53 protein-coding genes and 1 tRNA gene (2 of these 54 cut by a window edge) are annotated in these 56,787 nt (G+C 56.3%); 26 read left to right on the top strand and 28 right to left on the bottom strand.

Annotation, left to right across the window (positions count from 1 at the left end; all coding sequences use genetic code 11):
• The 4 genes from AC2FAP_RS17170 to AC2FAP_RS17155 form a co-directional block, all read left to right on the top strand.
• A protein-coding gene (locus AC2FAP_RS17170; protein WP_032681506.1) for a response regulator crosses the window boundary here: on the top strand, positions 1 to 389 show its 3' portion. 238 nt of this gene lie to the left of the window's left edge; only the last 389 of its 627 coding nucleotides appear in the window; its start codon lies beyond the left edge, outside the window; it ends in the stop codon at positions 387 to 389.
• 28 nt (positions 390 to 417) lie between these two features.
• Complete coding sequence (locus tag AC2FAP_RS17165) at positions 418 to 1,191, top strand: response regulator (protein WP_181216363.1); 774 nt, start codon at positions 418 to 420, stop codon at positions 1,189 to 1,191.
• A gap of 322 nt (positions 1,192 to 1,513) precedes the next feature.
• Complete coding sequence (locus tag AC2FAP_RS17160) at positions 1,514 to 1,987, top strand: GlcG/HbpS family heme-binding protein (RefSeq protein ID WP_020885120.1); 474 nt, start codon at positions 1,514 to 1,516, stop codon at positions 1,985 to 1,987.
• Between the two features lie 46 nt (positions 1,988 to 2,033).
• A complete protein-coding gene (locus AC2FAP_RS17155; protein ID WP_020885121.1) occupies positions 2,034 to 2,726 on the top strand; it encodes an outer membrane protein in 693 nt (230 codons plus the stop codon).
• A gap of 155 nt (positions 2,727 to 2,881) precedes the next feature.
• Here AC2FAP_RS17155 and AC2FAP_RS17150 read toward each other — a convergent pair whose 3' ends face one another.
• Genes AC2FAP_RS17150 through AC2FAP_RS17140 form a run of 3 tightly spaced genes read right to left on the bottom strand, consistent with a single transcriptional unit; the run spans position 2,882 to position 5,947 of the window.
• A complete protein-coding gene (locus AC2FAP_RS17150; protein ID WP_047357044.1) occupies positions 2,882 to 3,748 on the bottom strand; it encodes an efflux RND transporter periplasmic adaptor subunit in 867 nt (288 codons plus the stop codon).
• Positions 3,745 to 3,960, bottom strand: a complete 216-nt coding sequence (locus AC2FAP_RS17145; protein ID WP_020885123.1) for a DUF1656 domain-containing protein — start codon at positions 3,958 to 3,960, stop codon at positions 3,745 to 3,747. Before AC2FAP_RS17145 ends, AC2FAP_RS17150 begins: the two co-directional genes overlap by 4 nt.
• Positions 3,950 to 5,947: an FUSC family protein gene (locus AC2FAP_RS17140; RefSeq protein WP_449541476.1), complete on the bottom strand. Its 1,998-nt coding sequence runs from the start codon at positions 5,945 to 5,947 to the stop codon at positions 3,950 to 3,952. Before AC2FAP_RS17140 ends, AC2FAP_RS17145 begins: the two co-directional genes overlap by 11 nt.
• 76 nt (positions 5,948 to 6,023) lie before the next feature.
• Between AC2FAP_RS17140 and AC2FAP_RS17135 the strand changes: the two genes are divergently transcribed.
• On the top strand, positions 6,024 to 6,818 hold the full coding sequence (locus AC2FAP_RS17135; RefSeq protein WP_025204769.1) for an AraC family transcriptional regulator: 795 nt from the start codon (positions 6,024 to 6,026) through the stop codon (positions 6,816 to 6,818).
• Here the strand turns inward: AC2FAP_RS17135 and AC2FAP_RS17130 are convergent.
• Positions 6,815 to 7,705, bottom strand: a complete 891-nt coding sequence (locus AC2FAP_RS17130) for an oxidoreductase (RefSeq protein ID WP_032677591.1) — start codon at positions 7,703 to 7,705, stop codon at positions 6,815 to 6,817. The two genes, AC2FAP_RS17135 and AC2FAP_RS17130, sit on opposite strands and share 4 nt — an antisense overlap.
• Positions 7,706 to 7,848: 143 nt before the next feature.
• Between AC2FAP_RS17130 and AC2FAP_RS17125 the strand changes: the two genes are divergently transcribed.
• The gene (locus AC2FAP_RS17125) at positions 7,849 to 8,970 is read left to right on the top strand and encodes a YbdK family carboxylate-amine ligase (protein ID WP_025204771.1); all 1,122 of its coding nucleotides are present in this window, start codon (positions 7,849 to 7,851) and stop codon (positions 8,968 to 8,970) included.
• On the opposite strand, the gene AC2FAP_RS17120 is transcribed toward AC2FAP_RS17125, so the two are convergent.
• The 3 genes from AC2FAP_RS17120 to AC2FAP_RS17110 form a co-directional block, all read right to left on the bottom strand.
• Positions 8,921 to 12,055 carry an efflux RND transporter permease subunit gene (locus AC2FAP_RS17120; RefSeq protein ID WP_449541477.1) on the bottom strand — a complete coding sequence of 1,045 codons (3,135 nt, stop codon included), beginning with the start codon at positions 12,053 to 12,055 and terminating at the stop codon, positions 8,921 to 8,923. The genes AC2FAP_RS17125 and AC2FAP_RS17120 overlap by 50 nt on opposite strands.
• Positions 12,056 to 12,064: 9 nt before the next feature.
• Positions 12,065 to 13,126, bottom strand: a complete 1,062-nt coding sequence (locus AC2FAP_RS17115; RefSeq protein ID WP_032681515.1) for an efflux RND transporter periplasmic adaptor subunit — start codon at positions 13,124 to 13,126, stop codon at positions 12,065 to 12,067.
• Between the two features lie 105 nt (positions 13,127 to 13,231).
• The gene (locus tag AC2FAP_RS17110) at positions 13,232 to 15,940 is read right to left on the bottom strand and encodes a cation-transporting P-type ATPase (protein WP_449541478.1); all 2,709 of its coding nucleotides are present in this window, start codon (positions 15,938 to 15,940) and stop codon (positions 13,232 to 13,234) included.
• Positions 15,941 to 16,428: 488 nt separating this feature from the next.
• Here AC2FAP_RS17110 and AC2FAP_RS17105 point away from each other — a divergent pair, with 488 nt between their 5' ends.
• Complete coding sequence (locus AC2FAP_RS17105) at positions 16,429 to 16,677, top strand: DUF1158 domain-containing protein (RefSeq protein WP_025204775.1); 249 nt, start codon at positions 16,429 to 16,431, stop codon at positions 16,675 to 16,677.
• 59 nt (positions 16,678 to 16,736) lie between these two features.
• On the opposite strand, the gene AC2FAP_RS17100 is transcribed toward AC2FAP_RS17105, so the two are convergent.
• Both AC2FAP_RS17100 and AC2FAP_RS17095 read right to left on the bottom strand, forming a co-directional pair.
• Positions 16,737 to 17,078: a RamA family antibiotic efflux transcriptional regulator gene (locus AC2FAP_RS17100; RefSeq protein ID WP_020885132.1), complete on the bottom strand. Its 342-nt coding sequence runs from the start codon at positions 17,076 to 17,078 to the stop codon at positions 16,737 to 16,739.
• Positions 17,079 to 17,110: 32 nt separating this feature from the next.
• Complete coding sequence (locus tag AC2FAP_RS17095) at positions 17,111 to 18,214, bottom strand: MBL fold metallo-hydrolase (protein WP_221716592.1); 1,104 nt, start codon at positions 18,212 to 18,214, stop codon at positions 17,111 to 17,113.
• Positions 18,215 to 18,404: 190 nt separating this feature from the next.
• Between AC2FAP_RS17095 and AC2FAP_RS17090 the strand changes: the two genes are divergently transcribed.
• From AC2FAP_RS17090 to nfsB, 3 genes are all read left to right on the top strand, one after another.
• Positions 18,405 to 18,995: a TetR/AcrR family transcriptional regulator gene (locus tag AC2FAP_RS17090; protein ID WP_020885134.1), complete on the top strand. Its 591-nt coding sequence runs from the start codon at positions 18,405 to 18,407 to the stop codon at positions 18,993 to 18,995.
• Positions 18,985 to 19,353 carry an MmcQ/YjbR family DNA-binding protein gene (locus tag AC2FAP_RS17085; RefSeq protein ID WP_020885135.1) on the top strand — a complete coding sequence of 123 codons (369 nt, stop codon included), beginning with the start codon at positions 18,985 to 18,987 and terminating at the stop codon, positions 19,351 to 19,353. The genes AC2FAP_RS17090 and AC2FAP_RS17085 overlap by 11 nt, the downstream gene beginning before the upstream one ends.
• A gap of 121 nt (positions 19,354 to 19,474) precedes the next feature.
• A complete protein-coding gene (nfsB, locus tag AC2FAP_RS17080; protein WP_032677585.1) occupies positions 19,475 to 20,128 on the top strand; it encodes an oxygen-insensitive NAD(P)H nitroreductase in 654 nt (217 codons plus the stop codon).
• Positions 20,129 to 20,250: 122 nt separating this feature from the next.
• Here nfsB and AC2FAP_RS17075 read toward each other — a convergent pair whose 3' ends face one another.
• Both AC2FAP_RS17075 and AC2FAP_RS17070 read right to left on the bottom strand, forming a co-directional pair.
• A complete protein-coding gene (locus AC2FAP_RS17075; protein ID WP_410392944.1) occupies positions 20,251 to 21,285 on the bottom strand; it encodes a DUF2157 domain-containing protein in 1,035 nt (344 codons plus the stop codon).
• The gene (locus AC2FAP_RS17070) at positions 21,282 to 22,151 is read right to left on the bottom strand and encodes a helix-turn-helix transcriptional regulator (protein ID WP_014168966.1); all 870 of its coding nucleotides are present in this window, start codon (positions 22,149 to 22,151) and stop codon (positions 21,282 to 21,284) included. Before AC2FAP_RS17070 ends, AC2FAP_RS17075 begins: the two co-directional genes overlap by 4 nt.
• Before the next feature lie 107 nt (positions 22,152 to 22,258).
• Here AC2FAP_RS17070 and AC2FAP_RS17065 point away from each other — a divergent pair, with 107 nt between their 5' ends.
• Positions 22,259 to 23,695, top strand: a complete 1,437-nt coding sequence (locus tag AC2FAP_RS17065) for an MFS transporter (RefSeq protein WP_485452997.1) — start codon at positions 22,259 to 22,261, stop codon at positions 23,693 to 23,695.
• 66 nt (positions 23,696 to 23,761) lie between these two features.
• Positions 23,762 to 25,006 carry a mechanosensitive ion channel family protein gene (locus AC2FAP_RS17060; RefSeq protein ID WP_078774935.1) on the top strand — a complete coding sequence of 415 codons (1,245 nt, stop codon included), beginning with the start codon at positions 23,762 to 23,764 and terminating at the stop codon, positions 25,004 to 25,006.
• Here AC2FAP_RS17060 and AC2FAP_RS17055 read toward each other — a convergent pair whose 3' ends face one another.
• The 10 genes from AC2FAP_RS17055 to AC2FAP_RS17010 all read right to left on the bottom strand — a co-directional run bounded on the left by AC2FAP_RS17055 (position 25,007) and on the right by AC2FAP_RS17010 (position 37,608).
• On the bottom strand, positions 25,007 to 25,978 hold the full coding sequence (locus tag AC2FAP_RS17055) for a LacI family DNA-binding transcriptional regulator (RefSeq protein WP_025204778.1): 972 nt from the start codon (positions 25,976 to 25,978) through the stop codon (positions 25,007 to 25,009).
• Between the two features lie 75 nt (positions 25,979 to 26,053).
• Positions 26,054 to 27,196, bottom strand: a complete 1,143-nt coding sequence (locus AC2FAP_RS17050; RefSeq protein ID WP_485452996.1) for a Gfo/Idh/MocA family protein — start codon at positions 27,194 to 27,196, stop codon at positions 26,054 to 26,056.
• On the bottom strand, positions 27,189 to 28,214 hold the full coding sequence (locus AC2FAP_RS17045; protein WP_047744079.1) for a sugar phosphate isomerase/epimerase family protein: 1,026 nt from the start codon (positions 28,212 to 28,214) through the stop codon (positions 27,189 to 27,191). The genes AC2FAP_RS17050 and AC2FAP_RS17045 overlap by 8 nt, the downstream gene beginning before the upstream one ends.
• Before the next feature lie 15 nt (positions 28,215 to 28,229).
• The gene (locus AC2FAP_RS17040; RefSeq protein ID WP_025204781.1) at positions 28,230 to 29,468 is read right to left on the bottom strand and encodes an MFS transporter; all 1,239 of its coding nucleotides are present in this window, start codon (positions 29,466 to 29,468) and stop codon (positions 28,230 to 28,232) included.
• A gap of 184 nt (positions 29,469 to 29,652) precedes the next feature.
• Positions 29,653 to 31,041, bottom strand: coding sequence for a phenylalanine transporter (pheP, locus tag AC2FAP_RS17035; protein WP_014168959.1), 1,389 nt, complete (start codon positions 31,039 to 31,041; stop codon positions 29,653 to 29,655).
• A gap of 102 nt (positions 31,042 to 31,143) precedes the next feature.
• A complete protein-coding gene (locus AC2FAP_RS17030; protein WP_485452995.1) occupies positions 31,144 to 33,327 on the bottom strand; it encodes a TonB-dependent receptor in 2,184 nt (727 codons plus the stop codon).
• Between the two features lie 217 nt (positions 33,328 to 33,544).
• Positions 33,545 to 34,585, bottom strand: a complete 1,041-nt coding sequence (locus tag AC2FAP_RS17025) for an ABC transporter ATP-binding protein (protein ID WP_025204783.1) — start codon at positions 34,583 to 34,585, stop codon at positions 33,545 to 33,547.
• Position 34,586: 1 nt separating this feature from the next.
• Positions 34,587 to 36,161: an ABC transporter permease gene (locus AC2FAP_RS17020; protein ID WP_485452994.1), complete on the bottom strand. Its 1,575-nt coding sequence runs from the start codon at positions 36,159 to 36,161 to the stop codon at positions 34,587 to 34,589.
• Positions 36,162 to 36,185: 24 nt separating this feature from the next.
• Positions 36,186 to 37,202 (bottom strand): iron ABC transporter substrate-binding protein, encoded by a 1,017-nt coding sequence (locus tag AC2FAP_RS17015; RefSeq protein WP_032677574.1) that lies wholly within the window; start codon positions 37,200 to 37,202, stop codon positions 36,186 to 36,188.
• Positions 37,203 to 37,531: 329 nt separating this feature from the next.
• A tRNA-Arg gene (locus AC2FAP_RS17010) sits at positions 37,532 to 37,608 on the bottom strand.
• Between the two features lie 278 nt (positions 37,609 to 37,886).
• Here AC2FAP_RS17010 and AC2FAP_RS17005 point away from each other — a divergent pair.
• From AC2FAP_RS17005 to fimZ, 3 genes are all read left to right on the top strand, one after another.
• Entirely contained in the window at positions 37,887 to 38,585 is a 699-nt protein-coding gene (locus tag AC2FAP_RS17005; protein WP_025204824.1) for an EAL domain-containing protein, read from the top strand.
• Between the two features lie 24 nt (positions 38,586 to 38,609).
• Positions 38,610 to 39,326: a helix-turn-helix transcriptional regulator gene (locus tag AC2FAP_RS17000; RefSeq protein WP_032677572.1), complete on the top strand. Its 717-nt coding sequence runs from the start codon at positions 38,610 to 38,612 to the stop codon at positions 39,324 to 39,326.
• Positions 39,327 to 40,138: 812 nt separating this feature from the next.
• Positions 40,139 to 40,771: a fimbria biosynthesis transcriptional regulator FimZ gene (gene fimZ / locus AC2FAP_RS16995; RefSeq protein ID WP_014168952.1), complete on the top strand. Its 633-nt coding sequence runs from the start codon at positions 40,139 to 40,141 to the stop codon at positions 40,769 to 40,771.
• Positions 40,772 to 40,822: 51 nt separating this feature from the next.
• On the opposite strand, the gene sfmF is transcribed toward fimZ, so the two are convergent.
• The 6 genes from sfmF to fimA all read right to left on the bottom strand — a co-directional run bounded on the left by sfmF (position 40,823) and on the right by fimA (position 46,836).
• Complete coding sequence (gene sfmF, locus AC2FAP_RS16990; protein ID WP_044858286.1) at positions 40,823 to 41,347, bottom strand: fimbria assembly protein; 525 nt, start codon at positions 41,345 to 41,347, stop codon at positions 40,823 to 40,825.
• Between the two features lie 9 nt (positions 41,348 to 41,356).
• Positions 41,357 to 42,364: a type 1 fimbria D-mannose specific adhesin FimH gene (gene fimH, locus AC2FAP_RS16985; RefSeq protein ID WP_020885154.1), complete on the bottom strand. Its 1,008-nt coding sequence runs from the start codon at positions 42,362 to 42,364 to the stop codon at positions 41,357 to 41,359.
• A complete protein-coding gene (locus tag AC2FAP_RS16980) occupies positions 42,357 to 44,918 on the bottom strand; it encodes a fimbrial biogenesis usher protein (protein WP_044866375.1) in 2,562 nt (853 codons plus the stop codon). The genes fimH and AC2FAP_RS16980 overlap by 8 nt, the downstream gene beginning before the upstream one ends.
• Before the next feature lie 14 nt (positions 44,919 to 44,932).
• Positions 44,933 to 45,625, bottom strand: coding sequence for a type 1 fimbria chaperone FimC (gene fimC, locus AC2FAP_RS16975; RefSeq protein WP_020885156.1), 693 nt, complete (start codon positions 45,623 to 45,625; stop codon positions 44,933 to 44,935).
• A 34-nt stretch (positions 45,626 to 45,659) separates the two neighbouring features.
• Positions 45,660 to 46,205: a type 1 fimbrial protein subunit FimI gene (gene fimI, locus AC2FAP_RS16970; RefSeq protein WP_020885157.1), complete on the bottom strand. Its 546-nt coding sequence runs from the start codon at positions 46,203 to 46,205 to the stop codon at positions 45,660 to 45,662.
• 67 nt (positions 46,206 to 46,272) lie between these two features.
• Positions 46,273 to 46,836: a type 1 fimbrial major subunit FimA gene (gene fimA / locus AC2FAP_RS16965; RefSeq protein ID WP_020885158.1), complete on the bottom strand. Its 564-nt coding sequence runs from the start codon at positions 46,834 to 46,836 to the stop codon at positions 46,273 to 46,275.
• A gap of 310 nt (positions 46,837 to 47,146) precedes the next feature.
• Here fimA and folD point away from each other — a divergent pair, with 310 nt between their 5' ends.
• The 5 genes from folD (at position 47,147) to AC2FAP_RS16940 (ending at position 51,642) form a co-directional block, all read left to right on the top strand.
• Positions 47,147 to 48,013 (top strand): bifunctional methylenetetrahydrofolate dehydrogenase/methenyltetrahydrofolate cyclohydrolase FolD, encoded by an 867-nt coding sequence (folD, locus tag AC2FAP_RS16960; RefSeq protein ID WP_410383742.1) that lies wholly within the window; start codon positions 47,147 to 47,149, stop codon positions 48,011 to 48,013.
• 1 nt (position 48,014) lies between these two features.
• The gene (gene ybcJ / locus AC2FAP_RS16955) at positions 48,015 to 48,227 is read left to right on the top strand and encodes a ribosome-associated protein YbcJ (protein WP_014168944.1); all 213 of its coding nucleotides are present in this window, start codon (positions 48,015 to 48,017) and stop codon (positions 48,225 to 48,227) included.
• 220 nt (positions 48,228 to 48,447) lie between these two features.
• Positions 48,448 to 49,947, top strand: coding sequence for a PTS transporter subunit EIIC (locus tag AC2FAP_RS16950; protein ID WP_014168943.1), 1,500 nt, complete (start codon positions 48,448 to 48,450; stop codon positions 49,945 to 49,947).
• Between the two features lie 84 nt (positions 49,948 to 50,031).
• Positions 50,032 to 51,048 (top strand): Mal regulon transcriptional regulator MalI, encoded by a 1,017-nt coding sequence (malI, locus tag AC2FAP_RS16945; protein WP_449541479.1) that lies wholly within the window; start codon positions 50,032 to 50,034, stop codon positions 51,046 to 51,048.
• A 72-nt stretch (positions 51,049 to 51,120) separates the two neighbouring features.
• Positions 51,121 to 51,642, top strand: a complete 522-nt coding sequence (locus tag AC2FAP_RS16940; RefSeq protein ID WP_040016810.1) for a metal-dependent hydrolase — start codon at positions 51,121 to 51,123, stop codon at positions 51,640 to 51,642.
• Between the two features lie 78 nt (positions 51,643 to 51,720).
• On the opposite strand, the gene cysS is transcribed toward AC2FAP_RS16940, so the two are convergent.
• Positions 51,721 to 53,106: a cysteine--tRNA ligase gene (gene cysS / locus AC2FAP_RS16935; protein ID WP_059305797.1), complete on the bottom strand. Its 1,386-nt coding sequence runs from the start codon at positions 53,104 to 53,106 to the stop codon at positions 51,721 to 51,723.
• A 174-nt stretch (positions 53,107 to 53,280) separates the two neighbouring features.
• Between cysS and ppiB the strand changes: the two genes are divergently transcribed.
• The 6 genes from ppiB to mnmH form a co-directional block, all read left to right on the top strand.
• Positions 53,281 to 53,775: a peptidylprolyl isomerase B gene (ppiB, locus tag AC2FAP_RS16930; RefSeq protein ID WP_014168939.1), complete on the top strand. Its 495-nt coding sequence runs from the start codon at positions 53,281 to 53,283 to the stop codon at positions 53,773 to 53,775.
• Positions 53,776 to 53,778: 3 nt separating this feature from the next.
• Positions 53,779 to 54,501: a UDP-2,3-diacylglucosamine diphosphatase gene (gene lpxH / locus AC2FAP_RS16925; protein ID WP_185791463.1), complete on the top strand. Its 723-nt coding sequence runs from the start codon at positions 53,779 to 53,781 to the stop codon at positions 54,499 to 54,501.
• A gap of 137 nt (positions 54,502 to 54,638) precedes the next feature.
• Complete coding sequence (locus AC2FAP_RS16920; RefSeq protein ID WP_013095921.1) at positions 54,639 to 54,848, top strand: YdgH/BhsA/McbA-like domain containing protein; 210 nt, start codon at positions 54,639 to 54,641, stop codon at positions 54,846 to 54,848.
• Positions 54,849 to 55,060: 212 nt separating this feature from the next.
• Positions 55,061 to 55,570, top strand: coding sequence for a 5-(carboxyamino)imidazole ribonucleotide mutase (gene purE, locus AC2FAP_RS16915; RefSeq protein ID WP_041162452.1), 510 nt, complete (start codon positions 55,061 to 55,063; stop codon positions 55,568 to 55,570).
• Positions 55,567 to 56,634: a 5-(carboxyamino)imidazole ribonucleotide synthase gene (purK, locus tag AC2FAP_RS16910; RefSeq protein ID WP_449541480.1), complete on the top strand. Its 1,068-nt coding sequence runs from the start codon at positions 55,567 to 55,569 to the stop codon at positions 56,632 to 56,634. Before purE ends, purK begins: the two co-directional genes overlap by 4 nt.
• Positions 56,635 to 56,718: 84 nt before the next feature.
• Positions 56,719 to 56,787 carry the start of a tRNA 2-selenouridine(34) synthase MnmH gene (gene mnmH, locus AC2FAP_RS16905; RefSeq protein ID WP_219372749.1) on the top strand. The gene runs 1,002 nt beyond the window's last position, so only the first 69 of its 1,071 coding nucleotides appear in the window; it begins with the start codon at positions 56,719 to 56,721; the stop codon falls past the right edge of the window.

Here is a 56,787-nt window from a genome sequence, read left to right as displayed (position 1 = left end):
TGACGGGTAAGGATGACGATCATTATATTAAGCGTTGTGCCGGTGCGGGCGCCGATGGGTTTATTAGCAAGCGCAATAATCTGACGGAACTTCATGACGCTATCCGTGCAATCAAAAGTGGCTATGGTTTTTTCCCGATTAATCGCGCCCGCCAGATTGCCGCAGAGGATATTCCACTGGATGACAAAGGGAATATTGCCAGTCTGTCGGATAAGGAACTGCAGGTTCTGCATTTTCTGGCAAAAGGAAGCCGGATTGTCGATATCGCCGGGGAAATGATGATCAGTGATAAAACGGTCAGCACCTATAAAAGCCGCCTGATGAAAAAGCTCGATCTTAAAAGCCCGAAAGACATTTATGATTTTGCCCTGCGCAACAAAATAGAATGAGCCAACACCGGGTCTCAAAGGGAAAAATGTGACGGAATCCCCTTCGGCGGCACGCCCGCTACGCATACTGACTGTAGACGATCACCCGGCAAGCCGGCTCCTGCTCAGGCAGCAATTGATCCGCCTGGGGTATGAGGTTGTCGAGGCAGAAAACGGCGAACAAGCCCTTGTGCGCTGGAGCGAACAGCAGGTTGATATGGTCATCACCGATTGTAATATGCCGGTGATGGACGGGCTAACCCTCACCCGGCTGTTACGGGAACGGCAGCAAAAACCGTTAATTATCCTTGGTCTCACCGCGAATGCTCAGCCCGAAGAGCGTAGCCGCTGTATTGCCGCAGGTATGGACGACTGCCTTTTCAAACCGCTCAATCTGAAGCAACTGGAGGCGGGTCTACAGCGGGTATCCCCAAAAGAGGCGACCACAAAACTTGCTGACCCGGAAGGCCTCGGTCAGTTTATCCATGTGGACAATCTTCGGTCGTTAACCGGCGAGGACAATACCTTATTGTTCACCCTGCTGAATGCCACGCGGGATGAAAACCAACGCGACATGCAACCCTGCCTTACGCTGGCCCGTCAGGGCGACTGGCCAGCGCTGGCGTATCACGTACATCGCCTGGCCGGTGCCGCCGATATCATTGGCGCAACTGCGATAGCGCAGCAGTGTCGCAGTCTTGAAAAGGCATGCGAAGGGACAACGTTGCCCGTCGAGTCTGACATTGTGCCCCGCCTCCAGGCCCTGCTCAGGGACATCGCGGCGCTGAATCAGGCGATTACAGCCTTCACCACACCACGCTAACCTCAGGTTTACTTTTCCTCACACGCTGTCGAGCGGGCGCCTGCGCCTGGCCTGTTTTTCACCGACAAGGACTACACGCCTATAGTCCTTCCCTTACACGCCTATCATCCTGCCCTCATGTATCTCACTGACCTGGAATTTATATAGTGACCCCGTTGTCACCATGGCAACGTTTTTGAAATAAAGAAGGTTGCCATGTTAAATAATTTATTTGAGACCACTACAACAGAACTGCGTTTTCTTATTCTGATGCTCTTGCTGATCAACCTCACGGGCGTTTTATTTTTATTATTTACGCCTCATTAATTAAAAGGTATTCCTTGTGAAAAAGACATTTCTTATTCTGCCTGTGCTCACAGCATTAACCATGACTGCGCACGCTAAATCATTGACGCAGTCCACCCTGTCTCTGGAACAGGCATCTGTACTCGCCAGCGAAGCCGTTAAATCGTGCAGCGCTAAAGGCTATAACGTCAGCGTGACGGTTGTCGATGCTGCAGGCCTCACCCGTGCGGTACAGCGTATGGATAACGCCGGGCCACACACCCTGACAGCCAGCTATCAGAAAGCGTTTACCTCTGCGTCCAGCGGAGCGGCGACCAGCCAGCTTCTGGAAAATTCAAATAAGTACCCGGCGGCGAAAAACCTCGGCGATATCCCTGGTTTCTTATTACTGGCTGGCGGCGTACCGGTTAAAGAAAATAACGCCACCATCGGTGCCATTGGTATTGGCGGCGCGCCGAGCGGTGATATTGATGAAGCCTGTGCACTCGACGCTATTAAAAAGCTGAAATAAGTAAAGCTATCTGTCATTTATCGGAAAGATAAAAAAGGAACTTATTATGAAAGTAACGCCACGTGTTTTATTCGCCTCTGTGATTTCACTGTGCGCTTCCGGCCCGGTACTGGCTGCCGAAAACGTTAAAGAAGGCTATTACGGTGCCCTGAACCTGATTGACACCCATCAGAAGGCCAAGAGCATGAACCTGAGCGAACGCCCGGGGATCGGTTCATTTGTGGCCGGGGACGAAAAAGAGCACAAGCTGAACGGTTCCGTGGCCGCCGGCTATCAGTTCGGCAATAACTGGCGTACCGAAGCGGAATATGTGTTTAAAGAAAAAACAGAATTCACCAGCGGCTCTTCCACGTTTGCAACCAGTTTCAACCACATGAAAGTTGATTCTGAACGTGCAATGCTCAACGTTTATCGTGACTTTATGATCACCGATAAATTCGCCCTGTACGCAACGGCGGGTGCCGGTGTGGCGAAAGTGAAAGTGGGTGGCTGGCAGGGTAATGACACCCGCGAGTTCGCTGGCAACACACAAACCAACTTTACCTACTCCGTGGGTGCTGGTGCGTCTTATGAAGTCATCGATGATCTGACCCTGTACGCCACTTATCGTTATGTCGATATGGGCAATATCGAAAGCGGCCGTAACACCTTTGTCAACGCCCGTAATCAGCAGGATGAAAACCTGCGTGGACGCCTGGTGAACAATGAATTTGTATTCGGCGTGCGCTACGTCCTGTAAGGCACGTTGACAGACAGTTTCATCACCCTCATTTCAGGTATTTTTCCTCTCTTTTATGCCACTTTGCCTGTCCTTACCGCCTCTCTGCCGGGCGGTAAGGTTTTTTTGCTCAAGAGCGCTCACGATCGGATTTCCCTTCGGTACGCTGACGCCCCTCATTCCGGCACCACCTCCACGCTCGCCGACAACCCGGCTACCAGCTCAATCCCCTTCGGCAATGCATCAATATGTATGCGCACCGGGACGCGCTGCGCCAGCCGCACCCAGCTAAACGTCGGCTCGACGTCGGGAAGCCCAAGCCCGCCCGTCTCATCGTTGTTATCACCGATCCCATGGCCGATGCTCTCAACATGCCCGGCAATCACCGGTTCGTAGCCCATCAACACGATATGCGCCGTGTCCCCAACGCGAATATGTCGAAGTTTGGTCTCCTCGAAATACCCCACCACCCAGAAACTGTGCGCATCGACGATGGCGACCTTAGTCTCCCCCGCGGTAGCATAGTCCCCCGGACGAAGCCGCAGATGGGTGATATAACCCGAGACGGGAGCCCGTACGGTGGCATGGGACAAATTAAGCTCGGCCAGTTCCAGCGCAGCAAGCGCACCGTGATAATTCGCCACCGCGACGTTCGCGGCGCTGCCCGTTTGCTGTAAATCCTCGCTGGATATCGCGGCTTTAATCTGAGCGCGTCGTCTGGCGGCATCCTGTCGCATCACCATCTCATGCCGTCTGGATTCCACCTCCGCCTGCGCGCTGGCCACCGCCAGCGTTAGCCAGTGCGGGTCGATAGCGTAGAGCACATCGCCCCGGTTAACCCACTGGTTATCCCGGACGGCCACGCGGATTACCGGCCCGGATACGTCAGGCGCAATCTGTACCACATCCGCCCGTACCCGGCCGTCGCGGGTCCAGGGCGTTTGCGCATAATGTTTCCACATCATAAAAGCCAGAAGCGTGGCTGCCGCGACGGCACATAACGTCAGCGCATAGCGACCGACCAGAGAAAGTAATGATTTCATCTAAATAACCCCAGCGCGGTCAGGCCCTGCATCAGCAGGAAAAAGGTGACCAGATAAGTTGAAACGTCCAGCAGCGGGCGAAAAGGCAAACGACGGTAGAGCCTGCTGAGCGATAAAAGCGCGATGAGTGCCAGCGTGCAGGCCAGCGCCGCGAGCGCGGTGACAAGCAGTCCCGGGATAAAAACGCCCCCGATATTCAGATCATTGACCATCGTCTGCCCTCCGTAATGCGCAATGCAAATCCACCAGATGGCCGACAAACTGGCGCGTTTGTGCATCTGCGGCAGGCAAACTGAGGCGGATGTGGTCGGCGATGTGTTCACGCAAGGCGTCGGTGTCGTTCAGGTGATACAGGCGCGCGCTAATCTCTCTGCTCGTGGGCATACCACAGCAGCGTAAATGCATCACCGAAAGGCCGATGCGCAGCGCGCGCAGCAGCGGGTTAAGCACCTGCTCTGAGGCACGTCCGCTGCGCTGCAGGCGCGGCAGTAACAGGGCAGCGCGGTCAATCATCAGATTGGTCCAGTGCGTCTCATCCAGCAGAAGCTTGACCTTCACGCAGCGACGAATATCGCGCTGGCACAGCGTGTGCAGACGTGCGATGGCCGCGTCGGCCTGCACGGTTTGCAGCAGGCTCATGCTGATAACAGCAAAGCCGGTTGCGGCAAACAGCGCAATGGCGGTATTGGCCGCCGAGGCAAAGTCTCCGCTGTAGTGGGCACCCAGCTCGCACAACACCGGCAGCGTCAGGGTGATCCCCATCGCCATAAACGTGGTGGGAGGACGTGCCTGAAGCGACCCGGCCAGCAGATATACCGGCGCCAGCACGGCCACCAGCACGGGGAAATCGCTCACCTGCGGAAGCAGCGCAAAGCTGTACAGCAGGCTAATCAATACGCCCCAGAACGAGCCAATAATGTATTTCACGATGTGCGGTGCCGGGGTGTCGAAACTGCCAAACAGCGTGCAGCAGACCCCAAGGATAGAGACCGCCGTGCTGCCATCGGGCCAGGCGGAGAAGATCCAGACCAGGCAGCCGCTCAGGATAATGGCGAACGCGCCCAGCGCGGTGCGGGCGGCAGTAAGGGGATCGCGGTGAAAAACATACCCTTTAACTGCCCTGCCCGCCGTCAGTCCGTGGGCGGGCTTCGCATGGTGGATGGCATCAGAAAGACGTTCGCACTGCTGCAACAGCGTAATGGCCTGCGTCAGATAACGGACAAAACTGGCCTGTAGCGCGTCGTCCATCGTCCGGGCCTCTGCAGCGTAGCGCTCTGCGAGCTGTTCACTGCGTGCTATTAACGCATCTGCCGTGCTATGGCGTGCAGCATCTTCATCCCCCAGCCAGGCCTGAACGTCGTCGAGCAATACCTGCAACCCGGCAGGCACCGTCGCCGGTAAGCGATCGCGTAATTCACAGTTGACGATGACCAGCCGCGCCAGTCGGTCATGGATAGCCTTTCTGCCCTGCCGCACCGGAGCAGACAGGGCAAAATCATACGGAATATGGTGGCTTATACCCTGCAGAAACTGCAGCGCCAGCGCCAGATGCAGCGGGTCTGAAACCGCGACGGGTTTGCCTGCGAGGGTGTCAGCCACCCGCTCACGCGCGGCGTGCAGGGTTTGCGATAACTTACTGTTGAACAGGCCGGAGATACGCGCGGGTAACACATAGCGATGTATCAGCGCCGCGCAGAAGATCCCAATGACAATCTCCTGCACACGGATAATAGCGATATTAAAAATCCCGCCGGGGTCGGATACCGCAGGAAAACCAATCAGGCTCGCAGTGTACCCGGCCAGCACAAAGGCATACGCCCGCGGGGTGCGCTCCAGCAGAGATAAATAGAGGCAGAACGTGATCCAGCCCGACAGCATCACGCTGCAAAGGATCGGCATATTGACGAAGACAGGTACGATCGCAACGGTGGCACAGGCCCCCACAACGGTGCCGGCCAGACGATAGAGACTTCTGCTCAGCGAGGCCCCCACCGACGTCTGCGACACGATATAGACGGTAATAATGGCCCATGATGGACGTTCGAGGCCTATCGACAGCGCAATGTAGTAAGCGAGCATCGCCGCTGCAAAACTTCTCGCGGAATAGAGCAGCGCGCTGGCATCGTTACGCAGCACGGGAGAAAACCGCTCACGTATGGTGCGCCACGAATGAAAATGAAAAGCGTCTAATGTGTTCATGCCAGAATTATTACTGGCTTGCGAACCCGCTTAAATACTCTATTCTGTCAAAAAATACCTAAATGTTGCCAGAAACGTGAAACCTCAACTTGCCAATACGCTCTTCGATCCGGACGCCACCGCATGCCCGGCCGTAGCCCGACATCTGGATTTCGTGGAGTACGCCGCGGAAGTGCCGGTACACACCCACCGTAAGGGGCAGCTGATTATTGCTTTGTATGGCGCGGTGATTTGTCATGCGGAAAATGATATCTGGATCGTGCCGCCAGACTGTGCCGTCTGGATCCCTGGCGGGATCGCACACAGCGCCAAAGCGACCTGGAATGCTCATCTCAACTATCTGTTTATTGAGCCCGGTGCCGCCGCGCTGCCGGAGAAATGCTGCACGCTGGCCATTTCCCCGTTAATCAAAGCGCTGGTTGACCGTTTGACGCATGAACGCGTTGATTATCCGCCAGAGAGCCATGCCGCGCGGCTGACCAGAGTGACGCTTGATGAGCTCGCCAGCATGCCGCAGCAGAAGCTGAGCCTGCCCGTTTCAGCCCATCCCAAAATTCGCGCCATGGCCGACGCGCTGGTCAGCCATCCTGACGACAGAAGCACCCTGAAAGCCTGGGCGAAACGGCTGGCGCTGAGCGAGCGCTCCTTTGCACGTTTGATGGCGCGCGAGACCGGGCTGAGCTTTGGCCGCTGGCGTCAGCAGCTGCAGTTGATTATTGCCCTGCAGGAGCTGGCAAGCGGTGTCCCGGTCCAGAACGTGGCGACAACGCTTGGGTATGAATCCGTGAATGCGTTTATCACCATGTTCAGGAAAGCCATGGGCACCACGCCCGCGCACTATTTTGCCGAACGAAAAGTCAGCGGCCGTTAACCCGGCCCTTCGCTGCCTGCAGCAAGCAGAGGAACCAGCACATCGCTAATCGGAACGGGAATTCCGTGGGCACGACCGTAGCGCTGGATCACGCCGTTGCGGATATCCCACTCCATGGGACGGTTGGCCTGACGATCGGCGAGGATAGACGTGCCTAAATCGGCAGGTGCGCGCTGGAAATTCGCCAGGATCTCCTGCGCAACGTCATCGTGTAGCACCGCCCCTTCTGCTCGGGCCACGGCAAGCCCCTCGCGCAGATACGCCAGCGCCAGCTCGCTGATATCCTCACGGGAGAACATCCCGGCACGACGATTCGCAAGCACCATCAGGCCTGCAACCGCATTTTGCAGCAGCTTGCGCCATGCGACGGTAAGAAAATCTGCCGACAAGTCTACCGCGCAGCGCGTGCCGTTCAGCGCATCAGCCACCCGTTTTGCCTGCGGCACATCCGGCAGCGTCAACCGCGGACTGGCCCGCAGCCAGACGGAGGCATCCGGCTCACGCTGTGCCGGGAACCAGACCACCGACGGCAGTACCGTCGCGCCATTGACCCACGGTGCCAGCTGGGCCTTTTGCTCGACGCCGTTTTGCAGCGCGCAAACCACCGTGTTTTCATCGCACAGCGCGTTCAGCCATCCCGCGCTGTCGGCGTTCTGGGTCGTTTTCACTGCGATAAAAACCAGATCGTACGGACGATCGATGACCGTCGGATCGGTTAATACCGGCCCGGGTACCACGATTTCACCCTCATCGTGCCGCAAACGTAATTGCGGATGTGCGGTACGTCCGCACAGTTGCGGCGTGCGGCCAGCCTCATGCAGCACCGCAGCGATAGTGGTTCCGATTGCACCGGGTCCAATCAGCGCAATGGTTGGATAGTCAGACATTGTTAACTCCCCTGGTCGCTAAAGCCCTAATCAGTGTGCCGTGGCGTTCAGCATAGCCGCCACACGTCCCTTTATACCATCGCCTGAAGTGGGAGCCATACCCGTTGTCTATACTCATTTCATCTACGACAACGGAGTGCACCATGCCATTACCCGATTTCCATTCCTCTGAACCTTATACCCTTGGTATTGAACTTGAACTGCAGGTGGTTAACCCGCCGGGGTACGATCTGAGCCAGGACTCCTCCGCCCTTATCGCTGCCGTCAAAGACGACATCAAAGGCGGGGAGGTGAAGCACGATATCACCGAGAGCATGCTCGAAATCGCCACCGGCGTGTGTCAGAACATTGATCAGGCCGCCGCACAAATCTCGGTGATGCAGCAAAGTATTCTGCGCGCCGCTGCGGAGCAGCATATTCAGATCTGCGGCGGTGGGACGCACCCTTTTCAGAAGTGGCAGCGTCAGGAGGTGTGCGATGACGAGCGCTATAACGTCACGCTCGAACGGTTTGGCTATCTGATTTTGCAGGCGACGGTATTCGGCCAGCACGTGCATGTCGGTTGTCGGACCGGCGACGACGCTATTTATCTGCTGCATGGTTTGTCGCGCTTTGTCCCCCACTTTATTGCTCTGGCGGCGTCCTCACCCTATATGCAGGGTACGGACACGAAGTTCGCCTCGTCGCGACTCAATATCTTCTCGGGATTTCCGGATAATGGACAGATGCCGTGGGTGAACAACTGGCAGGAGTTCGAAGGGCTGTTTCGTCGTCTGAGCGCCACCAGCATGATCGACAGCATTAAAGATTTGCACTGGGATATTCGCCCCAGCCCGCATTTTGGCACGGTCGAGGTGCGGGTGATGGATACACCGCTGACGCTCGGCCACGCGATCAACATCGCCGGGTTGATTCAGGCGACGTCTCACTGGCTGCTGACCACGCGGCCCTATAAGCATCAGGAAAAGGATTTTCTGCTGTACCGCTTTAACCGTTTTCAGGCGTGTCGTTATGGGTTAGAGGGCATTCTGACAGACGTGCAGACTGGTGAGCACAAAACCGTGGCGGAAGATATTGCGTGGCTGCTGGAGCAGGTTGCGCCGTCGGCCGAGAAGCTCGGCGCGACGAGCGCGATTAAGGAAATAGCCCTGATGTTAAAACAGGGCAAGAGCGAGGCGCAGCGCATGCGCGATTTTATCGCAGACGGCGGTTCGCTTATTTCTCTGGTTCAGAAACATTGCGAGCTGTGGGCGACGAGTCCGTAAGGCGATGCCCCCACTCACGCAGGCGCTGGAACAGCACAAACAGCGCCGGGATAAACAGAATGCCGACCACGGTGGCCACCAGCATCCCGCTGAACACCGTGGTGCCAATGATGCGGCGGCTCTGCGCCCCTGCCCCGGACGCCAGCATCATCGGTAGCACACCGATAATAAATGACACCGCCGTCATCATCACCGCCCGGAAGCGGCGTGAGGCGCCTTCACGGGCCGCATCGACAATCGCCATCCCCTCATGACGCCGTGCGCGGGCAAACTCGACGATCAGGATCGCGTTCTTGGCCGCCAGCGCGATTAACAGTACCAGGCCAATCTGCACATACACATCGTTGGCGTATCCCGCGATCCACAGCCACACCAGCGCGCCCCCGATGGCGAACAGGACTGAGAGCATCACGCTCGCGGGCAACGTCCAGCTCTCATACTGCGCGACAAGGAACAGCCACGCCATAACCACTGCGGCCAGGACAATCCAGATGGCCTGATTTCCGGTCTGCTGCTCCTGATAAGACATCCCGCTCCAGGCATAGTCGTACCCGGCAGGCAGGTTTTCCGCCAGAAGCTCGCTCATCACGGCCATCGCCGTGCTGCTGCTCACGCCGTCTGCCGCCGACCCGCTCACTGACACCGACGGGAACTGGTTGTACTGCTGCAGGAACGGTGCGCCAACGGTCGGGGTAATCGTGACAAGATTACTCAGACGCACCCGCTCACCGTTATTGCTGCGCACGAACAATTCGCTGATTTGCCCGGCACGCTCGCGCCACTGCATTTCGTTCTGTACCACCACGTGGTAGACGCGGTTGTTAACGCTAAAATCCCCGGCACGCGTGCCGCCAAAGGCGGTTTGCAGGCTGCTGAAGATGCGCGAGACCGGCACGTCGAGGCGGGCAGCACGCTCGCGATCAACGGTCAGCGTCAGCTGCGGCACGTTGCTGCTCCAGGTGGTAAACACCCGGTTAAGCTGCGGATGCTGGTTAGCTTTTATCAGAACGTTGCGGGTAACGCGTTCCAGCTCAGCCGGGCTTTGCCCCGCCAGGGCCTGAATACGCAGGTCGAAGCCGGAGGCGTTGCCCAACCCCGGCAACGTCGGCGGGGCGAAGGTCATGATGGTCGCTTCCGGCAGCGCCAACAGCTGACGCTGCAGCGTTCCCATCACCTCATCAAGCGGCGCACGCTCTCCCCATGTCTTCAGCATGATGGAGATAAACCCGCCGTTAGACGCGCTGGTACCGTTGAGAATGTTAAAACCGGAGACCTGAATCACATCCTCGACCGCAGGGTGTCTGGCGATAAGCTCCCGCGCGGTGGTCATCACCGCTTCTGTACGCTCCAGCGACGCCGCTTCCGGCAGTTGCACGCTGGCGAAGAAGTAGCCCTGATCTTCCTGCGGCAGGAAGCCCTTTGGCATCGACATAAAGCTGAACACCACCACGCCCGCCGCGCCGGCCGTTGCCAGCAGCACCAGCCACGGACGGAGGTTAATGCAGTTAACGATGCGGGTATAAACGGTGCGTGTGGTATCCAGTCCGCGGTTGAAAACGCGGTAAACCGCGGCTGGCTTCTTCGGGCGCGGGCGCAGCAACAGCGCACAGAGCGCTGGCGTCAGGGTCAGCGCCACCAGGCTTGAGAGCGTGACGGCGGTGGAGAGCGTGACCGCGAACTGGCGATACAACTCCCCCACGATCCCCGGCAGCAGCGCCACCGGCACAAACACCGCCAGCAGCACCAGGGTGGTGGCAATCACCGGCCCGGCAATCTGGCGCAGCGCCTGTGCGGTAGCCGCCGTGCGGCTTTGCCCTTCCGCCATCAGCGTTTCAACGCTCTCCACCACCACAATGGCGTCATCCACCACCATGGTGAGCGCCAGAATAATGGCGAACAGGCTGAGCGTGTTGGCCGAATAACCGAGGGTATAGAGCACCGCAAAGGTGCCGACCAGCGACACTGGAATGGCGAGCGCCACAATCAGCGTCGCACGCCAGCTCTGCAGAAATAAGGAAACCACCACCACCACGGCGAGCAGGGTCAGCGCCAGCGAGGCGCCAATCTCCTTGATGGTCGCGGCGACAAAGGTGGTGGTATCGAATTTGACTTCATAGGTCAGATCGTCCGGGAAGCGTGCAGAGAGTCGCGCCAGCTCCGCGCGAACCGCATCGGCTACGCGCAGGGCGTTGGCGGACGGCGTAGGGTAGATGCCAAGATAGGCCGAGTCATGCCCGTTCAGCTGGGCGCCGGAGCTGTAGCTGCGCGACCCCAGTTCAATCGTGGCGACATCTTTCAGCCGCACCAGCTGGCCCATCTCCCCCGCACGGATAATGATGTCCGCAAAGTCCTCAGCCTGATTTAAACGCCCCAGCCCGTTAATCGTCAGGGTTTGCTGCTGGCCGTTAAACACCGGCGGCGTTCCGACCTGGCCTGCCGCCCCCTGGACGTTCTGCTCGCGTAACGCCTGAGCCACGTCATCGGTGGTCACGTTCAGGGCGTTCATGCGATCCGGACGCAGCCAGATACGCATGCTGTAGTCGCGCGCGCCAAACATCTGCACCTGCCCGACGCCCGGCAAACGCGCCAGCGCTTCACGCACCTGCGTGCTGGCGTAGTTACTGACGAAAAGCGGCGTGTGGCTATTGTCCGGTGAGTAAAGGCTTACCCCCATCATCAGATTGGTGGCGCGTTTACGCACCTGCACGCCGTTTTGCTGCGCCTCGGTGGGCAATTGCGCCACAGCCTGCGCCACGCGGTTTTGCACGTCGATGGCGGCCAGATCCGGATCGGTCCCTGCCGCAAATGTGATGTTCAGGCTGTAGGCACCTTCATCCGAACTGGTGGATTCCATATAGAGCATGTGATCCACGCCGTTAAGCTGAGTCTCCAGCGGCGTGGCAATGGCTTGCGCCACGTCAGCCGAACTGGCACCGGGCCAGCTGGCGGAGACATTCACCACCGGTGGGGTGATCTGCGGGTACTGCTCCACCGGGATAATCTTCAGCGCGATGGCACCCAGCAGGGTTATCACCAGCGCAATCACCATCGCGAAGCGCGGGCGTTTGATGAAAAACGTCAGCATGATGGCTCCTTAATTCAGTATCTGGACGGCTGCGCCAGGCTGTACGCGCTGGGCACCGTCGGTGATCGCTCGCTCACCGGGATGTAAGCCGGATGAAATCTCAAACTGCTGGCCAATCTGTCCGGCAATCTTCAGCGGGCGTTTTTCGGCTTTGCCTTCTGCGTTAACCACCCAGGCAAAGAATCCCTCGCCGTTTTGCTGTACTGCCGCAGCGGGCACTGTCAGCACCGGCTGCGCGCTTGCCGGACGCAGGTAAACATTCACATTGCCGCCCGGCAGCAGCTGATGGCGCGGGTTGGCGAATTCGGCGCGCAGCATCACGCTGGCGGTACGCGGGTCGATACGATTGTCCACGGAGGTCAGTTCACCGCTCAGGCGCTGACCATTGCTGTCAATCCGCGCCTGCCAGGCGCGCTTCAGGGCGCTGATATCCGCATGTTGTCCGGCTTTGGTGGCAAACGCCCCCTCTTCCAGCGCAAAGGCGATACGGATCGGATCAAGCTGCACGACATCCACCAGCACGCCGCTTGACGGGTTCACCAGGCTGCCGGCATGGAACTGGCTGTGCCCCACGCGGCCATCAATCGGCGATGTGATGCGCGTGTACGCCAGCGTCACGTTACGGGTTTCGAGGCGAGCTTTCGCCTGCTCCAGCGCAGCGCTGGCGACATCGCGCTGCATGCGCGCGTTATCCACGTCGTGACGGCTGATGGCATTGCTGTTGCCCAGGCTTTCAAAGCGTGAAAGCTGCTGCTGCGCCTGACGCAGCGTGGCTTCCGCGCTCTTTACCTCAGCCTGTGCCAGACGCACGGCGGCACGTGGCTCGGCATCGTCCAGCTCAAACAGCACGTCACCTTTTTTCACGTATTGTCCGTCGCGAAAATGAACCTGGGTAATCACGCCTTCCGTGCGCGCTCTTATCTCGACGGTATGAATGGCTTCAATGCGGCCAGGCACGTGCCGTTCAGCTGCGTGGGTCGTTTGCTCCACAACCGCCACGCGAACCGGAATGGCAGCAGCAAACGCGGGTTGAAAGAGGGCGAGGAGGACGAACAGGAGCGGGAATTTCATGGGGATGTACCTCTGATGTGTTTCCCTCACCCGGTCCTCTGCCCAATGAAAGGGAGGTCAGCATCCCCTCTCCCGGCGGGAGAGGGTTAAGGTGAGGGCAAAAGGTTATGCAGCCTTACGGAACCTGCGGGTCAGTCGCTTCTCGATTTCAACAACGAAGAACATCACCGCGGCTACCGCCAGCGTGACGAACCAGTAGCGCAGAGGCAGCGCTTCCGTACCGAAAAGCATCTGCATAAACGGCAGGTAGATGATTGCCGCCTGGAGCAGGAACAACACGCCTGTGACCAGCCAAATCCCTTTGTTCGCCAGCAGGCCACGGTTCAGGGAGAACCCTTCAGTGTTGCGGCAGTTAATCATGTATACCCACTGGGCGCAGACCAGCATCTGCAGCAGCACGGTACGGATGAACTCCGCGCTGTGGCCGCGCGGTGCCAGCCAGGCTTCCAGCGCAAAGGCGGCGATGGCAATCATGGTCCCGACGAAGGCCACGCGCCATACGGCGTACGCATCCATCACGTGCTGTCCGGTCTGACGCGGCGGACGCTTCATGATGTTGCGCTCAGCGGCTTCAAAGGCCAGGCCAAAGGAGAGCGTGGCGGAGGTTGCCATGTTCATCCACAAAATCAGTACCGGCGTCAGCGGGATAATGTTTCCTGCCAGCAGCGCAATAACAATCAGTAACCCCTGCGCCAGGTTGGTCGGCATAATGAACAGAATGGTTTTCTTCAGGTTGTCGTAAACGCGACGCCCCTCTTTTACCGCGCTGGCGATGGTGGCGAAGTTATCGTCGGTCAGGACCATATCCGCCGCCTCTTTGGTCACTTCGGTGCCTTTGATGCCCATTGCGATGCCCACGTCCGCCTGGCGCAACGCCGGAGCGTCATTCACACCGTCGCCGGTCATGCCCACGATCTCACCCTTGTCCTGCAGGGCTTTCACCAGGCGCAGCTTATGCTCCGGGCTGGTACGGGCGAAAATGTCATATTTCACCGCGGCGTCTGCAAGCTCAGCGTCGTCCATTTTCTCCAGCTGGTAGCCCGTCACCGCCTGCTCGCTGTTGGTGATCCCGAGCATCTGGCCGATGCTCATTGCCGTCTGCGGGTGATCCCCGGTGATCATCTTCACGCGGATCCCGGCCTGCTGGCAGGCATGAATCGCATCAATCGCTTCAGGACGCGGTGGATCCATCATTGCGGCAATACCGAGGAAGATCAGCCCGTGATTCAGATCGTCATGCGTCAGCGCCTGCTCACCGTTCGCCGGTTTGAACGCCGCGGCAACCATACGCAGCCCCTGACGTGCATAGCGCTCCATCTCGGTTTCCCAGTAAGCGCGGTCGAACGCTTCAGCGCCGTTACGGGCCTGTTGCTGTTTACACAGCGCGAAAATCACGTCCGGCGCGCCGGTAATCAGGATGTGCTCCTCGTGACCAATCTGATAGTGGGTGCTCATGTACTTGTACTGCGAATCGAACGGGATCTTGTTAATCAGGGTGGTCATCACCGGCTCAAGATGCGCCTTCGCCGCCAGCACCTTCAGCGCCCCTTCGGTCGGCCCACCGGTGATGCCCCACAGACCGCGTTCGTCCTGAATCAGCTGGCTGTCATTACAGAGATCAACAGTGCGCAGGTACTGCTCCAGCACGGTGCCCGGCTGGATCTGCATCGGCTCGTCGCTGCCTTCCAGGTAAATGTTCCCCGCCGGCTCGTAGCTGTTACCGTCCACGCGGTAGCAACTGTCGGCAGTAATGATGGCTTTCACCGTCATCTCGTTCATGGTCAGGGTGCCGGTTTTATCCGAGCAGACCACGGTCATCGCCCCCAGGGTTTCAACCGTTGGCAGCTTGCGGATAATCGCCCGCTTGCGTGCCATCGCCTGCACGCCAAGAGAAAGTATGATAGAAATAATGGCTGGCAGACCTTCCGGCACGGAGGCGACCGCCAGGCTAATCAGAGAGAGCAGCAGCTCGCCCATGGGGATTTCGCGGAACACCAGGCTGAAGACAAACAGTGCCGCCATCATCGCCAGAATAATGGCGAAGATCGCTTTCCCCAGCTTGTCCATCTCCACCAGCAGCGGCGTACGATGCTTTTCAATACCCGCCATCATCTGGTTAATGTGGCCAAGTTCAGTCTCTTGCCCGGTGGCAATGACCACGCCAATGCCGCCCCCTGCACTCACGGTCGTACCGGAAAAGACCAGGTTAGTGCGGTCGCCCAGCGGTAATTCACCGGTCAGCGGATTAATGTGTTTATCCACCACGGTAGATTCGCCGGTCAGAATAGCCTCTTCCACGCGTAAATTATGCGCTTCGATTAAACGCATATCCGCCGGAATACGATCACCTGCGCGTAATACAATAATATCGCCCGGGACTATTTCAGTTGTCGGTAGCGTTTCATGATTGCCATTGCGAATGACGCGCGCTTCGCTGGAGAGCATATTGCGAATACTCTTCAGGGATTTTTCCGCATTGCTTTCCTGAATATGGCCAATTAACGCGTTGATTACCGCCACACCGAGGATAACCAGCGTATCGACCCAGTGGCCCATAACCGCGGTTAATACCGCCGCGGCAAGCAGAACGTAAATCAGTACATCGTTAAAATGGGCGAGAAAACGTAGCCAGGCGGGCTTGCCTTTTTTCTCCGGCAACGCGTTAGGGCCATACTGATGCAGACGTGCCTGCGCTTCAGCACGGTCGAGGCCGCTTGCCTGGCTCTGCTTGTTAGCAAGCACTTGCTCAACGGTCTGCTGATACGCCTGCCCACCAGCAGGTGGCATGTTCTGAGAGATATTTTTTTTGGTCATCGTATTTTTCCTTCAATATACGGTGGACGGAAGCCTGAATTCCTTTCTGGCTTTAATAAATTCATTTTTAAGGCTTGCGGGTAAAATTGATCTACCGCAATATAATTACTGCCGGGATATTCAAAACTAATAAATATTATTCGAATACGATGATTTTTACAAAATATTTCTAAACCAACGCTAAACGAGGAGGAACCATGTTTGGTATTTATCGCGCACGCCGCCTGGCGTTATACATTGTCGCTGCCATTGTTATTGCCACGTTAATTGGATATAGCACTTATATGTTTGTAAAATTATTTGCATGACAAGGACATTTATTTACATAACGCGATAATAATTTAATCGCTTCTGAGAGATTATTCTCTTTCTGTTATTTATTCGCAGAAAAGTGCATTTGATTTAACAAAAAACGTCTGCCGGGTTTATATTGCTTTACGTTCCGCGATGCCGGACAATGACATTTTTAACTGACGATTAACATTAAGATGAAACACCCGTTAGAATCGCTGCTCACAGCGGGGGGCATTTTGTTGATGGCCCTGCTCTCCTGCCTGCTGTTACCTGCGCCGTCGCTTGGGCTGGTGCTGGCGAAAAAGCTGATGACGATCTTCCACATGGTCGATCTTAACCAGCTGTACACCATTTTGTTCTGCGTGTGGTTTTTACTGCTTGGCGCCCTCGAATTCTTCATCCTGCGTTTCGTCTGGCGTCGCTGGTTTTCACTGGCATCGTAAGTAAAAAAAACCGGGTGCGGCTGCGCCTTACCCGGTCGGATTTCTGCATAACGACACGTTCAGTGTGTCCGGCTGTGGTTCTCTTTGCGGTACGCGCCAGGCGGCTGGTTGAAGGTACGGGTAAAGATACGCGTAAACGTCTGCTGCGAATCAAAGCCGTAGCGCAAACAGATATCGTAGACACGCTCGTCCGATTCACGCAGGTCACGCGCTGCCAGCAGCAGCTTGCGTTCGCGAATGTAACGCCCGAGACTTTCGCCCTTATACTGCATAAACAAACGCTGCAGATGCCATTTCGAGTAACCCGCGTGGCGGGCGATCTCTTCGATACGTAATGGCTGGTGCAGGTTGTCGTCGATCCACTCGACGATGGTGTCGATGACTTGAGCGGAAATGGTCATACTGCTCTCCCCCTCTGCTTCTCGCTTAAACATTATTCCCACCACTCACGAAAGGTTTGCGTGGTATCACTCACGTGAACAGGTTCACCCAGCTCCGGCGTCAGTAGCCGATAATTTTTATCTTTGCTGGCCTGCGCCAGCTGGATCAGCGGATCGTTCCAGGTGTGTTTTGCCAGCACAAAGCGTCCGTTATGACCAGGCACGACAGCTTTCGCGTTAAGGTCAGCCGACGCCTGTGCCGTTTCCGCCGGCATCATGTGAATGTACTTCCAGTCCCGATCGTACTGGCCGTTTTCCATGATGGCTAAATCCACCTCGCCGAACTGCTCACCGATGGCCCTGAAGTGCGGACCGTAACCGGAGTCTCCGCTGTAATAAACCTTCTGCGCCGGCGTGACGAACATAAAGCTCCCCCACAGGGTTTGATCGCGTTTAATCCCGCGTCCGGAGAAGTGACGTGCCGGCAGGACGTGCACCGTTAAGTCATCACTGATGCGCACCGACTGGTTCCAGTCGCGCTCGTCGATAATTTCCGGCTTCATGCCCCAGTAGCGCAGATGAGATCCAACGCCCAGCGGAGTAACCACACGTTTCACCTTCGGCAGTAACGCCCTGATGGTGGCGTAATCCAGATGATCGTAGTGATCGTGGGAGATGATCAGCAGGTCGATCTCCGGCATGTTCTGCGCATGCCAGGGATACTCGCCCGCAAAAGCTTTATTGAGGAACGAGAACGGCGCGGCATAGTTGCTGAGCACCGGGTCAATCAGAATACGTTTACCCGCCAGCTGCATATACCACGACGAGTGACCGAGCCAGACCAGCGTGTCCTGCTCCAGCGGCAGACTGGCGAGATCGGTTTCCACCAGCGGCAGCGGCTGCGCGGGACGGGCATTTTCGGTTTTGCGGGTCAGAAATTGCCACCACGCCACCAGCATATTTTGCTCGCCGGTGAAGCCCGGTGTCGGCAACGTATTGTGGAATTTCCCGTCGCGATACTGCGGGGAGGCCTCCACTTCGGTAAGCTGCGCACCCTGCGGTGGCTGGCCAAATCCAGGATTCAGGACAAAAGGTAAACTCGCAGCTGAAGCAATAATCATGACGAACACCACGCAGATGAATAGAGGCTTTTTCATATCCTGACCCGAAAACGCGCCCCATCCGATGGTTTACGCGGGTTGAACTTGATTATGAGTGAGTAAGCACTCATTATAGATATGATGATAAAGTCGTCAAGACGTTTTCGATCTTTGACATTGCGCGTTGCAGCCTGTCAAAGCACGTGTTTCAATCAAGGTTTTTACAATTGACAGGAGGAACAATTTAGTGGCACGTCCGAAGAGTGAAGATAAAAAACAGGCCTTACTGGACGCAGCAACCGCTGCATTTGCACAGTCAGGTATTGCCGCCTCAACGGCCTTAATTGCCCGGAACGCGGGCGTCGCTGAAGGCACACTGTTCCGCTACTTTGCTACCAAAGACGATCTGCTGAATGCCCTCTATCTGCACCTGAAGCAGGATCTCTGCCAGACGATGCTGGCGGAGCTTGATCGCACGCTCACCCTTCCCAAAGAACATACCCGCAATATCTGGAACAGCTACGTGGACTGGGGCATCCGTAATCCTGTCGCTCACGCCGCCATTCGCCAGCTTGGGGTCAGCGAGAAGATCAGCGCCGAAACGGAGCAGGCCGTGCAGGAGATGTTCCCGGAGCTGCATGAACTGTGCCGTCGCGCAGTGCGCCCGGTATTTATGTCCGATGAGTTTCGTACCTTTGGTGATGCCATGTTCTTATCGCTTGCCGAAACCACCATGGAATTTGCCACCCGCGATCCGTCCCGCGCCGTCGATTTTAAAGCGCTGGGCTTTGAAGCCATGTGGCGTGGACTCGCCTCCGAGGATATTGATGGACAGTAAATCGCTGCAGGAACACGCCAAACGCGTGGCGCTGGAACTGCCGTTCACCGAACACTGCTGGCCGTTCGGGCCGGAATTTGATGTGTTTAAAGTGGGTGGCAAGATTTTCATGATTGTTGCGGTTGCTCACGGGCGACCGCATGTCAGCCTGAAATCCGATCCGGAAAAATCCCTGTTAAACCAGCAGATCTACCGCGGCGTTGAGCCGGGGTATCATCTCAATAAAAAGCACTGGATTTCACTCTACGGCACCGACGATGTTACGCCGGAACTGGTGGCCGATCTCATCAACGATTCCTGGAATCTGGTCGTCGATAAGCTGCCGAAAAAAGACCAGAAATGGATCAGGCCGCGCTGATTGTTCGTCTGAGACGAACAGATTAAGCGCTCAAAATGCACTTATCTTTTCCCGCTTCGCACGGTAATCTGCACTCCTTTTCGCGCCCGCACGCGGGCGAACTTTATCACCAGGAGTTGTTATGGATATTATTTCCGTTGCCCTGAAACGCCACTCCACCAAGGCGTTTGACCCAAGCAAGAAACTGACCGCTGAAGAAGCGGAGAAGATCAAAACCCTGCTGCAGTACAGCCCGTCCAGCACGAACTCCCAGCCGTGGCATTTTATTATTGCCAGCACTGAGGAAGGTAAAGCGCGCGTGGCCAAATCTGCGGCAGGCACTTACGTGTTCAACGAACGCAAAATGATGGACGCCTCTCATGTGGTGGTGTTCTGCGCGAAAACCGCCATGGACGATGCGTGGCTTGAGCGCGTCGTGGATCAGGAAGAGGCAGACGGTCGCTTCAATACCCCAGAAGCAAAAGCGGCGAATCACAAAGGTCGTTGCTATTTCGCCGACATGCACCGCGTGGATCTGAAAGATGACGACCAGTGGATGGCGAAACAGGTTTACCTCAACGTCGGTAACTTCCTGTTAGGCGTGGCCGCGCTGGGCCTGGATGCCGTACCCATTGAAGGTTTTGACGCCGCCATTCTCGACGAAGAGTTTGGCCTGAAAGAGAAAGGCTTCACCAGCCTGGTGGTGGTCCCGGTTGGACACCACAGCGTGGAAGATTTCAACGCCACGCTGCCAAAATCTCGCCTGCCGCTGAGCACGATTGTGACCGAGTGCTAAGACAAACGGGCCGCAACTGCGGCCCGTTTTCAATCACGCGTCATCTGCCTGGTTTCGCCATTGAGTCAGCATCTCACGCAGACAGCGTTTTCTGCGTCTTCCCGATCAACACGCGCAAAAACTTACTTCTCCGCACGCCCGGCATGCCAGATCCGCTCCGCATACCGCCCTATCACCGCCAGCGACGCCGCCAGAATCAGGAAGAACACCACCTTGTTCATCCCATCCCAGAAGTATTCGAAGTAGCGGGTATAGAGGTTAATGGCGAGGAACGTCAGGCCAAACCCGCGCAGCATGCCGTCGTCAGTTTTCAGACTGATGTAAATACAGAGAACCGCCGCCACCGCAAACAGCAGCGCCCACGGCAGCAACGAGGCCTGGGTCACGCTGTACCAGTTATCGATATCGTAATTACCAAATATCGACATGATCCACAGGGCGACAAAGAGATACGTCAGCCCCATCGCTTTACTGGTGGTGTAGAGATGACGGGACTGCAGCAGAGCGCGCAGGATCCAGCACAGGGCCAGCAGCGCGCCGCCGAAAAAGATAAAGCGCACTGGATAGTTCATCCCCAGCCAGTAAGCGCCCCAGCCGGACATATAGCCCGTCTCCGCGCCAAACCAGTTGCCAAGCGAGAGCAAGAAGAACAGCCAGACCAGCCCGGAGCGGCCGAAAAAGCCTACCAGGCCATAGACGGCACAGCCGGCCAGGAACAGGGGCGCGATGTGGCCGCTGCCGTTATCCAGCCGTTCACCCAGCTGCCAGAGCGCGATGGCGGTAAACAAGACTCCGAGGAACAAAATCGCTTCGGTACTGTAATGCCACTGCGTCTCCCGCCGCTGGCGGCTGAAGCCCCACAAATAAAACAGCACGGCCAGCAGCGCCGGCAGCCCGATGCGGGCAAGGGAAGAAAAAGCGAAGAATTCGATAATGCGCGCCATCAGTTCGCTGTCCGAGAACAGGCTGCCGATGGCGATAATGACGCAGGCGAGTGCCGTCCAGAAGGCGTAGCGGCTCAGCCGCTGCCAGTCCATGGTCACGCGTTGAAGCGTACCGGCCAGCCGCTGGTGGTCGTCAGCGGTTAATGTGCCTTCCTGTTGCCACTCGTTGAGTGCGCGGCGTAGCAGCCGCTCCTGTTTGCCGGTAACCTTCATTTTGCCTGCTCCGTCAGCCATTCCATTGCTCTCTCCCCGGCTTCATCTACTGGCAGATACACCAGCAACCGGGAACCGTTTCGTGGAGCAGAGTACCAGTACATCTGCTGCAGGGTAAATTCCCCAAGCTCAGGATGGGTAAACAACTTGAGCTGGTTTTCCACACCGCGCACGTCATTGCGCTGATGCCACAGATTTTTAAACTCCTCAGACACCGCAAAGAAGCGCGCCAGTTTGGCTTCCCACAGCGGGTCACCCCGGTGCTCGGCCATCGCCGCCCGGAAATAGGAGACAAAGACGGGCAGCACATCGTCACGTCTGCCGAGACGGGCGCGCCATGCCGGGTGGGTGAGGAACAGATAAATACAGTTGCGGTCTTCCGGGGGGATCGCATTGAAATCGACCCCCATCAGATGACCAAAGCTGTCGTTCCACGCCACGATGTCGAAATTGGGTTTCTGAATGCTGGCCGGTTTCGGCATCAACGTATCAAGCAGGCGGCGCGTGCCTTCGCTGATCCCTTCACAGCAGGTGGCCTGCGGTGCTTCACCCGGCGGTAGCCCGGCCAGCACAAAAAGATGGCGCGCTTCGGTCGGGGTACATTGCAGCGCTTTTGCCACGGCGGCCATCACCGCGCTGGACGGATTGACGTCCCTGCCCTGCTCAAGCCAGGTGTACCAGGTCACCCCAACGTCCGCCAGCAGGGCCACCTCTTCACGGCGCAGCCCGGGCGTGCGGCGTCGACCGCTGCGCGGCAGGCCGAGCCGCTGCGGATCGAGGCTTTCGCGTCGGGCGCGTAAAAACGCACCAAGTTGTTTTCGGGTGTCATCCTTGAGCGAGACGACGGGTTCAGACATCAGCGCCATAAATCCCCCTGCATGGTAGTGCCAGTACCAGTATAAGCAAGAACTGGTACCCGTTTATCAGATCGTTGATGCTACGACCATCTGTTGAATGACGCAATGGAGTTACCATGAATACGTCAGTCGTTTCACCGGGCCGCGCAGGCCTGATATTGCTGTTAACCGGCCAGATGCTGCCGCTGATTGATACCTCAATCACCAACGTGGCGCTGGATGCTATCACCCACTCGCTGCACGCTACGGCCACCGAGCTGGAATTAATTGTGGCCCTCTACGGTGTGGCCTTTGCCGTCTGCCTTGCCCTCGGCAGCAAGCTGGGGGATAACCTTGGCCGCCGTCGTCTTTTCATGTGGGGCGTGGCGAGCTTTGGCCTGGCCTCGCTGCTGTGCGGAATGGCAGGCAACATTGAACAACTGCTGGGCGCCCGTATTCTTCAGGGGGCTGGCGCAGCGCTGATCATGCCGCAAATTCTCGCCACCCTGCACGTAACGCTGAAAGGCACGGCCCACGCGAAGGCCATCAGCCTCTTTGGCGGCATCGGCGGCATCGCGTTTATCGTCGGCCAGATGGGCGGAGGCTGGCTGGTATCGGCGGACATTGCCGGCCTCGGCTGGCGCAACGCCTTCTTTATCAACGTGCCGATTTGTCTGGTGGTGCTGGCCATGAGCCGCCGCTACGTGCCGGAAACCCGCCGCGACACGCCATCAAGCATTGACTGGACGGGCACCGTCCTGCTGGCGATCATCCTCTGCTGCCTGCTGTTCCCGATGGCGCTTGGCCCGCAGTGGCACTGGTCCTGGCCGCTCAAGGTCGCGCTTATCGCCATTATTCCGCTTGCCGGGTTGATGGCCCTCAACGCCCGCAAAAAAGAGCGGGACGATGCACATCCGCTGATCCCGCCGCGCCTGCTGCAGTTGCGCAGTATCCGCTTTGGCGTGCTGATTGCGTTGCTCTTTTTTAGCGTCTGGTCCGGCTTTATGTTCTGCATGGCGTTAACCATGCAAACCGGTCTGGGGATGGCGCCGTGGCAGTCTGGCAACAGTTTTATCGCCCTGGGTGTCACCTACTTTATTTCAGCGTGGTTTGCCCCGCGTCTGATTGCCCGCTACAGCACCAGTACCATTCTGCTCACCGGTCTGGCGATCCAGATAGCGGGCCTGCTGGCGCTGATTGTCACCTTCCGCCTCTGGGGAATGCACAATACCGCGCTGACGCTGGCACCCGCGACCGGGCTGGTCGGCTACGGTCAGGCGCTGATCGTGAACAGTTTTTATCGTATTGGCATGCGCGATATTCAGCCTGATGACGCCGGGGCGGCGAGCGCCATTTTGAGCACGCTGCAGCAGGCGGCGCTTGGACTCGGTCCGGCCATCTTTGGCGCGATTTTGCTGCACGGTCTGCAAAATCAACACGGAGATTACACCCAGGCGATCACCCTCTTCCTCGCGGTGGAAACTGGCCTGATGGTGATCCTCGCGCTGGCGACGCTGCGGGTTCGCCATCACCTGTGCCTGCCGGTGGTGACGACCTGCCACGCCGTCAAATAACCCTGACGAATTTGCATAATAGATCCGCAGCCGCCATTATGGGGCTGCATCAATACAGGAGACGTTATGCAGGAATTAATTGCTCAGGTTGAAGAGTTAGGCATTGAAATTAATCACACCACCTCTTTAGTGATTATCTTTGGTATTATTTTTCTTACCGCACTCATCGTTCATTTTATTCTGCACAAAGTGGTCCTGCGGGCCTTTGAGAAGCGCGCGCAGGCCAGCAGCCATTTATGGTTGCAAATCATTACCCAGAACAAGTTATTTCACCGCGTCGCTTTTACCCTGCAGGGGATAATTGTCAACGTTCAGGCGGTACTGTGGCTGCAAAAAGGCAGCGAAGCCGCGGAAATGCTCACCACCTGCGCCAGGCTGTGGGTGATGGTGTATGCCCTGCTCTCGTTCTTCTCGCTGCTGGACGTCATTTTCAATCTTTCGCAAAAGATGGCGACAGCCTCGCAGCTCCCGCTGAAGGGCATCTTCCAGGGGATAAAACTGGTGAGCGCTATTCTGGTGGGGATTTTAATTATCTCGCTGCTGATTGGTCAGTCGCCAGCCATTCTGATTAGCGGCCTGGGCGCCATGGCTGCGGTGTTAATGCTGGTGTTTAAAGACCCGATCCTCGGGCTTGTCGCCGGGATCCAGCTCTCCGCCAATGACATGCTTAAACTCGGTGACTGGCTGGAGATGCCAAAATTCGGAGCCAACGGCACGGTCACGGACATTGGCCTGACCACCGTCAAGGTGCGCAACTTCGACAATACCATCACCACCATTCCGACCTGGGCACTGGTCTCTGATGCCTTTATCAACTGGAGCGGCATGTCGGCCTCCGGCGGGCGACGCATCAAGCGTAGCCTGAATATAGACACCACCAGCATCCACTTCCTCGACGAGCAGGAGCAACAGCAGCTGATTCAGGCGAAGCTGCTTAAGCCGTACATGGCGGCGCGTCACGAAGAAATTTCTCTCTGGAATCAGGAAAACGGTGAAGGCGAATCGGTGCTGAACCTGCGCAAAATGACCAATATTGGAACCTTCCGCGCCTATTTAAATGAATATCTGCGTAATCACCCGCGGATCCGTAAAGATATGACGCTGATGGTTCGCCAGTTAGCGCCAGAAGCTAACGGGCTGCCAGTTGAAATATACGCGTTCACTAACACGGTCGTCTGGGCGGAATATGAGGCGATTCAGGCCGATATTTTCGACCATATATTCGCCGTGGTGGATGAATTTGGTCTGCGTATTCATCAGTCTCCGACCGGAAACGATATTCGCTCGCTGGCTGGCGTAATAGCGAAATAATCAGGCGCTGGCGCGGGAGATAAAGCGCCAGTCCATCATCACTCTTTCCGTGGGCGCATCCGGGTTATCGATTTTATTCAACAACAAATCGACCGCCTTGCGCCCAATATCCCGCGACGGCTGTTCGATGGTGGTGAGCGAAATCATCTCCGCCAGTTCCGTACCGTCAAACCCGACTACCGCAATGTCTTCCGGCACGCGTAATCCCGCCTGCTGGATCGCATGCAATGCGCCTGCCGCCAGGGTATCGGAAACGGCAAAGACCGCGTCAGGCGGGTTTTCCTTCAGCAGGTTTTGCATCGCCGCCATTCCGGCGCCGAAGCTGAGATCGCTGGCGTATTCCACCGCCTGGTAAGCCAGATCTTTCAGGTGGATAACGCTCTTATAGCCACGCTCGCGCAGGCGGGCATATTTATAACTCAGGTCGTGGTTAATCATCGCGATCCGCCCGCGCCCGCCGTCGGCAAGCTGGCTGACGGCATGCTGCGAGGCGTCCACATCGTTAATCCCGACGCAGGAGACCGCACCGGCATCGGCGTATTCGGCGCACTGCACCCACGGCGCGGCACCAATCAGGGCGGCCAGTTCAGGAAGCTTTGAGAAGGCATCCATGGTGATAATGCCGTCGACAATTTTACCGGACAGCAAACTCAGCCCCGAACGCGAGCGTTCAATGTCAGAGCCGGAGTTGCACAGCAGAATGCGGTAGCCATTCTTTTCGGCTTCCTCTTCAATGCCTTTCACCACTTCGGCGCAGAACGGGTTAGCGATGTTCGACACCATTACCAGAATCATATAGCTGCGGGCAGTCCGCAGCTGGCGCGCCAGCAGGTTGGGCTGGTAATTACTCTCTTTGATCGCCTGCAGGACGCGTTCGCGGTTTTTCGCTTTCACGGTATCGCTGTTGTTAAGCACGCGGGAGACCGTTGCCACGGACACCCCGGCAAGCTGAGCGATTTTCTGAATGGACATAGCGACGGCACTTCCTGCGGTTAACGTTTTATGCAGGCTACCATAAATTCGTTGCCCGGCGAACCGGGCAACGCGTCAATAGGCAACGCGCACCCAGCGCTGCTGCTGATGGCTTTTCACTATCGCATCAATGATATACATGACGTTCGCGCCGTCATGGAACGTCGCAAACAGCGGCTGTGCCGGCATCTCCCCCTGCATCACGGCGCGGTAAAAGTGCGCCATCATATTTTTAAAGGCATCGGGCCAGCCTTCGATATGTCCGCCGGGAAAATGGGCGCTTTCGGCCACGTCACGGTTCATCAGGTTTGGATCGTCGGAGAGGGTCTGGTTTGCCTGCGCGCGATGGCCGATCCAGAGTTGCTGCGGCACCTCCTGATCCCACGCCACGGACCGTTCGCTGCCGTTAATTTCAAACGTCAGCCGATTTTTGCGCCCGGCGCTGACCTGCGAGACGTTAAAACTGCCTTTGCTGCCATCGTCGAAGCGCACCAGCACCGAGCCAAAATCTTCGGTGGTGACCGGTTTGTCTTCATCGTTCGCGCTGCGATCATCCGTGAAGGTCCGGTTTCCCGCCGCACTGGCCTTGCGCGTTGGCCAGACGATGGTGAGGTCGGCCATCACGTCGGTGATCCGCCGCCCGGTCACAAACTGCACCGTGTCGCACCAGTGGGAGCCGATATCCGCCACCGCGCGCGACGCACCGCCCAGCGCGGCATCCACCCGCCAGTTATAGTCGGTTTCCAGCAGCATCCAGTCCTGCAGGTAGCTGCCATGCGTGGCAAACAGCCGACCGAGACTGCCCTCGCGCCTCATGCTGGCCGCCTGGCGCACCATCGCAAACTGGCGATAGACAAAGCTGACGCCGTGTACCACGCCCGCCTGCTCAGCCAGTGCCACCAGCTCGCGGGCCTCTTCCGGGGTCATACACAGCGGCTTTTCGGAAAAAACATGCTTACCCGCCCGCAAAATCTGGCGGTTAATCTCTGCGTGCAGATGGTTTGGCGTGCAGTTATGCACCACGTGCAGATCCGGATGGGCGAGCAGTGCCTCAACGTTCCCGTAAGCATGGGGCACATTCAGCTGGCGCGCCTTTTCCTGCGCTTGTGAAAGCGAGCTGTCGCACAGGGCGACCACCTGCACACTGCCGAGACGCCGCAGCGCCTCAATGTGCGCCGGGCCGATAAAGCCGCTGCCGACGATCCCGACGTTAATCATGGCTGCCTCCCGCGGCGAAATCGTCAAACGCGCGCCCGGATACCGGAATGATATGACGACGGATAAATTCGCTGCCTTCGCGGGCACCGGTATCGCCATCCTTAAGACAGCACTCCCACTCCAGCACTGCCCAGCCCTCGTAGTCGTACTGGGTCAGTTTGCTGAAAATACCGGTGAAGTCGATCTGCCCGTCGCCCGGCGACCGGAAGCGACCCGGACGATGAAGCCACGACTGGTAGCCACCGTATACGCCGCTGCGCCCGTTGGGACGAAACTCCGCATCTTTGACGTGAAACGCTTTAATGCGCGCATGGTAGAGATCGATAAACGTCAGGTAGTCCATCTGCTGAAGCAGCATATGGCTGGGATCGTAGAGAATATTGCAGCGCGGGTGGTTGTCCACAAGCGCCAGAAAACGCTCAAACGTCACGCCGTCATGCAGGTCTTCCCCCGGATGCAGCTCATAACAGACATCGACGCCGTACTCATCAAAAGTGTCCAGAATGGGCCGCCAGCGGGTTGCCAGCGTCTGGAAAGCGTCCTGAAAACGCTGCGCATTGTGCGGCGGCCACGGGTAGAAAAATGGCCACGCCAGCGATCCAGAAAAAGTGGCGTGCGCTGTCAGGCCTAATTTTTCGGAGGCCGCCGCCGCCTGATTCAATTTGCTGGTCGCCCACGCCCGACGGGCCGCGTCGTTACCCCGCACGCCTGCCGGCGCGAAATGGTCAAACGCGTCGCCGTAGACCGGGTTCACCGCAATAAGCTGCCCTTCCAGATGGGTCGACAGCTCGCTGATCGCCAGCCCGTGCTCCGCCAGCGTGCCGGTAATGTCGTCACAGTAGGCCTGGCTCTCAGCCGCTTTCTCCACGTCAAAAATGTGCGGATGATTGCAGGGGATCTGCACGGCTTTGTAGCCCTTACCTGCTGCCCAGCCTGCCAGCCCATCCAGCGAGTTAAACGGCGCTTCTGCGCTGATAAACTGCGACAGGAAAATACCGGGTCCCTTAATCGTTCTCATACCACCTCCTGAACGTTACGCCTTGTCATCGTCATATTTGAACGTGAGAAGGAAAATCAGCGCAATCACCGCTGCCGCCACCGCCGGGATCCACCAGAAGGTGACCCACGCCTGCGGCACGGCCTGTCCCGCCACCAGACGGTTATACAGCGCGCCAGAAATCTGCGAACCAAGCAGCATGCCGATGCCATAGGTGAACATCACGATCATGCTCTGCGCCTGGCCTTTCACCTTTTCGCCCGCCACGCGGTCGGTATAGATAAAGCCCACCACAAAGAAGAAGTCATAGCACACACCGTGCAACAGGATGCCGAGATAGAGCAGGAAACGTCCCTCCTCACTCACCCCCATGGCAAACATCGCGTAACGGACAAACCACGCCAGCATGCCGACCAGCAGCATGACTTTCACGCCCAGACGACGGAAAAGCAGCGGGATCACCAGCATGAAGACAATCTCTGACATCTGGCCGAACGACATCGCGGTGCTGACATCAGCAATCCCGGCATCCGCCAGATATGAGGCGGTGTAAGCGTAGTAGGTGCCAAGCGGCACGGAAATCAGCATTGCGCAGACGGAAAAGACCAGGAAGTGGCGGGTTTTCAGCAGGGCAAACGCATCAGCGCAGAACAGATCGCGAACCTGGACCGGCAGCCCTTTAGCCGGGGCGGGCGTGTGCGGCAGCGTCAGGCTGTAGAGCGCCAGCAGCACGGAGCTCGCCGCCGCAACCTGGAAGATCGTGACGCTGGAGGCCACGCCGGTAACGCCGATAAAGATCCCCGCGACAATCCAGCCGATAGTGCCGAACACGCGCACCACCGGGAAGGTTTTATCGACGTTTGCCAGGCTGTGAAACGCGATGTTGTTCGTTAACGCCAGCGTCGGCATATAACAAAGCGTGTAGCCAAACAGCAGGCCAATCAGCAGCGCACCATTTTCAGCGATCAGCGCCCCCGGAACGAACCACAGGATAGCCGCGCCCGCCAGGTGCATTACCGCCATCACCTTCTGCGAGGCAAAGAAGCGATCCACCAGCATCCCGAGCACGAACGGCGACAAAATAGAGGCGATGGGCCCGGCGGAGAACGCATCACCAATCAGCAACGACATGTTGTGCTGGGTCATCACCAGACCCAGCGTGACCGACCAGCTACCCCAGATAAAAAACTGTAGAAACATCATCAGCGACAGACGCGGAACCAGCAGCCGGTGCTGCGCTATCACCTTTCCACTACTTTCAGTTGTTGACACCATAATGAGCCTCACCCTAGAAAAGTAATCGATTACAAATACCCTCAAATGAAAAGTAATCGATTACAAAATAAAGATCCTGTGGATCAGGAGAGATTTGGGAGAGGGGTCACGATAAAGAGGTTAATCGCGTTGGGATGAGAAACCGGATGGCTCGCCCTCTCCCACCGGGAGAGGGCGGCATGCATTATTGCTTGCGGGAAAGTTTAAACGCCACAAACAGGAAGATGACCCACACCGGGAGCAGCATCGCGGAAAGGCGCATGTCGTCCATGGTGCACATCAGCACAAGGATCAACCCGAGGAAAGCAATGCAAAGGTAGTTTCCTGCCGGATAAAGCAGCGCTTTAAACTGCGTCTCACGTCCCTTGCGACGCATCGCGGCACGAAAACGCAGGTGCGCCAGGCAGATCATGATCCAGTTCAGCAGCAGGGTTGCAACCACCAGCGCCATCAGCAGGCCAAACGCCTCTTTTGGCAGCAGGTAGTTGATCACCACCACCAAAGAAGTGATCGCACCGGACAACAGCAGAGAATTCACCGGCACGCCGCGACGGCTGACGCGGGTTAAGAACTTCGGCGCATTCCCCTGCACGGAGAGGCCAAACAGCATCCGGCTGTTAGAGTAGACGCCGCTGTTATAGACCGAAAGTGACGCCACCAGAATAACGAAGTTCAACGCTGAGGCCACCACATTGCTGTTGAGATCGTGGAAAATCATCACAAACGGACTGCTGTTTGATTTCACCTCAACCCAGGGATAGAGCGCGAGCAATACCACCAGCGAACCGATGTAGAACAGCAGAATACGGTACACCACCTGGTTGACCGCTTTCGGAATGCTTTTATGCGGGTCGCGCGCTTCAGCGGCAGTGATACCAATCAGCTCCAGCCCGCCGAAAGAGAACATGATCACCGCCAGCGAAAGGATAAGCCCCTTCCAGCCGGTCGCCAGGAACCCCCCGTGCTGCCACAGGTTGTCGATCGTGGCACGCTCACCGCCATGACCCGAGAACAGCAACCACAGGCCAAAACCGATCATGCCGATAATCGCCAGCACCTTGATGAGCGCAAACCAGAACTCGGTTTCACCGTACAAACGGACGTTCACAAGGTTGATGGCATTAATGATGATGAAGAAGGCCGCCGCCCAAATCCAGGTGGGCACATCCGGGAGCCAGTACTGCATGTAGATGCCAGCGGCGGTCAGCTCTGCCATCCCCACCAGCACAAACATCACCCAGTAGTTCCAGCCGGAGAGGAACCCCGCAAACGGGCCCCAGTATTTATACGCAAAATGCGCGAACGAGCCTGACACAGGCTCTTCGACGACCATCTCGCCAAGCTGGCGCATGATCAGGAAGGCGATAATCCCGGCGAGGGCATAGCCCAGCAATACCGCCGGCCCCGCCATCTGAATGGCCGGGCCGATGCCGAGAAACAGCCCGGTACCGATAGCCCCACCGAGGGCAATTAACTGTATATGTCGATTTTGCAAACCACGTTGCAGCGTCGGATTCTGTTCCGACGAAGCTTCAGCGCTACCGGTGCCTGAAGCGGATGACGCGTCTTTCACGCCCTACCCCTGTCTCTTTTTTAGAAGGGGCACGTTTTAACACTTCAGGCTGGTGGTAGCAAGGGAATGGGGCATCCCTGCCCCGGATAACGAGCGGCGTTCTCAGAATGCGTAGCCCACCGAGACTTTAAAGGTACGCGGTTCGCCCTGGGTGATGTAGGTACCTGAATCATCCACGCTGGACCAGTAGTTTTCATTGGTCACGTTGTCGATACCCGCACGCACCGTCATCTGATTTTGATTGTGGTTAACGGCGAAGCGATAACGCATACCCACATCCAGCGTGGTGTAGCTGTCCAGCTTTTTGGTGTTCGCCAGGTCCGCGTATTGCGTGCCGGAGTGGTTCACGCGCGCGGTAGCGGTCAGGCCATCAATCGGTTTGATGTCATACTCTGCGCCGAGAACGGCATAGAAATTCGGAACGCCAATCGCATCATTACCCTGGTTGAGGCCGTTGTTGGTTTTGGTCAGCTCCGCCTGCAGCCAGGTAGCGCTGGCGTTCAGACGGACGCCCAGCAGGGGCTCACCGAACATATTCAGCTCCACGCCGCGGTTACGCTGCTCGGCATCAAGACCATAATGACCGTTGCTGTTGAGGATCGCCGACGGCATTTTGATCTCAAACAGCGCCAGGGAGCCGCCCACGCGACCAAAATCCGCCTTCACGCCCACTTCGTTCTGCTTAGAGTGAACGATGCCGGTGCTCTGCCCGTAGTTGGTGGCGGTGTTAGGGGCTGATTGACCCGGCTGCAGCGCTTCGGTGTGGTTGGCATACAGGGAGATCGCCTCCCACGGCTTGTAAACCACGCCGTAGGTAGGCATCCAGCGGCTGCCGTCGAAACCGTCTGCTTTATTTTCCTGCCCGGTAATTTTGTTGTATCCGCGAATGACCACCTTCTGATGACGCGCCCCGGCGGTAAACAGCAGTTTGTCGTCCAGCACGCCCAGCGTATCACTCAACAGCCAGCCCTGCGTCCGGGTACGCCCGCTGGTGAGCGGATCGCTGTAATTTCCGCCTAAGCCGTTGAAACTGGAGCTGTCCGGCATATCCACACCGGTATTGTGATAGATATTGGTGGTTGGGTTATCCGCCGCCGACGACATTTTCCAGCCGATTTTTTCGTTTTTGGTCATCGCGGAGTAACCGACGTTGACTTTATGCGTTACGAAGCCAGTAGCAAAGTTACCGCGAATACCCGCCATCCCGCTGACGGAATCGCTGATGCGGTTGGTATCAAGACGGCTGACCGTCGCCTTACCGCTTTTATCCAGCAGCTTCGGTGCGCTGTAAATCCCTTCTTCGTGAGCGTGCTGTGCGCCGAGGCCGGTATAGGCCGTCCAGTTATCGGTAATGTCGTACTCGCTGCGCCACATCCCGAATTCATTTTCGATGTTGCTGTAGGCCCATTTCTGCGAGAAGTTGCGATCGTTTTTCGGCGGTTCAGGCACGAAATCCACGGCGGAGATATTGACGCTGGTCGGGCTGCCATGGAAGGTTTTCTTCTGATACCCCACATCCAGAGAGGTGCGGAAATTGTCGCCTTTGTAGTCGAGGCCGGTGGAGAGCAGCGTAGTGCGGCGGCGATCGTTGGGCACCCCGCTTTCCCCTTCGCGATGGACGAGGTTCACGCGCGCGCCAAACTGGTCGTTGTCGCCATAGCGACGGCCCGCATCCAGCGTGGTGCCAAACTGGGAATCAGAGGTGTAATCAACGCCCACTTTTGCCTGCGGCGTTTCATCCGCATGTTTCGGCTCAAGGTTAATCATTCCCCCCACGCCTGAACTTGCCGCGCCGTTCATCAGGGCGTTTGCCCCTTTAAAAATCTCAATGCGGTCGACCATCTGCGCATCCACCACCTGACGCGGCAGAACGCCGGACAGGCCGCCGAAGGTCATGTCATCCCCGTCAAACTTCAGGCCACGGATACGGAAGGTTTCGGCGCTGTTGCCGTAGCCCTGCACGTACTGCACCCCCGCGTCGTTAGCGACCACATCAGCAATGGTTTTCGCCTGCTGGTCTTCTACCAGCTTCGAGGTGTAGCTGATGATATTAAACGGCACGTCCATGGCGTTTTGCTGCCCCAGCATCCCCATGCGTCCGCCGTTCGCCACCTGCCCGTCAAGGAACGCCGGCACAAGCTGGTCGCCGCCGGGTTTAAAATCGCTGGCAGGCGCAGACTGGACAATCAGGGTGTCTTCTTTCTTTTCATCCGCCGCCAGGGCGGAGTGCGTGACCGCGCCAATGGCGAGAGCCAGCAGCGTTTTATGCCTTTTCGTGTTGTTCATAATTAACTCATTAAACGTGCGCGCAAAAAGGGCCCGTTGTCGGGCCTTAGAATGTAATCAAGTGCAATGCAAATGAGAACTATACGCATTACATGATTGTTGGCAAGCGTAAACGCACGTCACTGCGTGAGAAAATCGGTTAACAGACGCGGGAAATCAGGAGGACGTATAGACGGGATAGCATGGCGCATAACCGCCCCGTTTCCGGGACGGTCTTTCAGGCGCGGCGGGAGAACGATAAAACGCGGGCGGTTCCCGCAACATCAATACGCACAGCCGTACCCGGATTCCAGCCAGGCTGGCTTACGGTCTTCAGAACAACAGGCTCCTGATGCCCGGCAAACGCCAGGGTGAGCGTGGACAAATGACCGGTAAAATCGACATCAATTATCGACACCGGGCTTTCATGCGGCGCGCACGCCGTCACGCGCAGTTGTTCAGGGCGCATCATGACGCGGCCCTGGCCGGTGGCATGCGTATTGTTGGTGGGTATCTCACCCAGCGCGCACACCGCATGGCCGGCGGTAAGCTGAGCGGGCAGGATCACCGCGTCGCCCAGAAACAGCGCGGTCTCTTCATCAACGGGCTGAGTGTAGACGTCATACGGGGTACCCACCTGGGTAAAGCGCCCGGAACGCATTACTGCCACCTGGGTGGCAAAAGATAACGCTTCGTTTTGATCGTGCGTCACCAGAATCGAGGCAACGCCCGCTTCAGCCAGCAGGTCAGCGGTCGCTTTGCGGGTCATGGCGCGAAGGCCGGTATCGAGCGCCGAGAACGGCTCATCCAGCAGCATCAATGAAGGACGCTGAGCCAGCGCGCGGGCGAGCGCCACACGCTGCTGCTGTCCGCCAGAAATCTCATGCGGCCAGTGGGTCGCGAGCTGCCTGTCCAGCGACACCATCTCCATCAGCGCCTCTACGCGCTGGCGCTTTTCGTGGCGCGTGCCGTCCAGCCCCCAGGCAATGTTGTCTGCAACGCTGAGATGCGGGAATAACGCGCCCTCCTGGGGAACAAAGCCAATGCCGCGCAGATGAGCGGGAACGAAGCTGTTTTCGTCAAACAGCGTTCGGCCCTGCATCACTATCCGCCCGGCGTCCGGCGTTTCAAAGCCGGCAAGAATGCGCAGCAGCGTCGTTTTCCCTGACCCGGACGGCCCGACTATCGCCGTCCGGCTCCCCGGCGCAACGCTCAGGTTTAAGCTGTCGAGCACCTGCACACCGGAAAAGGATTTAGAAATGGACGTCAATTCAAGCATGTCATAGTCCTGCAATTTTTTTCGACTGCACGTAGAGGATGGCGGTCAGCGGGAGTGAAATCAGGATCATCAGCATCGCGTACGGCGCGGCGGCAACATAATCGATCTCACTGGTCAGCGCCCAGAAACCGGTGGAAAGCGTGCGTGTTCCCAGCGGGGAGAGCAGCAGCGTGGCGGTCAGTTCGTTGCTGACGCCGAGGAAAACAAGCGCAGCCCCCGCGGCGGCACCCGGCGCGGCCAGCCGCATGGTGACGCTCCACAGCGCCTTCGCAGGCGTGCTGCCAAGGCTACGCGCCACGTTTTCCAGCTCTACCGGCGCCTGTGCAATCCCGGCCCGCAGGTTGATGAGCGCGCGGGGCATAAACATCAGCAGATAGGCGAGGAAGAGCGTAATTTCCGTCTGATAAATGGGGCGGGCGTAATGAATCGTCACCGTTACCAGCGCGAGAGCGGTCACAATCCCCGGCAGCGAGCTGGTGATGTAGATACACCCTTCCAGCATCCGGAAGACGCGGTGCGGATAACGGATACCGAGCCACGCAATGGGGATCACGCAGGCCGTGGTCAGCAGTGCGCCACCCACGCCGAGCATGAGCGTCTGGCGCAGGGAGTGCCAGAGGTCCACGCTCATCCAGTTCTCAATACCGCCCAGCCAGACCCAGCGACAGAGCACAATTAACGGTACGCCCAGCGCCAGCACGATCAGCGTGAGGAAAAACAGCTGGCCCAGCGTGGCCGCGACCGGCTTCAGCGGCCAGCGTTTCTGTTCACGTGCTGCCCCGCCGCCGATGCGCGCATAGCGTGCTTTTCCGCGCGTCACCCCTTCCAGCATTAAGATGGCCAGACAGCATAAGGCCAGCACGCCTGCCAGCATATTGGCTGCCGGGCCGCTGAAGGTAGACTGAAACTGGTCATAAATCGCGGTGGTGAACGTATCAAAGCGGATCATCACGTACAGGCCGTATTCCGCCAGCAGGTGCAGCGCGACCAGCAGCGCCCCGCCGCAGATAGCAAGCTTGAGCTGCGGCAACACTACGCGGAAAAAGACCCGCCACGGCGGCGTGCCGAGCGACGCGGCCACATCTTCAAGCGTCGGGTCGAGGCGGCGCAGTACCGCGGCAACCGGCATGTAGATAAACGGGTAGTAAGCTAAAACAGAGAGAAATACTCCCGCAGAAAGACCGTGCAGGGAGGGGATGACGCTCACCCAGGCATAGCTTTGTACAAACGCGGGGATTGCCAGCGGGGTGACCGCCAGCGCAGACCATATTCCCCGCCCGGCCAGCCGGGTACGCTCCGTGAGCCAGGCTATCGCCACGCCGGTCACAATACAAAGCGGAACCGCTAAGGCCGTCAGCCACAGCGTGTTGCTGAGTAGCTCAGCAACACGCGGGCGGAACACCAGCGTCTTAATGGTCTCCCAGCCCGTCTCAATGCCAATGGCAATGATAAAACCCAGAGGCAGAAGCGCCATTAATGAAAATAAGACAGCTAACGCAACCATCGGCAGCGCAGGTCGCCTGCGGGCAGGCTCCTGCATCCTGTTTTTTCCGATGTCGAGACTCAGACCAGACATAAGGCGTTCACTTAACTCTCAGGATCACAGCAGGCCGGCTTGCGTCATCAGCTCGATAACTTTTTTGCTGTTAAGCGTTGAAGGTTCCACTTTCGGCGCATCCAGATCTTTCAGCGGAACCAGTTTCGGGTTAGAGGCCGCGTTCACGCCAACCGCATATTCAAACGCGTTATTGGTGCGCAGGCTCTCCTGACCTTCTTTGCCGGTGATCCACTTGATGAATGCCTGAGCCTGTTCTTTGTGTTTGCTGGACGCCAGTACGCCACCGCCGGAAAGGCTGACAAAGGCACCCGGATCCTGATGTTTGAAGTAGTAGAGTTGGGTGTTTTTGCTGTTTTCACCCGTTTTGGACTGATCGACAAAACGGTAGTAGTGATAAATCACACCGCCATCAATCTGGCCGGCGTTAACGGCTTTCATCACGGTGCTGTTACCTTTGTAGGCCACAAAATTGGTTTTCATCGCCTTCAGCCACTCAAGGGTGGCCTGCTCGCCTTTCAGGGCCAGCATTGCACTCACGATCGCCTGGAAATCCGCGCCTGACGGCGATGCCGCCCAGCGGCCTTTCCACTCAGGTTTCGCCAGATCCATCAGCGATGTTGGCAATTGCTGTTCGCTCAATTTTTCCGGGTTATAGACAAACACCGTGCTACGCGCAGCAATCCCGATCCAGCGGCCGTGCGCAGGACGAAATTCCGCAGGCACCTGCTTCAGGGTCTCTGCATCCAGTGGCGCGAACAGTTTGGCATTATCCACCAGAACCATTGATGGCGAGTTTTCCGTCAGAAACACGTCTGCAGGTGATGCCGTGCCTTCCTGAACCAGCTGATTACCCAGCTCGCTGTCATCGCCATTACGCAGCGTCACCTTAATACCCGTTTCTTTGGTAAAACCGTCAACCCACGCCTTCACCAGATTTTCATGCTGCGCGTTATAAACAACGATACCTTCGTTGTTATCAGCGGCAAGTGCTTGTGTGGAAAGGAAAAGAGATGAAGACAACAAGGCAAGCGAGAAGCATGACAACAGGCGAGAATTCATGAACATATCCTTTATAGACCAGGGTGATTTACCACGCATAGCGTTGTGGGACAGGATTAAAGCATACAAAAACGCTAATGATAATTAGTATCAATCAAGTTTAGTCGTAAAAGTGTAAAATATTCTTATACAGCGGATAAATATGATAAAAATCCAGATTATAAAAATGGATGAAATAAAGATTAAGAAAACCTTAGGCTGGAAAAATAACAAATATTCATTAGCGTTCTATTTATTTCCCGATTATTTAATCGACAGAATGAGATCGGCATAAACGTGTATTTAGCGTAAAACGGGAGAGTGGAAGCAAAAAGGGTGAAGGCAGTAAATGGCACGCCCTGTAGGATTCGAACCTACGACCTACGGCTTAGAAGGCCGTTGCTCTATCCAACTGAGCTAAGGGCGCACTGAGAAGAGTGAACTTCGCGGTGGTGAAACGCCTGGAATTATACGGTCAATGACAGGTGAGTCAATGCCTTTTCGGCTTTCAGGGGCAATTACCGCTAGCCGATTGTAAATACGGCTGTTTTTTCAACATTCATCGCTTTTCCGTCGTAGAATTTCGCGCTGCGAAAAGGCTTAGTTGCATTTAAGTAACGCCTGCTGTTTTCCTGAGCGTCAGCTCGTCACACTAGTGTGAGGTATCCCGGCCGCCTGGAGGCTGACAGACAACAGGACCATGGAGTGACAGCGCAAAACCTGACCTATACGCCCCCCCGGTTACAGTACCTTTCTCAGGACATCGTCGGCATCAAACTTGAGCCCATTGTCGCCCTCTCCTCTTTACGCAGGATCGGCGTAGAGGTCCTTAGCGTCCTGTCTGAAACGCAGCATAGCGAAGCCTTTTTCCGCCATCAGTCTGCAGACTGGTCGATAACGCTGCTTGAAGCACAGCTCACCGCGTTAAAAAATACCCCGCACTGTAATAATTTTTTCATTAATCTGCCGATAACCGTCCTGACAGAGCCCGACGCTTTTCAGCGGCTTAGCCGGATAAAATGTCCGCCGCTGAATATTGAACTTGTCGACCCCAGTGCTTTTTTAACGCTGTCAGCCGCGCAGAGGCAGGCCGTTACCCGGAGCCTGTTGCAGCTCATAAGACAAGGTCACGGTATCTGGCTGGATGACATTGATGAAACACTCATCCCGCCCTTTTTATCCTGCCAGTTACCGTTAAGCGGCGTAAAAATCGATAAGGATGCATTCTGGCGTCTACGCGCCACGCCCGCGCTACGGCAACTGGTGTCCCGGTGCTTTCAGCTTGCCGGGAAAGTGCTTATTGAAGGTATTGAGACTGAGCAGGATTGTACCTGGGCACTGCAGGCAGGCGCAGAACTCGGCCAGGGCTATTACTGGCCGTCCTGGACATGGCCGGAGGATTAAAAAGCCATTTCCAGGGGGGAGGCCATGCGAATGACAGTGCGCCGTTACCGGCGGCGGCGTACAGGAAGTGATGCACTGGGATTTACGCGCTCGCCTTTTGCTCCCCCCTTCTTCGACCGGCTCGAATTTTTGAGCCAGTCCATCAGCCAGCCCCGCAAAACAGACGCTCCGTTTATCATTCTGGTGACGGAGGATCATTTTCTGCGCACCGGTTTTCTCAACGGCCAATTTCCCCTGAGCAGCTGTTGCGACTATCCCACGCTGGAGGATGCGTTTAGCGCCCTGGCCCAGTGGCCTTCCGCCCGTCTGGTGGTGGATATTGAAAGCCGCTCCACTGCGCTGATCGACAAGCTGGATCAGCTCAGAAGGCATAGCCTCTATCCCCCTTTTCTGACGCCCTATCTGTTAGTCAGGGCGGATAATTACGATACTCGCCTGTTCTGCAAAGCGGCGGGCCCTTTTCACGTGCTCGAACGTCAACTGACGCCGTCTGCTTTCCAGCACAGCCTGATGGATACCAGCCCTCCCCAGGGCTGCGATAAAGACTGGTTCTCCCGCACCGAATGGCCTATTTTGCAGGAGTTATCGCGGGGGAAGACCCTTCGCCAGATAGCGTTGATGCAGAATCGCCCCTATAGCCGCATTATCTATCGTCTCAGCTGCATTCTGTTGAAACTGGGTCTGACCCATCGCCAGGAACTGCTGCACCTTCTCAATAACCTCTCAGACTGCACCTTCTAACCCACCCACTAAGCCCTTATTTCCTAAAGACCTTTAGGAATTTACTTATCAATCATGTTACTTATTTGTTAAATTTTAACAATAATTTCAACTTTATAACTATTCCTAATTTACGGGCTTAAACCATGTGAAATGTCACAGAATGAATAATCTGCAGCACTTTCCTCCGTGCGTTAAGTGTTTGATAAAGGAGTTAATAAGACGATAATGATGTAAAAACAAGCGGCTCGGCGAGACTGCCTGGCAGTCAAAAGCGAAGTCTGTAGTATGTTCTGCTGTACGACGGGTGCCCTTTCCGGCGACGACCCGATCACTTTCAAACGAAGGTCTGGTGCCCTCTGTGAACACTTTTTCACCATCCGTTCCCGCTTTCAGCCCCTGAAAACGGCCGTCGATTTGTTAACATTTGATCAACATACAGTGTGATATGTCATTTTTTGTTATTACATAAAGATCAAAAGATGCGGTAAATGGGATAACAGGATATTTAAGCTAATTTTAAAAAAATAGCTATTCGGATCCAGAAGATAATACAAAGTAATAAGCGAGGGGTAATTTACAGGGTTTTCGGAAAAAACTTACACGGTATAATAAGACGCGTATCAAATATGAATAAGAAAAACCTTTTTGCCAACACCAGCCAAATGAGATGACCGCGCTGAGGCATAGATTTCTTCACTACGTTAACAAGGATGCTTTCGCTCTTTCCAGGGAAATACTACGGTATAAGGATCTGCACATTTATCCTTCCGGCATTTCGAGAGTTTTAACCAAACTCGGCATAACGCTTTTAACAGTCTGAGGCATTAAAAATGAAACCGGCATCCGTTATCATTATGGACGAACACCCTATCGTCAGAATGTCGATAGAAGTCCTGCTACAGAAAAATAAAAACATCACAGTCAAACTCAAGTCTGGCGACAGCCATGAAGTCCTTGACTGTATCCGTAACCACCCTATCGATCTGGTGATCCTGGACATCGAACTTACGGGCACAGATGGCTTCGCTTTACTGAAGAGAATCAGAAATTTAAATAAAGACATCAAGGTCCTGTTCCTCTCTTCAAAATCCGAGTCTTTTTACGCGGGACGCGCCATTCGCGCCGGGGCAAATGGTTTTGTCAGTAAACGAAAAGATTTGGGCGAGATCTACAACGCCGTTGAAATGATCCTGATGGGCTATTCTTTTTTCCCGTCGGAAACGTTGAATTTTATAAACCATTTGGGTTCGGGGAAAGGGATGGTCGCGGATATGCCATTATCGAATCGTGAGGTGACGGTATTACGTTACCTGGCAAATGGTTTATCCAATAAGGAGATTGCAGAGCAGTTGCTATTAAGCAACAAAACCATCAGCGCACATAAATCCAATATTTATTCCAAGCTGGGTGTGCAAAGCATCGTTGAATTAATTGATTATGCCAAAGCACACGAACTGCTATAACCTGAATTCACTCCCTGCAGCTTATCCGAGCTGCAGGGAGTGCGGTCAGCGCTAATTATAATTAATCATGAAGGTGGCATCAGCATCAGCCCGTCCGGGCTGAGGGTTATCAGCAGTGGCAATATAATTGGCATAAAATGACAATGTCGCATTTCCCTGCGCATCAACCGCTACCGGCTGGCTGGCCTGCTGAAGTGCCAGACGCGTTTTATCCGCATCCCTGATCTCGACGGCAACGTTGCTTGCCGTACTGGCGTCATTGAGCGCCAGTAACCCATTATTGCTTCCGTCGGCTTTACCCGAAAACGTGATGGACGCTGCACCAGGTGGACAGCCGGTCAGCTTCAGCGTAAACGGCATGGGCTGCGTGCGGCTTCCCGTGGTGCTGAGCTGTTTCGTGGGCCAGGTTCCCAGCGTAACGCTCTTGTCGCTATCGCTGCCCTCGGCCACACAGGTAAAATCAACAATGTTGCCGTACATCTGAATATTGATCTCCCCCAGCGCAGTGGCTGCCTGCGCGCTGGCGTGAAGCATCATCAGTGTCATCGCGGCGAAATGCCAGTTCCGGTTCCGCATCTCTTCCCCTTAATCGTAATCCACACGCAGATAACCCCGCGACGTGAAACGGCCTTCCGCAGGTTTATTCCCCGTCACGCTGACCGGCCAGACCCGGATCCCCACCTGCGCCTGCGCGCTGTCGTCGAGCCGGAACGGAATTTTGCTGGTCAGGTTGTTGGGCGTTAGCGGGGTACCGCTTTCGTTGGCAATCACAAACCCCACATCGGGGTTATCCGACACCACCGCGTTGCTGGAGACCTTTTCTGCCTCAACGCGCATCGTCAGCATTGCGTTCGCTTCCACGTTGGTGCATTTGATGGCGATGGTTTTGCTTTGCGCGGTTACCCCTTCCGGTTTGTTACCCGCCCCGGCCTTGCTGAACAGGGAGGCCCCGATATCGCCGAAGTCAAACTCCACGATATTCCCCGCATTGATGGCACAGCTTTGCGGCACCTGAATGGTCCCGCTGTAGCTGATGGTGTAGACCGGCGAGGTTAACGGATCAGAAGAGGTAGTGGTGACATAGACGCGGAACATGGTCGCCCGCGGGATCACCACCATATTAATAAACCGTCGGGTCACTTTAAGGCGAAAGACGAGGCTGGAATCCTGAACGCCAAACGGTTTGTTTTTAGAGACGTTCGGGTGACTCCCCATCTGGATGTAACTTTTGGGCGGATAAAATACGCCAGCAAAGCTGTCCGTAATTTTCATTGCCCCATCCAGATAGTCGTTTAGCTTCAGGTACTGATAGCCATCACTCGTTCCCGTGACCGGGTAATCGGTAACATAACTACGTTTGGTTGTGTTCCCGGTGGTGCCCTTCGGACAGACGGCATTCACCCCCACCCACTGCGATTTCTCGCTGAGCGTCACCACCTGTCCGATCTGGTTATTCGAACTGTTAAATTTATCCGTCAGGTCGTAATGCACCTCCGTAGGGACGCCCTTTTCATTCACACACACGGTGGCTAAGGCATTCCCCACGGGCAAAATAGAGAGAAGTGATAAAGCCAGGCAATGGATTTTACTCACAGCGAATCCCCTTAAGTGTGATTGCCTGTTGCAGGCTCTTTTCTGGCAAGCTGTAGTGCGCACGACACTGGGATTGCATCCCGTTGCCCCACTGGATCAGCAGTTCACCTTCCAGCGGCAGGCCGCTCAGGTAAATCTGTCCGTCATCGCCCACCATACTGGTGACGCCGCTCTGGGTTTCACGCACCACGGCACCGAATGGCACAGGCTGGTTGCCGCGCGTGACGGTTAGCAGGGCGCGCACGCCAATACGGGTATCAAAGCTGGCGCGCACCAGCGCCCCTTTTGTCGGCACCACGCTGCTCACGTTATTTTCGATATCGGTGTTATTGCTCATGGTGTTGGTATCCAGCGCCACGCGGTTATAGCGGTAGACGGTGGCATACGGCATCACCGCATAGCCACGCCAGTCGGTTTTCACACCGGTCTGGTTTTCCACGCTCACGCCCGATGCTCCCGGCGCTTTGATCAGAACGTTGGTATCACCCAGCGGCTGGCTGAAGGTTACGCCATCCGCATGGCCGACCACGCCGCCGGAGAGCTGCCAGTTGAGATCGTGCTGGTCGCGTGCGTAGTTGTAGCCAACACCCAGCGTGCCGTAGGTTGCCTGCCAGTTCGCGCTGGCGCTTCCGCTTGAGCCGTTATTGCTGGTGTGGCCCTGGGTCACGCTGTAGTTCAGGTTGCGATCTTCCAGCAACGTCCCACTGACCCCGGTTTGCCAGCTTGTGTCGCCATCACTATTACGGCTGGCTGACGCCGTGGCATAGGCGCGGTCAATGGCGCTGTCCCGACGAAAACCCTGGCGGGTAAAGAGGCTGAACGGTACGGAGACGTTAAACGACGCGATTCGGTCCGTGCCGTCTATCCCGACCGATTTGTTCCATGACCAGGACACAGAGTAGTTGATGCCCTTCACGCCACCCGCGTACCCCAGCTGATACCAGAGGTTGGACTCATCGGTGCCCCAGTACGTCTGTTCACTACCGGAGATATAGACCGAGCCGTAATCCCCCAGCGACTGGGAAATATTGAGCTGGAAGCGCCCTTTTTTATTCCACGTCAGGTTGTGATAACTCTCCACATCCGGCACACCGTCATCATCCTGGTTGTCGGCATACTGGTAGCCTTCCATTGAACGCCACGCGACATCGTCCAGGGTGTAGAACCCTTTTGTGGAGTAGCGGTAGCCCAGCAGCTGGAAGTTGGTTCCGAATCCGTTAAGCGATTTTGCATAGAGGAAACGCAGCGACTGCCCTTCATGGCGGCTGTCATCCGCGAGCTGGCTGCGGGCATGGGTGATATCGAGCGACACCGCCCCCCAGTCACCGAGGTTTTTCCCGGCCCCGATGGCCACCGCGGTATAGCGTGACGCGAGTTGGGTACCGCCGTACAGCGTGTAGCCGTCGCCAAGACCGGTAATCAACGTACCCTGCGTGAAGAATGGCGTATCCTGTTCGCTGTTGCCGCTGCGGTAATCCCCGGCCACCAGGTCATATTTCCAGCGACCTTCGCGCTGCAGGAGGGGCACGGTGGAATACGGCACGGTATAGCGCTGCTGGCTGCCATCCTTCTCTTCAACCGTCACCTCAAGGTCACCGCTTGACGAGGTTGGGTTGAGATCGGTGATAGCAAAGGCGCCAGGCTGTACATAGCTTTGATAGATAACGTAGCCGTTTTGTCGAACGACCACTTTGGCGGGCGTTCGGGCGATGCCGCGAACGGTTGGCGCGTAGCCCTGCAGGCTGTCCGGGTACATGCTGTCAGACGAGAAGAGCCGCCCGCCGCGAAAACCCACGCTGTCGAAAACGTCATTACCGGTATTGCTGTCGCCCAGTACCAGCTCGCTTTTCAGCGGGATCACGGTGCGCTGCGCCCAGGTGCCAATATTCTGCCAGTTGCTGTGCCGCTGCCCGTTATTCTGCGTGTAACGCCATGCGCCATTATTGCGTAAACGCCACGCGCCATAGTTCAGCCCGCTCTGCAGGTTCAGATAATAGCTGTCGTCCTCGCTCCCGCGGTTGCCGGTAAAGCTGTAGTTCACCAGCGCGGCAGGGATCCCTTCATCCCATTGATCGGGCGGAATGTAGCCGCGTGCGCTGTTCTGCATCGCCACCTGTGGCAGGCTGATATTCAGGCGCAGCGAGGCGAAGTTGAATGCGATCTCACTGCCGGGAATAGCCTTCGCCAGGGGAATACAGGTCTCCCCTTTCACGTTAACCAGCTCAGGAAAGGCCGCGATATTGACGCCAAAACGCTCCAGCATCACGCGCGTAATGCACGGCGACAGCCCACCGGCGACCGGCGGTGTATTGTCGGCCTGCTCGAAGCGAACATCCTGCGTCGCGATAAACTCATCGTTACGCCAGATATCCACGCGATAAACGCCAGGCGCCTGCTGGTGACCTTGTTCAAAACGCGATAAATCCGCCACGTTGGCGGTGTCATCGGACAAGAAGGCCGGGTTAAAGTAGCTTTCGCTCCAGCCAGCCTGTGGCCAGAGCGCTGCCATCAGCGCCAGTGCGACCGGGCAGTAACGTCCCTGGTGATTATTCATCGCGCTGACTCTGCTCACAGGTTGACGCTACGCGCCGGCGTAATGGCACCGTAGTCATTCACGCTCTGCCAGGAGAGCGTACCGCTTGCGGCGGCTGGCAGTACCTGCTGCGCCGAGTTTTTAGGCGCAACCATCAGGTTATCCAGTGTCTGTCCGCCCAGCTTCATATTGACCAGCGTGATGTAATACGGCGAAGCGTTACTGACTTTGAGGTGGTTGCCGACGCGCTCAAAACGCAGCTGCGAGAGCGCCTCTTCCGGCTGCATCGGCAGATTTGTCGGGCGGACAAACAGCTTGATCCGCGACAGGATAGCCAGCTGCAGCACGTTATTGTTTTCCGTTTTCGCTTTGTTCACGGACGGGATCGCTTTCACGTTCATGTAGAAGAGCGATTCACGATCGGCAGGCAGCGCTGGCCCGGCATAAATAATGCGCAGCGTGTTTTCGCTGTCCGGCTCGCTGACAAACAGCGGCGGGGTCACGGCAAAGGTTTTTTCTTTTTGCCCGTTCGCATTTTCGATCCACGCGTTGATTAAATAGCGCTCTTGTTTATTGCTGTTGGTGATCGCCAGCGAAGTTTGCTTTGCATCTGCCGGATAAATAACGCGGGTGGCCCCCAGCGCAATACCGCCGGAAGCATTTGCGCATGCAGAAACCATCATTAAAATTAACGATAAAAACAGTCCTGGTTTAATTAGAGTATTCATCACAACCGTACCTTTAATAATGTGTTCGCAGGTGTTATGGATAAATCAACGTAAACCAGACATCCGACTGAATATTGCCTGGCACGAGGTGTTCGGAAATAGCCCGATAGCGGGCGCTAAAATGAAACGCAAGCTCACTGGTATTCACCGGCAACCAGCTGACGGCCGTTGCGTTCGGGATAATCTGACGTTGTTGTTCGTCAAAAAGAGCCAGCCCGACGCCGCTGCTTATCGGTGATTCACCTGGCCGCGATGTCGCCAGAAAAACCTGCGGATCTTCTGCTGGCGTAACGCCCTGAAACTGGATGCCTACGGTGCGCGAGACATCCACGCTGCAATCCAGCAGCCGCACGGTGAAGGGCACATTGACCGTGGAAAAACTGCCCACACCGGAAAATGAATTGGTTCGGTACTGCCCCATTTCGATGCGCATGTTCTGGCTGTCGGGTGCCACGGCGCAGCCGCCGTTCACCAGCTCACCTCTGAGATGAACTTTGCCGCCGTCGATCACCACGGTATGTGCTGAGGCCTGGCAGGCCATCGCAAGGGTTAACAGCAGTAGTGTTCCGGTCCTTGTCATCCTTCGTTCCTGGCCTTAGCGTATGACGGCCTCTTCCCTGAGGCCTGAACATCCCTGTGCGGAGGAATTACTCGTATTTCATTACGAAAGTGGCGTCAGCGTTTGCCTGGCCTGGCTCGGTGGTCGCAGCCGTTGATTTGTAACGCGCGGTGAAGTTCAGGGTGTTAGTCCCTTCGATCAGGTTCTGCGCGGCAGAGAAGGTTGAACCATCTGGAGTCAGGGTGGTGGATTTGCTGTCGAGGATCTCGATGCCCACGCCCTTCGCGGAGTTGTCGTTGTTACCAGAGGTTACCGCCAGCAGGGTTTTGTCGGTCGCGTCGATCTGACCGGTGAACGCAACTGCGGCCGTTTTCGCAACCAGCGGGTCACAATCATTCAGTTCAATGGTGAACGGAATATTAGAGGTGGTGTCACCCACTTTCGTGAACTTCGCGGTACGGTATTGGCCCAGGTTAACCGTCTGCTCGGAAGAATCAGTATTTACTGAACATGCAGCATTAACCAGTTCACCTTTAAAGTGTACGGTACCGCCATTTACGGTAACCGGAGTGGCTGTATCTTCTGCATTTGCGGCACCCGCAACCAGGGCCAGAGTAGCAATAACAGTAGAAGCAATGTTGCTGAGTTTCATGTCTATTCCTTTAAAATGTAAATAACCCTTCCCGCGAATAATCGGGAATAAGAAATACGTTCAATTGATTAATTGAAAGCTTATTTCGGAGGAGACAAAGTAGCTCATGAATGTATTTTAAAATATGTCAAAACGCTGTCATTTCGCCAGGTCACATCCTAATCCTGCCTAAGAAATTGACCATCACCTCAGAAGGGTTTTTACGGCCTCCTGATGAAAACTCGCAAAGGGTGACTGACAGCGGCGCTCGCTTCTGACAAAATACAGGCAATCCCCCCTTTCAAACGTTACAGACGGAATCTTCTCTCTGATGGCAGCAAAGATTATTGACGGTAAAACGATTGCGCAGCAGGTGCGCTCTGAGGTCGCGGAAAAAGTGAAGGCGCGTAAAGTTGCCGGAAAACGCGCCCCCGGGCTGGCCGTTGTGCTGGTCGGCAGCAACCCGGCATCGCAGATTTATGTCGGCAGCAAACGCAAAGCGTGTGAAGAGGTGGGGTTCGTCTCCCGCTCTTACGATTTGCCGGAAACCACCAGCGAAGCAGAACTGCTGGAACTTATTGATACCCTGAATGCCGACAACGCGATCGACGGTATTCTGGTTCAGCTGCCGCTGCCAGCCGGCATCGACAACGTGAAGGTGCTGGAACGTATCGCCCCCGACAAAGACGTTGACGGTTTCCACCCGTACAACGTGGGCCGTCTGTGCCAGCGCGCCCCGCGTCTGCGTCCGTGCACGCCGCGCGGTATCGTTACGCTGCTGGAGCGTTATAACATCGATACCTACGGTCTGAACGCCGTGGTCATTGGCGCATCAAACATTGTCGGCCGTCCGATGAGCATGGAGCTGCTGCTCGCTGGCTGCACCACCACCGTGACCCACCGCTTCACCAAAAATCTGCGTCATCACGTAGAAAACGCCGATCTGCTGATCGTGGCGGTCGGGAAGCCGGGCTTTATTCCGGGTGAATGGATTAAAGAAGGCGCGATCGTTGTGGACGTCGGTATTAACCGTCTGGAAAACGGGAAAGTGGTTGGTGACGTGGTTTACGAAGATGCTGCGGCTCGCGCCTCTTACATTACCCCAGTTCCGGGCGGCGTAGGCCCGATGACCGTAGCCACACTGATTCAGAATACTTTGCAGGCATGCGAAGAGTACCACGACGTAGAGGACGCGTAAGATGGCCACATTTTCATTAGGTAAACATCCGCACGTTGAACTGTGCGATCTGCTGAAGCTGGAAGGCTGGACCGAAAGCGGCGCACAGGCCAAAATCGCCATTGCCGACGGGCTTGTTAAGGTGGACGGCGCAGTGGAAACCCGCAAGCGCTGCAAAATTGTCGCGGGTCAGACCGTGAGCTTTGAAGGGCAAACCGTGACGGTGACCGCCTGATGCTCTCCCCCTCTCCCGTCGGGAGAGGGAACCCACATTTTCCCCACACCCATCACGGTTAATTATCGATCGACTTCAAATAATCACTATTTCATCTGTTGAAAAGTGAAAATTCTGTTGCGCGTTTTTCACTCTTTCCCCACGATAAGTAGAACGTTCTACTAAAACGTTCTACTTACAATAACAGCGCCAAAAAAAGCGCTACTCGAGGGAAATCAGCATGAGTCTGATATCAGGGTTTGTTAAATCGCTCTCTAAATTATCGATGATTGGTCGCGCGTTAATGCTGCCAATTTCACTGCTTCCCGCTGCGGGCCTGCTGCTGGCCTTTGGCGATAAGTTTCACCTGCCGCTGATGATGAACGCGGGCGGGGTTATCTTTGATAACCTGCCGATGCTGTTTGCCATTGGTTCCGCCGTGGGGCTGGCATCCGAGTCCGGCATTGCCGCGCTCTCGGCGGCGGTCTCGGTGTTTGTCACCAACATCACCATCAGCACCGTCTTGAGCATCACGCCGGAAATGGCGTCTCAGGGCGGCAAATACGCGATGGTGGTCGGCATCCCGACGTTGCAGATGGGCGTCTTCGGCGGCCTGATCTGCGGTATTCTCGCCGCCTGGTGCTATAACCGTTTCCACACCCTGCAGCTGCCAGAGTTCCTCGGGTTCTTCTCCGGGAAACGCTTTGTGGCGATTGCGACAGCGTTTCTCTCTTTCCTGCTCGGCCTGCTGTTGCCGTATGTCTGGCAGCATATCCAGGCGGGCATCGATGCGCTCTCCGTGGTGGTTAATGGCGATAATCAGGCAGCCTCGACCTTTATCTTTGGTCTGGTGGAACGTGCGCTGATCCCGCTCGGTCTGCACCACATCTGGTATCCCTCTTTCTGGTATTCGTTTGGGGATTACACCACCCAGGCCGGTCAGGTGATTCACGGCGACCAGACCATCTGGTTTAAGATGCTGGAAGAAGGGGTCAAATCCTTCAGCAGTGACAGCTACCAGAACGCCGGTAAGTTCATGCAGGGTGAATTCCCGCTGATGCTGTTCGCGCTGCCTGCGGCGTGTCTGGCGATGTACCACGAAGCACACACCAAAAATAAAAAAATCGCGGCCGGTATTTTGTTCTCTGCGGCGCTCACCTGCTTCCTGACGGGGATCACCGAGCCGGTTGAATTTACCTTTATTTTCGTCGCCCCTATTCTGTACGTCTTTAACGCCATCATGGCCGGTCTGGCGTACATGACCATGTATCTGCTGCATGCGCATATCGCCAAGTCGTTCTCTGCGGGCTTTATCGACTACCTGTCGTTCGGGATCCTGCCGTCATTTAACGGCTACAAAACCAACTTCCTGAACGCCATTATTATCGGCATTCCGATGGGCCTGATTTACTACTTCACGTTCCGCTTTGTGATCCGTCGTTTCGACGTGAAAACGCCGGGCCGTACAGAAGTGACCGCCAGTGCGGACGATAAGTCAGATTCAGAACTCGCCACAGAGATCATCAACCTGCTGGGCGGCGCGCACAACATCGACTCCGTCGGCTCCTGCATCACCCGTCTGCGCCTGGAAGTGGCAAAAAGTGAAGCGGTTGATAAGGACGGTCTGAACGGCCTTGGCGCCCGCGGCGTAGTGTTCGTCGGTGATAACGGTATTCAGGTGATTTTCGGTGCCAGAGCACAGTTTATCGCCCAGACCATGTCCACCATGATTGGCAAATAATAAGATGCCTGAACGACACGTCTCCTGTACGCTGGGGGACGTTGTCTTATCTGGCTGATAATCGGTAAATTTCAGGGAGCGGTTTTGAAGAAAGTCAGCATTATTGATGTCGCAAAGCATGCGGGCGTTTCGGTCTCCACCGTGTCGCTGGTGCTGCGCCAGAAAGGGAAAATTTCAGACGCAACGATCGCGAAGGTCAATGCTGCCATCACTACGCTGGGCTATGTTCACAACGTCGCCGCTGCCAATCTCCGCGCCAACACCTCCAACCTGATCGGCCTGATCCTGCGCGACTTTAGCGACAGCTTTTCCATCAAGATGATGGCGAGCATCGTCCAGGAGCTGGAGAGACAGGGGTATATGGTTTTCCTCGGCCAGCCGCTGAACGACCATGAACATCTTGAGCGCTGCCTGCTGTCGTTTAAACAGCAAGGGGTCGCCGGCGTTATCTATCTGGCCTCTGATACCCGGGCATCCTCGCTGCCGGAACACATCCGCCAGTGCCCGCTGCCGCTGGTGGTGGTCTCTCAATCCCTGCTGGATGAAAAATGCAATCTGGTGATGCGCGACAATCGCCAGGCGGCGAACCTTGCCGCGCGTTATCTTATCGAGCGCGGACACCGCAACATTGCCTACATTGGGGGTCGTGAAGGCTGCCTTATCCGCGAGCAGCGTCTGCTCGGCTTTCGCAGCGCGATGACCCAGAACGGCCTGGTCTGGCGTGAGGAATACTCGCCTGCGTGTAGCGATGACACGCTGGCCGCAGGTTTCGCCACCCGCCAGCTGCTGGATAAAAACAACACCATCACCGCCCTGCTCTGCCACTCGCCGGATGCGATGATCGGCTCCATCTCCGGCATTCATCAGGTGGGGCGCACCGTGGGGAAAGATGTGTTTCTCACCCAGCAGGTCGCGCTGGTCGGTTTTGAAGATATGCTGCACGTGAACCTGACGTCTCCCTCGTTTACCTACGTTTCCTCCGCCAGTGAGGAGACGGGGCGTCAGGCGGCGGGGTTGATCATCCGCAAGCTAAAAGAGCCGGATCTGCAAACACAGCGTATCACCCTTTCCGGGCAGCTTATTGCCCGGGAATCGGCGTAAATAAGACGCTAACACCATCCTCATTGCGCCCATTCGCTGCTATATTTCCCTGCTTTGCCATGGATAATCGCAATGCCTACCGTTATCACCCACGCTGCAGTGCCTTTGTGTCTGGGTTTAGGCCTGGGACGTAAAATCATCCCTCCCCGCCTGCTGTTTGCCGGCGTCGTCCTCGCCATGCTGCCGGACGCCGACGTGCTGGCGTTTAAGTTCGGCGTTGCCTACGGCAATGTGTTCGGCCACCGCGGCTTTACCCACTCCCTGCTGTTTGCCTTTGTGGTGCCGATACTTTGCGTACTGATGGGCCGACGATGGTTTCGGGCAAGTCTGACCCGCTGCTGGCTGTTCTTAACCGTGTCTCTGCTGTCGCACAGCTTGCTGGATTCCATCACCACCGGGGGAAAAGGCGTCGGCTGGCTGTGGCCGTGGTCAGATGAACGGTTCTTTGCACCGTGGCAGGTCATTAAGGTCGCGCCGTTTGCGCTGTCACGCTATACCACGCCCTACGGGCATCAGGTGATTATGTCGGAACTGCTGTGGGTGTGGCTGCCAGGGGTCGTGCTGATGGGGCTGTTGTGGTGGAAGCGGAGGTAAAAACAAAACGGCAACCCAGTTGCCGTTTTAGTGTTTGCACCCTCTCCCGGTGGGAGAGGGCATCAGCGCGCACCAGAATTATTTTCGACGCCAGGTGGTTCCCTGCGGGCCATCTTCCAGAATGATGCCCATTTCCGTCAGACGGTTACGCGCGGCATCTGCTGCCGCCCAGTCTTTCGCCTGACGCGCTTCCAGACGCGCGTTGATAAGTTGCTCAATCTCCGCCACTTCGCTATCGTCCGCCTGCGCACCGCTTTGCAGGAACAGATCCGGTTCCTGCTCCAGCAGACCCAGTACCGAAGAGAGCTTACGCAGATGGGAGGCCAATGCATTCGCCGCCGCCATATCTTCTGACTTCAGACGGTTAACTTCACGCGCCATATCAAACAGCACGGAGTAGGCTTCCGGCGTGTTGAAGTCATCGTTCATCACGTCAATAAAGCGCGCTTCAAACGCCTCACCGCCTGCCGCGGGTACAGATTTATCGGTACCGCGCAGGGCAGTGTACAGACGCTCCAGCGCCGCACGCGCCTGTTTCAGGTTCTCTTCGCTGTAGTTCAGCTGGCTGCGATAGTGACCAGACATCAGGAAGTAGCGCACGGTTTCCGCATCGTAATATTTCAGCACGTCGCGCACGGTGAAGAAGTTGCCCAGAGATTTAGACATCTTCTCACGGTCAACCATCACCATCCCGGAGTGCATCCAGTAGTTCACGTACTCGCCACCATGCGCACAGGTTGACTGTGCAATTTCGTTTTCATGGTGCGGGAACATCAGATCCGAACCGCCACCGTGAATATCGAAATGTTTGCCCAGCTGTTTGCAGTTCATCGCCGAGCACTCAATGTGCCAGCCAGGACGCCCTTCGCCCCACGGGGAAGGCCAGCTTGGTTCGCCCTCTTTGGACATCTTCCACAGCACGAAGTCCATCGGGTTACGCTTCACGTCCACCACATCAACGCGCGCACCGGCCTGCAGCTGATCCAGATCCTGACGGGAAAGCTGACCGTAGGTAGGGTCAGTCGGCACGGAGAACATCACGTCACCGTTCTCGGCCACATAGGCGTGACCACGTTCGATCAGCTTTTCGGTGATGTCGATAATTTCGTGGATATGGTGGGTGGCACGCGGCTCGCTGTCCGGACGCTGAATATTCAGGGCGTCGAAATCTTTGTGCATTTCCGCGATCATACGATCCACCAGCGCAACAAAGCTTTCGCCATTTTCGTTCGCACGCTTGATGATTTTGTCGTCGATGTCGGTGATGTTACGCACGTATTTCAGGTTGTAGCCCAGAAAACGCAGGTAGCGCGAGACAACGTCGAATGCAACAAAGGTACGGCCATGGCCGATATGACAGAGATCGTAAACCGTAATACCACACACGTACATGCCGACTTCCCCGGCATGGATAGGTTTAAATTCCTCTTTTTGGCGCGTCATTGTATTAAAGATTTTTAACATCGAAGATTCCATGTAAACACGTGTGTGGTTGAAAACCGGTTATTCTACCTGTAATTCAAACCTGAAGCAGCACACAATGCAAGGTGATCGCATCCTGTGGTTATGCTATAACAAGCCCCTATAGATGACCCAAACGCGGGTCGACGTACCACAATAACGGAACAGGATGCAAAAATGGTTACTTTCCACACTAATCATGGCGATATCGTAATCAAAACCTTTGATGACAAAGCGCCTGAAACAGTTAAAAACTTCCTGGACTACTGCCGCGAAGGTTTCTACAACAACACTATTTTCCACCGCGTGATCAACGGCTTTATGATCCAGGGCGGCGGTTTCGAACCTGGCATGAACCAGAAAGCGACGAAAGAAGCGATCAAAAACGAAGCGAACAACGGTCTGAAAAACACCCGTGGTACGCTGGCGATGGCGCGTACGCAGGCTCCTCACTCTGCAACAGCCCAGTTCTTCATCAACGTTGCTGACAACGACTTCCTGAACTTCTCCGGCGAAAGCCTGCAGGGTTGGGGCTACTGCGTCTTCGCAGAAGTGGTTGAAGGTATGGACGTAGTCGACAAAATCAAAGCCGTGGCGACCGGCCGCAGCGGTATGCATCAGGACGTTCCAAAAGAAGACGTCGTGATTAACAGCGTGACCGTCAGCGAGTAATTCGTGGCGACACTCTTTATTGCAGATTTGCACCTGCAAACAGAAGAACCGGCGATCACCGCCGGTTTTCTGCGTTTTTTACGCGGTGAAGCGAAAAGTGCCGATGCACTTTACATTCTGGGTGACCTGTTTGAAGCCTGGATTGGCGACGACGATCCCAACCCGCTGCACCGTGAGATGGCGGCTGCCATTAAAGCGCTGGTCGATTCCGGCGTCCCCTGCTTCTTTATCCACGGCAATCGTGATTTCCTGCTCGGCAAGCGCTACGCCCGCGACAGTGGCATGACGCTGCTGCCGGAAGAGCAGGTACTCGACCTTTATGGCCGAAAGGTGTTAATCATGCACGGTGACACACTCTGCACTGACGACACCGGCTATCAGGCGTTTCGCGCTAAGGTTCATACCCCGTGGATCCAAAAACTATTCCTGGCTCTGCCGCTGTTTATCCGCAAGCGGATCGCAGCCAGAATGCGTGCAGACAGTAAGGCCGCCAACAGCGGCAAATCCATGGCCATTATGGACGTCAATCCCCAGGCGGTAGTCAGGGTCATGGAAAAACACCGCGTTCAGTGGTTGATCCACGGTCATACTCATCGTCCCGATGTGCATACCCTTACCGCCAACGGCGAAGCGGCCCACCGCGTCGTCCTCGGGGCCTGGCACAGCGAAGGTTCTATGGTCAGCGTCACGCCTGACGGTGTGGAACTGATCGCTTTCCCGTTTTAACTCGCCAAAAAATCATTCTATTTTTTTGAACAATATCGGCAAATTGTTTCGATTTTAATCAGCCCGTGGTCGGCCTATTATTTATCACATCAGGGCAACACGCCCTATCCCAGATAAAACATTTAAGGAATACGACCATGAAATCTATCAAAACTTTCGTTGCAGTTGCCGCACTCTCTCTGATCTCTTTCGGTTCTTTCGCCCAGAGCGTCAGCGCCACGGCCTCTACCCTTGACCGCGCAGAAGCGAAAATTGCCGCTCAGGCTGCTGAACAGGGCGCGTCTTACAAAATCACCAGCGCTCAGTTTAACAACCGCGTTCACATGACGGCAGAACTGACCAAATAAGACGTCTGCTGACCGTGCCGTCCGTCAAAAGCACATCAAAGCACATCGATGCCTGATAAAACAGACCGCCAGAACGCGGTCTGTTTTGTTATCTCCTGAGAGCCACAACGGCTCAGTTTTAAACCGCGCAACCGTTTTCCTTGCCCCTATTACATGCTATTCTCTGTGCCCTCGAAAGCAGTGTGTTTCGCACCACAGGAGTTTTAAGACGCATGTCTTCCCGCAATAATCCGGCGCGTGTCGCCATCGTGATGGGGTCCAAAAGCGACTGGGCTACCATGCAGTTCACCGCCGAAATCTTTGAAATCCTGAATGTTCCGCACCACGTTGAAGTGGTCTCCGCACACCGTACACCAGACAAACTGTTCAGCTTCGCCGAAAGCGCCGAAGAGAAGGGTTATGAGGTGATCATTGCCGGTGCGGGCGGCGCAGCACATCTGCCAGGCATGATTGCCGCCAAAACGCTGGTACCGGTTCTGGGTGTTCCGGTGCAAAGCGCTGCGTTAAATGGTGTCGATAGCCTCTATTCCATCGTTCAGATGCCGCGTGGCATTCCGGTCGGCACGCTGGCCATTGGTAAAGCGGGCGCTGCCAACGCTGCCCTGCTCGCCGCGCAGATCCTGGCGACTCACGATAAAGCGTTACATCAGCGTCTGGCGGACTGGCGTAAAGCCCAGACCGACGAGGTGCTGGACAATCCGGACCCGCGGGGTGCGGCATGAAGCAGGTATGCGTCCTCGGTAATGGTCAGTTAGGCCGTATGCTGCGTCAGGCCGGTGAGCCGCTGGGTATTGCCGTGTGGCCCGTCGGGCTGGATGACGAACCGGAAGCCGTGCCGTTTCACCAGAGTGTGATCACCGCGGAGATTGAACGCTGGCCACAAACGGCCCTGACGCGCGAGCTGGCACGTCATAATGCCTTCGTTAACCGCGACGTCTTTCCCATTATTGCTGACCGTCTGACGCAAAAGCAGCTGTTCGATAAGCTCGGGCTGCCGACTGCGCCGTGGCAGCTATTGTCCGATAAAAGCGAGTGGAAGGATGTATTCGCAATGCTGGGCGATCTGGCAATTGTGAAGCGTCGCGTCGGCGGGTACGACGGTCGTGGACAGTGGCGTCTGCGCGCCGATGACACTCACGAGCTGCCGGACGATTGCTACGGGGAGTGCATCGTTGAGCAGGGCATTAACTTCAGCGGTGAAGTCTCGCTGGTGGGCGCTCGCGGGCAGGACGGCCATACCGTTTTTTATCCGCTGACGCATAACCTGCATCAGGACGGGATCCTGCGTACCAGCGTTGCATTCCCGCAGGCCAGTGCTGAACAGCAGGCGCAGGCAGAAGAGATGCTCTCTGCCATCATGCACGAACTCGGTTACGTCGGCGTCATGGCGATGGAGTGTTTTGTCACGCCGTCCGGTCTGCTGATTAACGAACTGGCACCGCGCGTTCACAACAGCGGTCACTGGACCCAAAACGGGGCGTCCATCAGCCAGTTCGAGCTGCACCTGCGCGCCATCACTGACCTGCCGCTGCCGCAGCCGGTGGTCAACAGCCCGTCGGTGATGATCAACCTGATCGGTACCGATCTGAACTACGACTGGCTCAAGCTGCCGCTGGTGCATCTGCACTGGTATGACAAAGAGGTGCGTCCGGGTCGTAAGGTCGGTCACCTGAACCTGAACGATACCGACAACGATCGTCTGGGCGCCACGCTGGAAGCGATTATTCCTCTCCTGCCGCCGGAATACGCGAGCGGAATTATCTGGGCGCAATCAAAGCTTAAGTAATACTCCTCTGCCGGGGAGTTGACCTTCCCCCTCCCCGGCGTACAATCCCCGCCCATTGCAGCTTAGTTTTCTTCTGGAAAAACCATGAACGATGGAACGGACTATCGTGCGATCCTCGCATCCGATACCCCTTTAATCGACGTTCGCGCGCCG

It is taken from the genome of Enterobacter cloacae complex sp. 394I7, assembly GCF_057320345.1.
Note: the sequence above shows the minus strand (reverse complement) of the source record. Positions and strands in the feature narration are given on the sequence as shown.

Excerpts from the sequence above, each read along its gene's own strand:
- AC2FAP_RS17055 (WP_025204778.1), bottom strand. The coding sequence starts at position 25,978 with ATGTCCATTCAGAAAATCGCTCAGCTTGCCGGGGTGTCCGTGGCAACG.
- AC2FAP_RS17075 (WP_410392944.1), bottom strand. The coding sequence starts at position 21,285 with ATGAAGGTTACCGGCAAACAGGAGCGGCTGCTACGCCGCGCACTCAAC.
- AC2FAP_RS17150 (WP_047357044.1), bottom strand. The coding sequence starts at position 3,748 with ATGAAATCATTACTTTCTCTGGTCGGTCGCTATGCGCTGACGTTATGT.
- AC2FAP_RS17040 (WP_025204781.1), bottom strand. The coding sequence starts at position 29,468 with ATGGTGTCAACAACTGAAAGTAGTGGAAAGGTGATAGCGCAGCACCGG.
- AC2FAP_RS17100 (WP_020885132.1), bottom strand. The coding sequence starts at position 17,078 with ATGACCATTTCCGCTCAAGTCATCGACACCATCGTCGAGTGGATCGAC.
- AC2FAP_RS17045 (WP_047744079.1), bottom strand. The coding sequence starts at position 28,214 with ATGAGAACGATTAAGGGACCCGGTATTTTCCTGTCGCAGTTTATCAGC.
- fimZ (WP_014168952.1), top strand. The coding sequence starts at position 40,139 with ATGAAACCGGCATCCGTTATCATTATGGACGAACACCCTATCGTCAGA.
- AC2FAP_RS17155 (WP_020885121.1), top strand. The coding sequence starts at position 2,034 with ATGAAAGTAACGCCACGTGTTTTATTCGCCTCTGTGATTTCACTGTGC.
- AC2FAP_RS16950 (WP_014168943.1), top strand. The coding sequence starts at position 48,448 with ATGAGTCTGATATCAGGGTTTGTTAAATCGCTCTCTAAATTATCGATG.
- nfsB (WP_032677585.1), top strand. The coding sequence starts at position 19,475 with ATGGATATTATTTCCGTTGCCCTGAAACGCCACTCCACCAAGGCGTTT.
- sfmF (WP_044858286.1), bottom strand. The coding sequence starts at position 41,347 with ATGCGGAACCGGAACTGGCATTTCGCCGCGATGACACTGATGATGCTT.
- AC2FAP_RS17110 (WP_449541478.1), bottom strand. The coding sequence starts at position 15,940 with ATGACCAAAAAAAATATCTCTCAGAACATGCCACCTGCTGGTGGGCAG.
- AC2FAP_RS17060 (WP_078774935.1), top strand. The coding sequence starts at position 23,762 with ATGCAGGAATTAATTGCTCAGGTTGAAGAGTTAGGCATTGAAATTAAT.
- ybcJ (WP_014168944.1), top strand. The coding sequence starts at position 48,015 with ATGGCCACATTTTCATTAGGTAAACATCCGCACGTTGAACTGTGCGAT.
- AC2FAP_RS16920 (WP_013095921.1), top strand. The coding sequence starts at position 54,639 with ATGAAATCTATCAAAACTTTCGTTGCAGTTGCCGCACTCTCTCTGATC.
- AC2FAP_RS17120 (WP_449541477.1), bottom strand. The coding sequence starts at position 12,055 with ATGCTGACGTTTTTCATCAAACGCCCGCGCTTCGCGATGGTGATTGCG.
- AC2FAP_RS16980 (WP_044866375.1), bottom strand. The coding sequence starts at position 44,918 with ATGAATAATCACCAGGGACGTTACTGCCCGGTCGCACTGGCGCTGATG.
- AC2FAP_RS16940 (WP_040016810.1), top strand. The coding sequence starts at position 51,121 with ATGCCTACCGTTATCACCCACGCTGCAGTGCCTTTGTGTCTGGGTTTA.
- AC2FAP_RS17070 (WP_014168966.1), bottom strand. The coding sequence starts at position 22,151 with ATGGCGCTGATGTCTGAACCCGTCGTCTCGCTCAAGGATGACACCCGA.
- fimI (WP_020885157.1), bottom strand. The coding sequence starts at position 46,205 with ATGACAAGGACCGGAACACTACTGCTGTTAACCCTTGCGATGGCCTGC.
- AC2FAP_RS17105 (WP_025204775.1), top strand. The coding sequence starts at position 16,429 with ATGAAACACCCGTTAGAATCGCTGCTCACAGCGGGGGGCATTTTGTTG.
- AC2FAP_RS17020 (WP_485452994.1), bottom strand. The coding sequence starts at position 36,161 with ATGTCTGGTCTGAGTCTCGACATCGGAAAAAACAGGATGCAGGAGCCT.
- folD (WP_410383742.1), top strand. The coding sequence starts at position 47,147 with ATGGCAGCAAAGATTATTGACGGTAAAACGATTGCGCAGCAGGTGCGC.
- AC2FAP_RS17095 (WP_221716592.1), bottom strand. The coding sequence starts at position 18,214 with ATGAAAAAGCCTCTATTCATCTGCGTGGTGTTCGTCATGATTATTGCT.
- purE (WP_041162452.1), top strand. The coding sequence starts at position 55,061 with ATGTCTTCCCGCAATAATCCGGCGCGTGTCGCCATCGTGATGGGGTCC.
- AC2FAP_RS17115 (WP_032681515.1), bottom strand. The coding sequence starts at position 13,126 with ATGAAATTCCCGCTCCTGTTCGTCCTCCTCGCCCTCTTTCAACCCGCG.
- AC2FAP_RS17085 (WP_020885135.1), top strand. The coding sequence starts at position 18,985 with ATGGACAGTAAATCGCTGCAGGAACACGCCAAACGCGTGGCGCTGGAA.
- purK (WP_449541480.1), top strand. The coding sequence starts at position 55,567 with ATGAAGCAGGTATGCGTCCTCGGTAATGGTCAGTTAGGCCGTATGCTG.
- AC2FAP_RS17030 (WP_485452995.1), bottom strand. The coding sequence starts at position 33,327 with ATGAACAACACGAAAAGGCATAAAACGCTGCTGGCTCTCGCCATTGGC.
- AC2FAP_RS17015 (WP_032677574.1), bottom strand. The coding sequence starts at position 37,202 with ATGAATTCTCGCCTGTTGTCATGCTTCTCGCTTGCCTTGTTGTCTTCA.
- AC2FAP_RS17145 (WP_020885123.1), bottom strand. The coding sequence starts at position 3,960 with ATGGTCAATGATCTGAATATCGGGGGCGTTTTTATCCCGGGACTGCTT.
- fimC (WP_020885156.1), bottom strand. The coding sequence starts at position 45,625 with ATGAATACTCTAATTAAACCAGGACTGTTTTTATCGTTAATTTTAATG.
- fimA (WP_020885158.1), bottom strand. The coding sequence starts at position 46,836 with ATGAAACTCAGCAACATTGCTTCTACTGTTATTGCTACTCTGGCCCTG.
- cysS (WP_059305797.1), bottom strand. The coding sequence starts at position 53,106 with ATGTTAAAAATCTTTAATACAATGACGCGCCAAAAAGAGGAATTTAAA.
- AC2FAP_RS17130 (WP_032677591.1), bottom strand. The coding sequence starts at position 7,705 with ATGTCTGACTATCCAACCATTGCGCTGATTGGACCCGGTGCAATCGGA.
- AC2FAP_RS17025 (WP_025204783.1), bottom strand. The coding sequence starts at position 34,585 with ATGCTTGAATTGACGTCCATTTCTAAATCCTTTTCCGGTGTGCAGGTG.
- AC2FAP_RS17000 (WP_032677572.1), top strand. The coding sequence starts at position 38,610 with ATGCGAATGACAGTGCGCCGTTACCGGCGGCGGCGTACAGGAAGTGAT.
- AC2FAP_RS17050 (WP_485452996.1), bottom strand. The coding sequence starts at position 27,196 with ATGATTAACGTCGGGATCGTCGGCAGCGGCTTTATCGGCCCGGCGCAC.
- AC2FAP_RS17065 (WP_485452997.1), top strand. The coding sequence starts at position 22,259 with ATGAATACGTCAGTCGTTTCACCGGGCCGCGCAGGCCTGATATTGCTG.
- ppiB (WP_014168939.1), top strand. The coding sequence starts at position 53,281 with ATGGTTACTTTCCACACTAATCATGGCGATATCGTAATCAAAACCTTT.
- AC2FAP_RS17125 (WP_025204771.1), top strand. The coding sequence starts at position 7,849 with ATGCCATTACCCGATTTCCATTCCTCTGAACCTTATACCCTTGGTATT.
- AC2FAP_RS17140 (WP_449541476.1), bottom strand. The coding sequence starts at position 5,947 with ATGAACACATTAGACGCTTTTCATTTTCATTCGTGGCGCACCATACGT.